Origin of the sequence: uncultured Oscillibacter sp. (assembly GCF_910587525.1) — a bacterium.
Taxonomy (GTDB): Bacteria; Bacillota; Clostridia; order Oscillospirales; family Oscillospiraceae; genus Oscillibacter.
The window spans coordinates 1-54,519 of record NZ_CAJULS010000003.1 but is presented as its reverse complement, the minus strand read 5'-3'; the positions used below and the strand labels follow the sequence as shown (position 1 = coordinate 54,519).

At 57.2% G+C, this 54,519-nt stretch carries 49 protein-coding genes; 30 read left to right on the top strand and 19 right to left on the bottom strand.

Features of this window, described 5'->3' with window-relative positions; translation table 11 throughout:
• From QZ326_RS00835 to QZ326_RS00700, 28 genes are all read left to right on the top strand, one after another.
• Positions 1-1,676: flagellin (locus tag QZ326_RS00835; RefSeq protein WP_365327912.1), on the top strand; the 1,676-nt coding region annotated here is incomplete at its 5' end.
• A gap of 89 nt (positions 1,677-1,765) precedes the next feature.
• Positions 1,766-3,781, top strand: a complete 2,016-nt coding sequence (locus tag QZ326_RS00830) for a hypothetical protein (RefSeq protein ID WP_295740232.1) — start codon at positions 1,766-1,768, stop codon at positions 3,779-3,781.
• Positions 3,782-3,785: 4 nt separating this feature from the next.
• Positions 3,786-3,983, top strand: a complete 198-nt coding sequence (locus tag QZ326_RS00825) for a hypothetical protein (RefSeq protein ID WP_295740229.1) — start codon at positions 3,786-3,788, stop codon at positions 3,981-3,983.
• 2 nt (positions 3,984-3,985) lie between these two features.
• On the top strand, positions 3,986-4,522 hold the full coding sequence (locus QZ326_RS00820; RefSeq protein WP_295740243.1) for an adenylyl-sulfate kinase: 537 nt from the start codon (positions 3,986-3,988) through the stop codon (positions 4,520-4,522).
• 8 nt (positions 4,523-4,530) lie between these two features.
• Positions 4,531-5,340, top strand: a complete 810-nt coding sequence (locus QZ326_RS00815) for a PHP domain-containing protein (protein WP_295740226.1) — start codon at positions 4,531-4,533, stop codon at positions 5,338-5,340.
• 60 nt (positions 5,341-5,400) lie between these two features.
• Positions 5,401-6,426 carry an FkbM family methyltransferase gene (locus tag QZ326_RS00810; protein WP_295740224.1) on the top strand — a complete coding sequence of 342 codons (1,026 nt, stop codon included), beginning with the start codon at positions 5,401-5,403 and terminating at the stop codon, positions 6,424-6,426.
• A gap of 89 nt (positions 6,427-6,515) precedes the next feature.
• On the top strand, positions 6,516-7,232 hold the full coding sequence (locus QZ326_RS00805; protein WP_295740220.1) for an IspD/TarI family cytidylyltransferase: 717 nt from the start codon (positions 6,516-6,518) through the stop codon (positions 7,230-7,232).
• A gap of 5 nt (positions 7,233-7,237) precedes the next feature.
• Positions 7,238-8,287, top strand: a complete 1,050-nt coding sequence (locus tag QZ326_RS00800) for an NAD(P)-dependent oxidoreductase (RefSeq protein WP_295740217.1) — start codon at positions 7,238-7,240, stop codon at positions 8,285-8,287.
• A gap of 48 nt (positions 8,288-8,335) precedes the next feature.
• Positions 8,336-10,372, top strand: a complete 2,037-nt coding sequence (locus QZ326_RS00795; RefSeq protein WP_295740214.1) for an HAD family hydrolase — start codon at positions 8,336-8,338, stop codon at positions 10,370-10,372.
• 31 nt (positions 10,373-10,403) lie between these two features.
• Positions 10,404-11,522 carry a glycosyltransferase gene (locus QZ326_RS00790; RefSeq protein ID WP_295740211.1) on the top strand — a complete coding sequence of 373 codons (1,119 nt, stop codon included), beginning with the start codon at positions 10,404-10,406 and terminating at the stop codon, positions 11,520-11,522.
• A 6-nt stretch (positions 11,523-11,528) separates the two neighbouring features.
• Entirely contained in the window at positions 11,529-13,220 is a 1,692-nt protein-coding gene (locus QZ326_RS00785) for a hypothetical protein (RefSeq protein ID WP_295740209.1), read from the top strand.
• A gap of 200 nt (positions 13,221-13,420) precedes the next feature.
• Positions 13,421-13,972 carry a hypothetical protein gene (locus QZ326_RS00780; protein ID WP_295740206.1) on the top strand — a complete coding sequence of 184 codons (552 nt, stop codon included), beginning with the start codon at positions 13,421-13,423 and terminating at the stop codon, positions 13,970-13,972.
• 34 nt (positions 13,973-14,006) lie between these two features.
• Positions 14,007-14,927, top strand: coding sequence for a methionyl-tRNA formyltransferase (locus tag QZ326_RS00775; RefSeq protein ID WP_295740203.1), 921 nt, complete (start codon positions 14,007-14,009; stop codon positions 14,925-14,927).
• Positions 14,924-15,685, top strand: coding sequence for a WbqC family protein (locus tag QZ326_RS00770; protein WP_295740200.1), 762 nt, complete (start codon positions 14,924-14,926; stop codon positions 15,683-15,685). The genes QZ326_RS00775 and QZ326_RS00770 overlap by 4 nt, the downstream gene beginning before the upstream one ends.
• Before the next feature lie 3 nt (positions 15,686-15,688).
• A complete protein-coding gene (locus QZ326_RS00765) occupies positions 15,689-16,816 on the top strand; it encodes a DegT/DnrJ/EryC1/StrS aminotransferase family protein (protein ID WP_295740197.1) in 1,128 nt (375 codons plus the stop codon).
• Complete coding sequence (locus QZ326_RS00760; protein ID WP_295740239.1) at positions 16,816-17,409, top strand: acyltransferase; 594 nt, start codon at positions 16,816-16,818, stop codon at positions 17,407-17,409. The genes QZ326_RS00765 and QZ326_RS00760 overlap by 1 nt, the downstream gene beginning before the upstream one ends.
• On the top strand, positions 17,400-18,719 hold the full coding sequence (locus QZ326_RS00755; protein WP_365327902.1) for a nucleotide sugar dehydrogenase: 1,320 nt from the start codon (positions 17,400-17,402) through the stop codon (positions 18,717-18,719). Before QZ326_RS00760 ends, QZ326_RS00755 begins: the two co-directional genes overlap by 10 nt.
• Positions 18,720-19,823 carry a non-hydrolyzing UDP-N-acetylglucosamine 2-epimerase gene (gene wecB / locus QZ326_RS00750; RefSeq protein ID WP_295740194.1) on the top strand — a complete coding sequence of 368 codons (1,104 nt, stop codon included), beginning with the start codon at positions 18,720-18,722 and terminating at the stop codon, positions 19,821-19,823.
• Positions 19,820-20,902 (top strand): Gfo/Idh/MocA family protein, encoded by a 1,083-nt coding sequence (locus QZ326_RS00745; protein ID WP_295740191.1) that lies wholly within the window; start codon positions 19,820-19,822, stop codon positions 20,900-20,902. Before wecB ends, QZ326_RS00745 begins: the two co-directional genes overlap by 4 nt.
• 24 nt (positions 20,903-20,926) lie before the next feature.
• Entirely contained in the window at positions 20,927-22,459 is a 1,533-nt protein-coding gene (locus QZ326_RS00740; protein ID WP_295740188.1) for a glycosyltransferase family 4 protein, read from the top strand.
• Positions 22,460-22,468: 9 nt separating this feature from the next.
• Positions 22,469-24,412 (top strand): hypothetical protein, encoded by a 1,944-nt coding sequence (locus tag QZ326_RS00735; RefSeq protein WP_295740185.1) that lies wholly within the window; start codon positions 22,469-22,471, stop codon positions 24,410-24,412.
• Positions 24,413-24,431: 19 nt separating this feature from the next.
• The gene (locus QZ326_RS00730) at positions 24,432-25,346 is read left to right on the top strand and encodes a GNAT family N-acetyltransferase (protein WP_295740182.1); all 915 of its coding nucleotides are present in this window, start codon (positions 24,432-24,434) and stop codon (positions 25,344-25,346) included.
• A gap of 25 nt (positions 25,347-25,371) precedes the next feature.
• Entirely contained in the window at positions 25,372-26,238 is an 867-nt protein-coding gene (gene rfbA, locus QZ326_RS00725; RefSeq protein ID WP_295740179.1) for a glucose-1-phosphate thymidylyltransferase RfbA, read from the top strand.
• 2 nt (positions 26,239-26,240) lie between these two features.
• Entirely contained in the window at positions 26,241-27,302 is a 1,062-nt protein-coding gene (gene rfbB / locus QZ326_RS00720) for a dTDP-glucose 4,6-dehydratase (RefSeq protein WP_295740176.1), read from the top strand.
• Entirely contained in the window at positions 27,299-28,429 is a 1,131-nt protein-coding gene (gene rffA, locus QZ326_RS00715; protein WP_295740173.1) for a dTDP-4-amino-4,6-dideoxygalactose transaminase, read from the top strand. The genes rfbB and rffA overlap by 4 nt, the downstream gene beginning before the upstream one ends.
• Before the next feature lie 89 nt (positions 28,430-28,518).
• Positions 28,519-29,529 (top strand): class I SAM-dependent methyltransferase, encoded by a 1,011-nt coding sequence (locus QZ326_RS00710; protein ID WP_295740171.1) that lies wholly within the window; start codon positions 28,519-28,521, stop codon positions 29,527-29,529.
• A gap of 263 nt (positions 29,530-29,792) precedes the next feature.
• Complete coding sequence (locus QZ326_RS00705; RefSeq protein ID WP_295740168.1) at positions 29,793-32,084, top strand: PAS domain-containing protein; 2,292 nt, start codon at positions 29,793-29,795, stop codon at positions 32,082-32,084.
• Positions 32,085-32,182: 98 nt separating this feature from the next.
• The gene (locus QZ326_RS00700) at positions 32,183-33,649 is read left to right on the top strand and encodes a hypothetical protein (RefSeq protein ID WP_295740165.1); all 1,467 of its coding nucleotides are present in this window, start codon (positions 32,183-32,185) and stop codon (positions 33,647-33,649) included.
• Positions 33,650-33,865: 216 nt separating this feature from the next.
• Here the strand turns inward: QZ326_RS00700 and lepA are convergent, their stop codons facing one another.
• Both lepA and QZ326_RS00690 read right to left on the bottom strand, forming a co-directional pair.
• Positions 33,866-35,671 carry a translation elongation factor 4 gene (gene lepA / locus QZ326_RS00695; protein ID WP_295740162.1) on the bottom strand — a complete coding sequence of 602 codons (1,806 nt, stop codon included), beginning with the start codon at positions 35,669-35,671 and terminating at the stop codon, positions 33,866-33,868.
• Positions 35,672-36,028: 357 nt separating this feature from the next.
• Positions 36,029-36,238 carry a helix-turn-helix domain-containing protein gene (locus QZ326_RS00690; protein WP_295740159.1) on the bottom strand — a complete coding sequence of 70 codons (210 nt, stop codon included), beginning with the start codon at positions 36,236-36,238 and terminating at the stop codon, positions 36,029-36,031.
• A gap of 93 nt (positions 36,239-36,331) precedes the next feature.
• Here QZ326_RS00690 and QZ326_RS00685 point away from each other — a divergent pair, with 93 nt between their 5' ends.
• Positions 36,332-36,577, top strand: a complete 246-nt coding sequence (locus QZ326_RS00685; protein ID WP_295740156.1) for a hypothetical protein — start codon at positions 36,332-36,334, stop codon at positions 36,575-36,577.
• 397 nt (positions 36,578-36,974) lie between these two features.
• Here QZ326_RS00685 and QZ326_RS00680 read toward each other — a convergent pair whose 3' ends face one another.
• The 17 genes from QZ326_RS00680 to QZ326_RS00600 all read right to left on the bottom strand — a co-directional run bounded on the left by QZ326_RS00680 (position 36,975) and on the right by QZ326_RS00600 (position 53,985).
• The gene (locus tag QZ326_RS00680) at positions 36,975-38,030 is read right to left on the bottom strand and encodes a hypothetical protein (protein ID WP_295740153.1); all 1,056 of its coding nucleotides are present in this window, start codon (positions 38,028-38,030) and stop codon (positions 36,975-36,977) included.
• 11 nt (positions 38,031-38,041) lie between these two features.
• Complete coding sequence (locus QZ326_RS00675; RefSeq protein ID WP_295740150.1) at positions 38,042-39,496, bottom strand: MBOAT family protein; 1,455 nt, start codon at positions 39,494-39,496, stop codon at positions 38,042-38,044.
• The gene (locus tag QZ326_RS00670; RefSeq protein WP_295740147.1) at positions 39,493-40,176 is read right to left on the bottom strand and encodes a helix-turn-helix domain-containing protein; all 684 of its coding nucleotides are present in this window, start codon (positions 40,174-40,176) and stop codon (positions 39,493-39,495) included. Before QZ326_RS00670 ends, QZ326_RS00675 begins: the two co-directional genes overlap by 4 nt.
• A 113-nt stretch (positions 40,177-40,289) precedes the next feature.
• Positions 40,290-41,168, bottom strand: coding sequence for an HAD family hydrolase (locus QZ326_RS00665; protein ID WP_295740144.1), 879 nt, complete (start codon positions 41,166-41,168; stop codon positions 40,290-40,292).
• A gap of 51 nt (positions 41,169-41,219) precedes the next feature.
• Positions 41,220-41,975, bottom strand: a complete 756-nt coding sequence (locus tag QZ326_RS00660) for a DivIVA domain-containing protein (protein ID WP_295740141.1) — start codon at positions 41,973-41,975, stop codon at positions 41,220-41,222.
• Positions 41,976-42,008: 33 nt separating this feature from the next.
• Positions 42,009-42,443: a cell division protein SepF gene (locus QZ326_RS00655; RefSeq protein WP_295740138.1), complete on the bottom strand. Its 435-nt coding sequence runs from the start codon at positions 42,441-42,443 to the stop codon at positions 42,009-42,011.
• Positions 42,444-42,536: 93 nt separating this feature from the next.
• Entirely contained in the window at positions 42,537-43,232 is a 696-nt protein-coding gene (locus tag QZ326_RS00650; RefSeq protein ID WP_295740135.1) for a YggS family pyridoxal phosphate-dependent enzyme, read from the bottom strand.
• Positions 43,233-43,252: 20 nt separating this feature from the next.
• The gene (locus QZ326_RS00645) at positions 43,253-44,506 is read right to left on the bottom strand and encodes an HlyD family efflux transporter periplasmic adaptor subunit (protein WP_295740132.1); all 1,254 of its coding nucleotides are present in this window, start codon (positions 44,504-44,506) and stop codon (positions 43,253-43,255) included.
• Between the two features lie 194 nt (positions 44,507-44,700).
• A complete protein-coding gene (gene hfq, locus QZ326_RS00640; protein ID WP_295740129.1) occupies positions 44,701-44,994 on the bottom strand; it encodes an RNA chaperone Hfq in 294 nt (97 codons plus the stop codon).
• 60 nt (positions 44,995-45,054) lie between these two features.
• A complete protein-coding gene (gene miaA / locus QZ326_RS00635) occupies positions 45,055-45,999 on the bottom strand; it encodes a tRNA (adenosine(37)-N6)-dimethylallyltransferase MiaA (RefSeq protein WP_295740125.1) in 945 nt (314 codons plus the stop codon).
• A 1-nt stretch (position 46,000) separates the two neighbouring features.
• Positions 46,001-46,591: an NAD(P)H-dependent oxidoreductase gene (locus tag QZ326_RS00630; RefSeq protein WP_295740122.1), complete on the bottom strand. Its 591-nt coding sequence runs from the start codon at positions 46,589-46,591 to the stop codon at positions 46,001-46,003.
• A 1-nt stretch (position 46,592) separates the two neighbouring features.
• A complete protein-coding gene (locus tag QZ326_RS00625) occupies positions 46,593-46,775 on the bottom strand; it encodes a DUF6440 family protein (protein WP_295740119.1) in 183 nt (60 codons plus the stop codon).
• 76 nt (positions 46,776-46,851) lie between these two features.
• Positions 46,852-48,825: a DNA mismatch repair endonuclease MutL gene (gene mutL / locus QZ326_RS00620; protein WP_295740116.1), complete on the bottom strand. Its 1,974-nt coding sequence runs from the start codon at positions 48,823-48,825 to the stop codon at positions 46,852-46,854.
• Positions 48,826-49,038: 213 nt separating this feature from the next.
• A complete protein-coding gene (locus tag QZ326_RS00615) occupies positions 49,039-49,950 on the bottom strand; it encodes an AEC family transporter (protein ID WP_295740113.1) in 912 nt (303 codons plus the stop codon).
• A 27-nt stretch (positions 49,951-49,977) separates the two neighbouring features.
• Positions 49,978-50,688, bottom strand: a complete 711-nt coding sequence (locus tag QZ326_RS00610; protein ID WP_295740110.1) for a CPBP family intramembrane glutamic endopeptidase — start codon at positions 50,686-50,688, stop codon at positions 49,978-49,980.
• A gap of 165 nt (positions 50,689-50,853) precedes the next feature.
• On the bottom strand, positions 50,854-53,454 hold the full coding sequence (mutS, locus tag QZ326_RS00605) for a DNA mismatch repair protein MutS (RefSeq protein WP_295740107.1): 2,601 nt from the start codon (positions 53,452-53,454) through the stop codon (positions 50,854-50,856).
• 330 nt (positions 53,455-53,784) lie between these two features.
• Entirely contained in the window at positions 53,785-53,985 is a 201-nt protein-coding gene (locus tag QZ326_RS00600) for a helix-turn-helix domain-containing protein (RefSeq protein ID WP_295740105.1), read from the bottom strand.
• A gap of 93 nt (positions 53,986-54,078) precedes the next feature.
• Here QZ326_RS00600 and QZ326_RS00595 point away from each other — a divergent pair, with 93 nt between their 5' ends.
• Complete coding sequence (locus QZ326_RS00595; protein WP_295740102.1) at positions 54,079-54,324, top strand: hypothetical protein; 246 nt, start codon at positions 54,079-54,081, stop codon at positions 54,322-54,324.
• Positions 54,325-54,519 lie beyond the last annotated feature (195 nt).

Here is a 54,519-nt window from a genome sequence, read left to right as displayed (position 1 = left end):
GTATTCAGCACAATATTATGGCGATGAACGCCTACCGCAACTACAACACCAACACTTCCGCGCTGAGCAAGAACCTGGAGAAGCTGTCTTCCGGCTACAAGATCAACCGCGCCGGCGACGACGCCGCTGGCCTGGCCATTTCCGAGAAGATGCGGGCCCAGATCACCGGCCTGAACGCCGCCCAGAAGAACGTGAAGGACGGCATCTCCCTGGTGAAGACCGCTGAGGGCGCCATGCAGGAGATTCAGGACATGCTCAACCGTATGTCCTACCTGGCCACCCAGTCCGCCAACGGCACCTATGACAACGAGGTGGACCGCTACAACCTGCAGAAGGAAGTCACCCAGCTGAAGTCCGAAATTAACCGTATCGCCGAGTCCGCCAACTTCAACGGCATCCAGCTGCTCAACGGCGACCTGGACGCCGGCAGCGCCGCCGCCTCCTCCGGCATGAGCAATGTTGCGGTTACCCCCGAGATCGACGCCGTGAAGCCCGCCGAGAACGCTCAGGCCGGTGTTTACACCATTGATACGAAGGGCCTGGAAGTCAGGACCGGCAGCGCTGCCACTGGCTCCATCAAGGTCACGGTGGGCGGCAAGACCGTTGCCACCGCCACCCTCACCGGCTCCAACAAGACCCTGAGCAACATCTCCTTCACCGCCACCGCCGGCGATATCACCATCGGCGGCGAGAAGTTCACCGCCACGGCCGACGCCAACGGCATCACCCTGACCATGAAGAGCGCCCCCAGCCAGGAGTTCACTGCGGATATGACCGTCACCTATGCCTGCTCCAACGCTGTGCGCGGGGGCACGGCGAGCAACGATGCCAACAACGCCTGGACCGATACTGTCCGTGTGGACAAGAAGGCCATCTATGCTGAGGACCGCCAGCTGGCCAGCGGCAAGTTCACCCTCTCCGGCGTGTCCGACGGCATGCAGCTGATGATCGGCAAGGACGTCTACACCTTCGCCGTGGGCAAGGACAGCAAGTACGCCAACGCCGGCGGCAACGTGATCGACCTGACCCAGGTGAACAAGACCGGCACCGACCTGGATAAGGAGGCTGTCCGCCGCCTGACCGAGGCCGCCAAGAACAACTCCATGTTCAAGGTCACCACCGACAACACCTCTGCCGAGGTCCACCTGACCGAGATCGAGGGCAAGGTTGACTACAGCGTCAACAACCTGGTCGGCGAGAGCGACTCTGCGCTTGACGGCAACTGGACCGGCCTTGTGAAGATCGGCCAGGCCGGCGCCGCTGGCGGTGCCGCCGGCGGCCTGCAGCTGCAGATCGGTGACACCAGCGAGAGCTACAACCAGCTGAACGTCTCCATCGGCGACATGCACACCTACGGCGCTATGGACATCGACGGCATTGACATCGGCACTCCCGGCGGCGCTTCCAGCGCTATCAACAAGATCAAGGACGCCATCAACTACGTCTCCGGCATCCGCGGCGACCTGGGCGCCACCCAGAACCGTCTGGAGCACACCGCCAACAACCTGAGCGTCATGGCGGAGAACATCCAGGACGCCGAGTCCACCATCCGCGACACCGACGTTGCCGAGGAGATGATGGCCTACACCAAGAACAACATCCTGGTTCAGTCCGCCCAGGCCATGCTGGCTCAGGCCAACGCTGTTCCCCAGGGCGTGCTGCAGCTCCTCGGCTAATCAGCACAGTTGTTCTGAAAACAGCATCAACCCCAACCAAGCGGGGCGGGCTTTGGCCCGCCCCGCTTCCCTGTAAAGGAGGAACGCCCATGGAGGCAATTGACATCGCCCGCAGGCTGGCAGGGCTTGGCAGTGCGGAGGAGGCGCAAAACGCCTATAAGCTGGCCCTCCACCAGGGCCTTGACCCCGCCGGAGAGCTGGAGGCGGCGGCTTATATTCTGCAGTCCGGCGGAGACTACCAGATCTCCTATACCCACTTTTGCAGGCTCTATAATCAGGGCTGCTTTCAGGAGCAGATTCTGCCCGTCATGATCGGGGCTTTCTACGAGCCCAACGCACAGGAACTACGGTCCCGCTACCAGCGGAACTGCAAGCTGCTGAAAAAATACCCCTATCTTTTCCGGAGGGATTTTCTCCCCTTCGACGAGCTGCCCGTCTGGTTTTTCCCCTATGACGGCGACGGCTATGTTCCCTTTTATCCGGACCAGAAGCGGTTCGGTGATTATATCAACTTCAAAAACCCCGTGGTCAGCCGGAATTTCTTTCGCGATTTGGAAAACCCCATTCTGGCGGACGACGTTTACAGCCAGTACGAGCTGGAATATCTGCATGACAACGTGCGCAGAAGCGAGGACGTAGGCAGGGAGAACCACCTGTATCTCCACTATGCCGACTGGGCGGTCTTTTGCGCCCATCTGCAGTGCCTGGATTTTCACCGCCTGCTGAAAGACGAAAAGATCGTCTTCCTGATTGGCGGGGAAATTGAACGCTATCCCATCGATTTCAAGGCGGAGTACGGCGTCGACTACAGCCGCTGTCCCCTGAAGCCCGTCGGCATCCGGGAGGTCAGCCGCCTGATCTGGCACACCCAGCTGTCCTATCACAACGGCGGCGACTTTTTCAACGAGGTCTTTGACGCTCACCCCAATCTGCTGGTTCTTCCCTCCATCCTGATGGAAGCCATAGAAAAAGATGTCGCTGACTATGAAAACCGGATAAACAGCGCACAGAGCCTGCGCCACGCGCAGGAGCTCTTTGCGGAATGGCAGAATCCCCGGCGGATCGAGGAGCTCTACCGTCTGAAAGGCCGGACGGCCAAGGATATTATGGCGGCGGTGTATCTGGAGAATTCCACCGCCACAGCGGGGCTGGACCGGGCTTCCCGGATCGCCCCCGCCGTGTTTGTCCAGCCCCACTTCACCAAAATGCCCGCCGGATTGGGCGTAAACACGGAAAAGGGCTGCGCGGTGCTGAACATGCCCTCTTACGAGGAGATCAAAAACTCCCCTCTGTTCACGGGCTTTCCGTATATCAAGACGTTCAGCCCTATGCGCCGCTTCACCACCAGCCATGGCGCGTCGGTAAGATTTATGTATCAAAGTGCGCTCCAGGCAGAGCGGAAGGAGAGGGAGAATCCGACGGCGCCGAAGACCATCGTCAACGACGCCATCTCCGAGCGGATCTTCAACCGCAGTTTTATGGCCGACCCGGAGGACCGCCTGTTCAAGGACAGCGTTGTGGTCCGCTTTGAGGACGGAAAGCTGAATCCGAAGGCGACCTTCACCGCGCTGGCGGCGTTTCTGGACCTGCCCTATACGCAGTCCATGACAGAGTGCACGGAGGGCGGAAAGGAAGTCTATGTGCCCGGCAACGCAAAGGGCTTCGACCCGGAGACGGTGTACCGGACCTACGACGAGTTTGTCAACGACGACGAGCGGTATTTTATTGAGTATTTCCTCCGGGACGCCTATGAGTATTATGGATACGACTTCCACTATTACGACGGCGCGCCGGTGGATGAGGAGCGGGCCAAAGAGCTGATTCATGGGTTCACTACGCTGGACGGCTACATCCGCGAAACCTGGTCAAAGGTATTTGCCCTTGTAGAAGCCACCATAGGGGACCAGACGCTGGAGTGGAAGGGCAAGTCTCCGCGGGATGAGATGCTGGAAAATTACATGAAGGCCTGCGAAGAAAACCGGCTGAAAAACACAAGGATTCTGCTGAACGGCCTTCGCTTCGTGAGCAAGACCGGCCAGCCCCTCCGCATGATAAGGAAGCTGGAGCCGGACCCGGCGCTGCTGGAGCAGCCGCTGTACCACTGACCGGATGAGAGATTTCAGAGATCTGGACACGGGCGCTCTGGACCGGGCCCAGTACCTTCTGGAGCGGATGCTGGACCTGGCGGAGACATCCGCCGGGAAGGACTGCACAGACCGGCGCCGGGCGGCCCTGCAAAAGGGCTTTGCCTTTTTACAGGCGGAGGTTCTGGAGATTTTGGACAAGACCAACGGGGAGGACATTTGAGCGTGGACAAAAAGGGAACGGTCTATTTTTTCACCGGCCTGGCTGGAGCGGGCAAGACCACCATCGGCGGGCTGTTTTACGAGCGGCTGAAAAGACGCAGCCCGGAGGCGGTCCTCCTGGATGGAGATCAGGTCCGGCTCAAGCTGGGCGACAGCACGGCGGACGGAACAGTTCTGGTGACAGACCGGTACACCACCCAGGCGCGGAAAACCGGCGCCCTGCAAACGTTTCGGAGAATTCGGGATCTGGCGGATCAGGGGAAAGATGTGGTGATTTGCAGCATCTCAATGTACAGGGAAGTCCGTGCCTGGAACCGGGAGAATATTGCCAATTATCGGGAGATCTATATTAAGGTGACCCGTGAAACGCTGTACCGCCGGGACCAGAAAAAGCTGTATTCCTCCGGGGCGAAAAACGTGGTGGGTGTAGACCTGCCCTATGATGAACCGGGACATTCCAATATTGTCATCCAGAATGACGGCCAGGAGACGCCGGAGGAGATCGTATCCCGCCTGGAGAAGTTTTTTGGACTTGAGTAGGAGCACGTATGGTTTATAAGGCTGATTTACACACCCACAGCACAGCCTCGGACGGGCAGTATGCCCCGGCGGAGCTGGTCCGCCTGGCCAAAGAGCGGGGTACGGAGGTGCTGGCCCTCACCGACCACGACAATCTGGACGGACTGGACGAAGCTGTGGAGGCCGGCAGGGCGCTGGGGCTGCAGGTTGTGCGGGGAATCGAACTGAGTTCGGACGATTATCTGAACCTGCATATTTTAGGCTACGGATTTTCTCCCTCCCTGCTGCGCGGATGGATTGGAGACCTGAAGGGCGGACGCGATGACCGCAAGTACCGCATCCGGGATTTTCTGCGGACAAAAGGTTTGGAAATTCCCCTGGACGAGGTGGACCAGGAGGCCGCCGGCGGAGCGGTGGGCCGTCCGCACTTCGCAAGAGTCATGCTCCGCCGCGGCTATGCCGCCAACTGGAAAGAGGCCTTTGACCGCTATCTGGACACACCGGAATTTCAGGCAATCGAAAAGGGCACAAAGCCCAGCGCCCAAACCTGTGTGGAACGGATCAAAAAAGCCGGCGGAAAAGTCTCCCTGGCCCATCCCTATCAAATCGTGCTGAACGGAGAGAGCCTGGAGGAACTGGTGCGGCGGCTCGTCAGCTACGGATTAGACGCCATTGAATGCTATTACCCCATCCACACTCCAGAACAGACGGCCGAGTATTTGCATATTGCGGAAAAATATGGTCTGCATGTCACCGGCGGCAGCGACTTCCACGGGGAGAAGAGCAAGCCCGACCACCCGCTGGCGGCATGGGAGCTTGCGTTGGACTGGCTGATTTGATTTTGAAAGGGGACCCCAATGACGCAGGGCACATTAGAAGATTACCGGCGGGTATATGACATGCTGGAGGACGCGGAATCCCGCGATATCTATCTGAAACGCCTGAACTGGCTGGTTTCTAGGCAAAAGCGGTATATCGATTCCATTGTAACCACCTACCTGCCGGGTATTCCGCTCTATACAGGAAAAAGCCCCGCCGATTTGAGAGATTCCATGCCGAAAGACCGCAAGGTCATTCTCTATGGAGCGGGAATGGCGGGCAAGATCATTCTCCCATATTGGCAGGACGACGAACGTTTTGCCGGTTTTTGCAGCCGGACAAAAGAGAAACAGAAAAACGGCTACTGCGGCTGGCCGGTCATGAGTCCGGAAGAGCTGCTGTCAAGAAAAGAGTTCAATGTTATCGTCAGTACAACAATGGCGGATAAAGAAATCAAGCAGATACTGCTGGATGGCGGGTATCCTCAGGATCAGGTGTACAGTCTGATCGAGTATTACAAATATGAAGATCCGGACCAGTATTTCAGCCCGGATTTTATGTATTACGGGGAGGAAGAAATCTTAATTGACGCGGGCTGTCTCAACCTGGCTTCCTCCCTTGTGTTTAAAAAACACTGCAAACACGTAAAGCGCATTTACGCTTTTGAGCCGGACCCGGAGTGCTACCAAATCTGCCTGGAGCGAAAACGCAGGGAGTCCCTCTCCGAGGCAGAGCTCTTTCCGTACGGGACATGGAGCGAGCGGAGAACACTCTACTTTAAGACAACCGCAGACGGAGCTTCCCGTATATGTACGAATGGAGAAAACAGCATCGCCGTCATTCCCATTGACGAGGCGGTGCCCTCCGGGGAGCGCATTACCATGATTAAAATGGATATAGAGGGATCGGAATTGGAGGCCCTAAAGGGCGCAAAAAGGACGATTCAACGCCACAAACCAAAGCTGGCAATCTGTATCTACCATAAGCCCGGGGATATGACGGCAATTCCCCTGTATATCAAGGAACTGGTCCCAGAGTACAGGCTGTATATCCGTCATCACTCAAATTATGCAAATGAAACCGTGCTTTACGCCGTAATGCCGTAAAGAAGCACAAATTGGAAGCACAGATCAAATTCCTAAACGGGGGTTTGAACAACAAGATAACCAGACAGCTGCGGGGGAGGAAAGGCAGAATGAATTACGCAATTATTTTAGCCGGCGGTTATGGCATTCGGTTTAATTCCGGGAATTTGCCGAAGCAATTCGTGGAGATGACCGGGATGCCTATGCTGGCATATTCCATGAAGACCGCACAGCGAAACGCAAATATTGATGAGGTCTGTGTGGTGACCTTGGAAGAATACATCCCCCAGGTCTGGGTATGGGGCCAGCGGTATCATATCTCGAAGCTAAAATATGTGGCAAAGGCAGGCGTGACACGCTTTGATTCTGTGTACAGCGGGATGTGCACCATACCGGCCAAAGAAACAGATACCGTGATCATCATGACCTCGGTGTGTCCGCTTTTGGCTCAGGAGACTGTCAACAAACACTATGAGCTGATCAAAGAGCATGACGGCATCATCACTGTAGTAAAGGCGACGGATGCGGTAACTGCCAGTGATGACGGAGTGATGGCGGATCAGACGCTGCAAAAGGAAAAGCTCTTTGTGCAGCAGGGTCCGCAGACCTATCGTTATGGAGTCCTGAAAACGGCGCATGAGACGTATAGAAGCGCACCTCAGACGAGAGAGGTATATGAGGACAGCGAGTTGGTTTTGCGTCTGGGGATTCCAGTTGCCATGGTGGAAGGGGACCGGTTCTGCATCAAAGTGACCTATCCGGAGGACTTGGCCATTGCCAAGGCATTATACCCGCTCTTCTGTGAAAAAGAAAACAGATGGGAGTAAAACAGGTGAAGAACATCATTCAGGAAGATATTGAAAAGCTGCTGGCGGAAAGGCACGATTTGGAAAGGCTGGACCACCAGACGATGCTGATTTCCGGCGCCAACAGTTTTCTGATGTCTTACTTTATTTACCTTGTTTTGGAGTACGATCAAAGGACCCACAGCGACATCAAGATTTTGGCCCTGTGCAGAGATCAAAAAAAAGCAAAAACGCAGTTTGCAGCGTACTTGGAAGACCCCCATTTTAGTCTGCTGCTCCAGGACGTACGGGACCCTGTTTCCTGGGGAGGCGAGATTGATATCTGTATTCATGCCGCCAGTCCCGTCGGCAGCGAGTCCCGCTGGGAGAAGTCCCTGGAAACATTTGAGGCCAATCTCTTCGGCTGCAAAAACCTTTTGGAGCTTGCCCGGGAAAAGCACAGCCGCCGGTTTATGCTGATAAGCAGCGTAGATGTCTACGGTGATTGTCCGGTGCAAGGACGCAGGAAAGAAACGGATACAGGCGTTCTGGACTGGACCTACGTACGAAATGCGTACTCTCTCGGAAAACGCGCGGCGGAGACCCTGTGCAGCTTCTATTACACATTGTACGGGATGCCCTGCGTAACGGTGCGGCCCGTCCAAATCTACGGCCCCGGCGTGTCGTTAACGGACGGGAGGCTTCACGGCGATTTCGTCCGGCAATTGCAGACCCAGAATCAAATTGTGCTGAAAAGCGACGGGTCGGCGCTGCGCTCTTTTATGTATATATCGGACGCAACACACGCTCTGTTGGATGTATTGCTCTATGGGAAAGCAGGGGAGCGCTACAACATCTGCGACGAGGCGGGTGAGTGTTCGGTGAAGGAGCTGGCTGAACTGTATGCGAAACGATGGGGAAACGGAGCCGGGGTTGTATTTGACTGGTCCACGCGGAACACGCCGGAGGTCAAAGACGCCATTTCCGTTGTAACAGGAGACAGCGGTAAGCTGCGAGAGCTTGGCTGGAAAAGCAGGACAGATCTGAACGAGGGGATTCAGCGGACGCTGACATATTACACCTGTGGAGACAGATAGGAGAGTCCTTGTGTCCGCTGGCGCTCTTGATGCTGAGGAGGGTCTATTTTGGAGCTGAAGGCAGTTCTTCAAACATACCAAAATGATAAGATCGCCATTTATGGCCTGAGTCCGCTGACCCAAACGCTTTTGGAGCAATTGGACGGCTGTCACGTATTGGGGCTGTTGGACGGCTATCAGACCAGCGGTAATCTTTACGGCAAATCGATTCTTTCCATGGAGGAGGCGGTTCGGGAGCAGGTCCGCCTGATCATCGTGGCGGCGCGGCCGGAATCCTGCAAAGTAATTGCCAAGCGGATCGAAACTGTCTGCGCGGAGCACGGGATCACACTGGTCGACATTCATGGGGAGGACTTGCGCACGCCGAAAAAAGCGGCATATTCGTTTTCAGGCATTTCCGGCGCCTCTAAAGAGATGGTCCGGCAATTGATCGACACACATGACGCGGTCAGCGCAGACCTCTTTGACACGCTGCTGATGCGCCGGACACTGTTTCCCGCGGATGTATTTGAAATCGTCGGTCTGCGGCTGAAGCAAAAGGGAATCGTTATCGATTGCTTCCCCCAAAAGCGGCTTGAAGGAGAGAAGGAACTGGGAAAGACTACCGTTCCAACGCTGCTTGAAATCTATTCGTATATTTTAGAGCGATATTCCATCCCCGGTATCCGGCCGGAGGAATTGGCGCGGCTGGAGTGGGAGACTGACCGGGATCTGGTTGTTCCGCGAAAGGAACTCTGTACGCTTTTGCGGGAGGCGCACCAGCAGGGCAAGCCCGTGTATATCGTCTCCGATACCTTTTATACAAAAGACCAGCTGGCCGCTTTGCTGAATCACTGCGGCATTACCTTCTATACAGATATTTTGGCCTCCTGCGACTACCGGACCGGCAAAACCCAGGGTCTGTTCACGGTGCTGCGGCAGCGGATTCCCGAAAAACACTGTGTACATATCGGCGATTCCATAGACGCGGACATAAAGAGCGCGGAGCGAAGCGGCTATACTGCCTGCCAGCTATTCAGCGGACTGGAGCTCTTTGAAAAGGCAGGCTATTTGGGGCTGTGGGAGAAGATTCACAGCTTATCCAGCAGGATTCAGACCGGGATGCTGGCGGCGAATTTGTTCAACAGCCCCTTTCAGTTTGAGGAACCGGAGCGGAAAATCCACGTGGCTGACGCCTACGATATTGGCTATTTATTTTTGGGCCCAGTCATCACCGGCTTTGTGATTTGGCTCTACCGGCAGATGCGGCAGCGCGGGCTAAAAAACATATGGTTCTGCGCCAGAGACGGGTATCTTATCAAAAAACTCTACGACCAGTTGGACACGTCAGCGAATTCGGTCTATTTTTTGACCTCCCGCTTTGCCGCAATCCGTGCCGGCATAGAGGATGACGGGGATATTCACTATGTAGAGTCCATGCGCTTCAGCGGCAGCCTCCAGGAGCAGCTGCGGGAGCGGTTTGGAATTTCGGTGGAGGCCGATGCGGAACGCGGCAGACTGCTGGATTATAGGGAGGAGATATTAAAAGCGGCAGAGGTAAACCGAAAGAACTACCTCACCTATCTCCAAAATCTGGAAACAGCGGAGGGCGAGATCGCCTTTTGCGATTTCTCGGCCCGCGGAACCGTTCAGATGTATGTGCAGAGACTGCTGGACCGGCATTTAAAGGGGCTGTATTTCTCACAGCTGGACCCTGGCTATATGGAGGCAAAAGGGTTGGAGATCTCTCCTTTCTATAGTGGGGACAGCGGCGTTTACCGGAATTTTTATGTGTTGGAAGCGGTGATTACCGCTCCGCAGCCCTCGGTATTTGGATTTGATGAAAATGGGGACGCCTGCTTTGTGCGGGAAACCCGGTCCGATGAGGATCTGCGGTGTATTCAGCGCGTTCAGGACGGAGCTGCCGATTATTTTGAAATGTTTCGAAAACTCGATCCGGAATGGGAGAGCCTGGACGAAAGGTCTTTGGGAAGTTTGATCCTGTCTCTGGTTCATAAAATCGAAATTCAAGACAGAGATTTTCTGTCGTTAACGGTGGATGACCCGTTTTTCCACAGGGTATCAAATGTTTCTGATTTGGTGTAGTGCGGTCAAAAAACAGGATTGGAGCTGAAACATGAAACCGATTAGAGTTCTGCAGCTGGTATCGCCGGGGTTCGGCGGAATTGAGACGTTTGTATTTAACTATTACCGCTATATGGACCAGGAGAAATTCCGGTTTGATTTTTTGACGCAGAACCAGGCTCTGGAGGGCGCGGAGCAGTACCGGGATTTTGAATACAAGGTACATCTCCTGCGGACAACCGCCGGTCAGGACAAGGACCTCTTTACACAGAGAATTCGGGAGATATTCAAAAGCGGATATGACGTTCTGCATCTGAACAATTGTTTTTGGACCGGTTTTCTGCTGGAGGAGCTTGCGCGGGAAGCCGGAATCAAAAAAGTGATTGTCCATTCTCACTCCACCTTTATCGACGAGCCGGATGAAAAAAAGCGGGAACAGCTCCGCCGCCGTCATGAGGAGGTCAAGCGGGCGTTCTCTCCGGATCTGGCCACAGATTTCTGGGCCTGCTCCCAGCTTGCGGCAGACTGGCTGTTTGGGCCTCAGATTCCCAAAGAGCGGATTCGAATTATCAAGAACGCCATTGCGGTGGAGAAATATCAGTTCAACGCCGGAAAAAGGGAGCAGATTCGGCATGAGCTGGGCCTTGGCGACGCGCTGGTGCTGGGCACGTCCGGCCGGCTGTCATATCAGAAAAACCATTCGTTTTTAATTGATGTATTTTCAAAGTTCCATCAAAACCACCCAAAATCCAAGCTGCTGATTACCGGCGACGGAGAACTGCGGGAGGATTTGGCGAAGCAGGTCAGCGGCAGCCATCTGGAAAAAGATGTGCTGCTGCTTGGGTGGAAAAACAATGTGGAAGACTATTTGCAGGCGATGGATCTCTTCCTTCTGCCGTCCAGATTTGAGGGTCTCGGGATTGCAGCGGTAGAGGCGGCGGCCTCCGGTTTGCCGTGTATAGTGTCCGACCAGGTGCCAAAGGATGTGGCGTTCGCGGAAAACATTTGGCATAGGCCGCTGGATGCCGCCGTGTGGACCTGCGCACTGGAACAGCTGGCGGCCCAGCCGTGTGACCGGGAGTCTGGGTGTGAAACAGTACGGATGGCAGGCTATGACATCCGGCAGCAGGCAAGGGTACTGGAAGACCTGTATAGGGAAAGCGGGAGATAAGGGGCTATGAGACAGATTATCCTGTTTGGCGCAGGCAAATACGGGAGAGCGGCGCTGAACTACTTTGGCCGCGAGAATATATTCTGCTTTTCCGACAACAACAAGCTGATAGAGGGACAGCGGGTACTGGATGTCCCTGTCATCTCGTTTGAGCGGCTGAGGGAGATACACGGAGATTATGATATTGTAATTTCTACAGGCGCAGAAGTGCTGTTCGCGATTGCCGCACAGCTTGAAGAGGCAGGGATTCACAACTACCGGTCTTTTCTGAAAATCCTGGAGGGGGAAGGGCATAGCGAATTCGCTCCGAAACCAGAACAGGCTGCGTTCCATGAGCCGCCGGACGATTGCAGGCAGGTGCTGATGGCGGCGTATTATTTCCCGCCTCTAAGCGGGTCCGGTGTGTTCCGCTCAATTAAATTCGCAAAGTATCTTCCGCAGTTCAATTGGTGGCCTGCCGTTATTTCAACGGACCGCGCGCCTCTGGAAATGAACTATATGGACGAGAGCCTTTTGGAGGAAATTCCGGCGGGAATGAACGTTATACGAATTCCAGACCCGGTGTATACCATGCGTATGACTTCCTTTCCTACAGAGACAGGAACAGCGCTGATTGACTTTTTGAAAGCAGTGCTTCAGTCTGACCCGGAGGCCAGTGCAATGGCCGGGTCTTTATCGCAAACTAAGGTGGGCAGAGCGAAACTGCTCACATTTCCCTGTCCCGCGCTATTGTGGGCGTATGAGGCGATTCGGTATATTGAGAAACATATTAACTTATCGAAGTTCCAAGTTATTTATACCACATCAAGTCCCTATAGCGCCCATCTGATTGGGTTTTACCTGAAGCAGAAATACGGTATCCCATGGGTGGCGGATTATCGGGATCCATGGACGGATGTCAGTCAGAAGGAGCTGGGTTTCATCAGTTCAAATGATCGGCTGCTTGTGCGGCTGGAAGAAATTTTACTAAAAGCGGCAGACTGCAATATTTCGGTGGAAAGGCATTTTGCGCTATCTTATGTTAAGCGCTTTAGTATTTCGGTTGAGAAAAGTATAACCATTACAAATGGTTATGATGAAAATGATTTTTCCGGTCTTCTCGAACCGGAGAGACACCCCCCAAAATTTACAATCACACATAGCGGACTGATACATGTAAAGCCGCAAGTGACCGCCTTTGCGGCTTTTCTGGAAGCCCTCCACCAATTGATAGACGAGCAAAAAATCGACCTCGCGAATATCCAGCTGCGCATGATCGGGAAAATGACCGGCGAAAGCCGGGCAGTGCTGCGGAACTATGACTGGGGCGACGCATTGGTTGAGACTGGGTATCTTTCTCATCAAGAAGCGTTGGCTGAAAATTACGATTCCAATATTCTGCTTCTGCCAGGCGGGGATGCGGACAGCATCAAATTTGCCTATACAGGAAAATTCTTTGACTATCTTCGCAGCGGCCGCCCCATCTTGGCTGTGGTTGCTAGGGACAGCGTCATTGCTCAGGCGCTTCGGGAAAACGGACATGGAGCGGCTTTCTTAAGCACACAGCTTTTGGAGATAAAACAATTTATCTTACGGGAGTATCAAATATGGCAGCGGGGCGGGAAACGGGAACTGCTCCATTCCCCGCTGATCGAACAATTTGAACGCAAAAACCTGACCGGGCAGCTAGCGGAGGTCTTCGAGACAATCGCGCGCTGATTAAAGCGGACGGAGGTGCAGATATGGAGTTTTGTTATCAGTCCTATAAGGCTCTTTTGGCGCTGCTGAAAGAGAGCGGCTACGCGTTTCGGAATTATCATAACTATAAGGACGCTCCCCGCTGCGCCATTCTTCGCCACGACATTGATTTCAGCCTGGCGCGGGCGGTCCGCCTGGCGGAACTGGAGCAGGACGCGGGGGTGAGCGCCACCTATTTTGTGCTGCTTCGTACAGATTTTTATAATCCCGCCTCAAAGGCCGGAACAGCGGCGCTTCAACGCATACAGTCTCTGGGCCATGAAATAGGTCTGCATTTTGATGAAAAGGCATACGGGCAGACGCTGACATCCGGCAAAATTATTCAAAATATTATAAAAGAGTGCGGGCTTCTGTCCGCACTCCTGGAAACTCCGGTTTCCAGTGTTTCCATGCACCGCCCCTCCAAGGCTGCATTAGAGGCAGATTACCAAATCCCCGGTATTGTAAACTCCTATGGAAAAACGTTTTTTCATGAGTTCAAATATCTCTCCGACAGCCGCCGCTGCTGGCGGGAGCCTGTGGAGGACATTGTCCGCTCAGAGGCATATGACCGCCTACATATCCTGACCCACGCCTTTTGGTACCACGATATAGAGCAGGATATTTCCCAAACTGTAAAAGATTTTGTCTGTTCAGCAAACCAGGAGCGCTATCAGCAGATGGCGGAAAACATTACAAATATTGATTCAATTTTTCCGAAAGATGAAAAATAAACTCCCAGCTTGAGAAATAAGGTGCGGTGCTTTCATGAAAGCTTGTGAAAAGGAAAACCCGGCAACACCCAAGAGAATATACAGAAATAAAACTGAAAATATTGTCATCTTCACCTCAACCGCGGATTTTGAAGCCCTATACCGCTTTTTGACGGAGGCGGGGAACATCTGCAGGGTCGCCATTCCGGAAAACCGGCTGGGCGCCCAAAAGATAGAGAAAATCCAGGCCTTTTGCGCCCTTCATCATATCGAGCTTGAAATTCACCCCAGGGATAAGGCGGCATTGGACAATTTTCACCAGTGGATACAAAAGGGCGGATCAGGATTTGCAGTCTCCTGGAGCTACTCTCAGATTTTAAGAAAAGAAACTCTGGATTTGTTTCCCAATGGCATCTGGAATATGCACGGGGGAAAGATTCCCGAATACCGCGGCGGCAATGTTCTCCAGTGGGCCATCGCAAACGGAGAAACAGAAGCCGGCGTGACGTGGCATCTCATGGATGAAAAAGTGGATCACGGGCTGATTCTAAAACAGGGAACCGTACCGATTCTGGAAGAAGACACAGCGAAAGAAGTGTTTGACAAAATATCTCAAAAGGGAATCGGGCTGTTCCGCCAATTGTGGGATGAAGCGGGAAAGGACGGAGTATTGCCCTATTCCGTGGACATGACGGCGGGGCATTACTGGAAGGCCAGAACGCCTTTAGACGGAATCATCCACCCCGGGATGACCCTGCGGGAAATCCGGAACCTTTTGCGGGCGCAATGCCCGCCCTGGCCCGCTCCGATTGCGGTGCATCAAGGCGTCGTATACAGAGTACAGGGAATCGCCGGCAGCCTGGAAGAGAATGTGATCGAATACGCCGTTGGGGAGCAGAAAATTTTTTTGAAAGTAAGCAGGGAAACGGACCAGGAGCTTACCCGGAAAATATTTGAAAGGACCATGATAACATGAGGGCCGCAATTCATCAGCCCCATTACTTTCCGTGGCTGGGTTATTTTGACAAGATGGCCAAGGCAGACCTGTTTGTCTTTATGGATGAAGTTCAATTAGAGGATCGTTCCTATATGCTTCGGAACAGGTTTTTGAGAAAAGATGGAGAATTAATGTATTTATCCATTACAGCCTCCAAAAAAGGGTATCGGGAGAAAAAATACAACGAAATTCAAACGATAGATAATGCGCATTGGCAGAGAAAACACTTGGCATATCTGCGGGACCTCTATAGCGGCTCGCCATTTAGAGACGAAATTCTGGAGCATATCATGCCTGTATTTACAAAGAATTATCAATTTCTCTTTGATGCGGCAAGGGACAGCATTTTTCTGTGCATGGATCTTTTGGACATTCATACTGAGACCATAACGCAGAGCAGCGTGAATTGGCGCAGGAACTGCGGGGATGAGAAAAACGCTGACGCCCGGCGTTCCAATGATGTGCTGGCGATTTGCCAGGCGGTTGGCGCGACTGCTTATATGACCGGCGCCGGCGCGTCGCTGCGGTTTTTGAATGCGGAACAGTTTGCGGAGTCAAATATCCCGGTGATTGTGCAAAGCTATCAATGTCCCCGGTACCCTCAAATGTTTTCGAAAGAGTTTATACCCAATATTTCCGCACTGGACCTGCTCTTCAACTGCGGAATCGAAGAAAGCCGCCGCATTTTCTGGGAAAATGTAAAAAAAGGGTGCGAATTTGACGGAATCGAGGGATAACCTGTGGAGTTTATCGACCTGAAAGCACAATATCAGACGCTGAAAACTGAAATTGATACGAATATCCAAAGCGTTCTCTCCTCTGCCCAGTTTATTGGCGGTCCCTATGTCGCGGAACTGGAGGAACAGCTTGCCGCTTTCGTGGGAAGGAAGCACTGCCTCACCTGCGCCAATGGCACCGACGCTCTGCAGCTCGCTTTTATGGCCGCCGGCGTTGGCCGCGGAGACGCTGTTTTCTGCCCTGATATGACATTTATTTCCTCCACGGAGCCGGCAAAGATGTCCGGCGCGGTCTCTGTATTCTGCGATATCACACCGGACACCTACTGCCTGGACCCGGCGGGCCTGGAGCGGCAGATCCGAGCTGTGCTGGAGGAGGGAACCTATACTCCCAAGGCCGTCGTAGCCGTGGATATCCTGGGAAATCCCTGCGACTATGACGCGATCAGCCCTATCTGTGAAAAATACGGCCTCACTTTGATTGAAGATGCCGCCCAGAGCTTTGGGGCATCCTACAAGGGGCGGCGGACCTGTTCTTTTGGGTATATCGCGACTACTTCCTTTTTTCCGGCTAAGCCTTTGGGCTGCTACGGTGATGGCGGCGCGCTCTTTACTGACAGCGGCGAAGTCGACGCGCTGTGCCGGTCCATCTGTGTCCATGGCAAGGGGCCAGGAGGCAAGTATGACAATGTCCGCGTGGGGCTGAATTCCCGGCTGGACGCCATTCAGGCGGCCATTCTTCTGCCGAAACTAAAGGCGCTGGAGGCTTATGAGCTGGATGCCCGGCAGGCTGCGGCGAAGCGATACAGCGATGCGTTTGCCGGAAAGTTCACGACACCTTTTGTTGCGGAAGGGTGTGTATCAGTCTGGGCGCAGTACGCGCTGCTGGCAGAGAGCAGGAAGCAAAGGGACCAGATCGCCGCATACCTGCGCGAGAAAGGAATCCCCAGCATGGTCTATTACCCCAAGCCGCAGCACATGCTTCCGGTGTTTTTGGACGAACCGCGCTATGGGGAGACGTACCCGAACGCCAGTGATTACTGTGCCCGGACATTTTCGCTGCCCATGCACCCCTATTTGAAAGAAGCGGAGCAGCGGAAGGTCATTGAAACCGTACTGGAGATGTTATGATGAACAATCCATATTTTGCACACGAGTCCAGTTATGTTGATCGGGATTGCAAGATTGGGGAAGGGACCAAGATATGGCACTTTTCTCATATTATGGAGGGCTGTCAGATTGGGAGATGCTGTAATATCGGCCAAAATGTGGTAATTTCTCCAGGGGTTGTGCTGGGAGATGGGTGCAAGGTCCAAAATAACGTTTCCATCTATACCGGCGTGGTCTGCGAGGACAGCGTGTTTTTGGGTCCCTCCTGTGTGTTTACCAATGTCATAAACCCGCGGGCCTTTATCGAACGTAAAAATGAATTCCGAAAAACCATCATTCACAAGGGCGCCAGTATCGGCGCCAACGCCACAATTGTATGCGGGCATAATATTGGCCGCTACGCTTTTGTGGGTGCTGGGTCTGTAGTAACTGAGGACGTGCCGGACTATGCTTTAATTTACGGTGTGCCTGCCAGGGTAAAGGGGTATGTCTGCCAATGCGGAGAGCGGCTCCAATTCTCTCAATTTCGCGCTGTCTGCCGTGCCTGCGGGAAAACATACCGCATGGATATAGATCATCATACCGTTGAGGAGACTGATGGAAAATGCTCATAAAGAAGGAACTGATCGCAAAAATTAAAAACCGCACTTTGACCATGGGCGTCTGCGGCCTGGGTTATGTTGGACTGCCCTTGGCAGTGGACAAGGCCAAACACGGCTTCAGGACCATCGGCTTTGATATCCAGCAGGAAAAGGTGAATATGGTCAACGCCGGGGAGAATTATATCGGCGACGTAGTAGATGCGGATTTGAAAGAATTGGTTGCCTCCGGGATGCTGCGCGCCACCTCGGATTTCTCCTTTGTAAAAGAGGCGGATTTTATCGCCATCTGCGTACCCACGCCGCTGGACCGGCACCAGCAGCCGGATATCAGCTATGTGCGGGATTCCACCATCGCCATTGCGAAGAATCTTCGCCGGGGAATGATCGTGGTTCTGGAATCCACAACCTATCCCGGTACGACGGAGGAACTGGTCAAGCCGCTTTTGGAGGAGGGGTCCGGCCTGAAATGCGGCGAGGATTTTTACTTGGGCTTTTCCCCCGAGCGGGTAGACCCGGGCAACCTGGTCTATAAAACCAGCAATACCCCCAAGGTGGTGGGCGCCGTCGGGGCGGACGCCACAGAAGTAATTGCCATGGTTTACCGTGCGATTTTGGACAGCGAGGTACATACGGTATCCTCCCCTGCGGTAGCTGAGATGGAGAAAATTCTGGAGAATACATACCGGAATGTCAACATCGGTCTGGTGAATGAGCTGGCAATGCTTTGCCACAAGATGGGCATCAATATCTGGGAGGTCATTGACGCAGCCAAGACAAAGCCCTATGGCTTTCAGGCGTTTTATCCGGGGCCCGGTCTTGGCGGACACTGTATCCCGCTGGATCCCTACTATCTCAGCTGGAAGGCGAGGGAATACGGGTTCCACACTTCCATGATCGAGAGCTCCATGATGGTCAATGACCGGATGCCGGAGTATGTTGTGGAACGCGCGGGAAAAATTCTCAACCGTTTTCAGAAATCCCTGAACGGGGCAAAGGTGCTGGTACTGGGCGCGGCATACAAGCAGGATATTGACGACTACCGGGAGAGTCCGGCCCTCCGGGTGATGGAAGAGCTTCGCGGAACGGGTGCCGCTGTGGACTATTATGACCCCTTTATTCCCAAGTACCGGAGCCGCGGCGTGTGGTACAGGGGCATTCCGGCGCTGACGGAAGAGGCGGTAAAGGGTTACGACCTGGTGGTGATTGCCACGGCCCACACCAAGGTGGACTATGCCATGGCGGCAGGCTGCGGCGTGCCGGTGTTTGACTGCAAAAATGTCTGCAAGAACATTCAAAACCGGGCAAATATCGAGGTGCTGTAAATGCGAAAAATCTGTACGGTCGTTGGGGCCCGGCCCCAGTTCATCAAGCTGGCAGTGGTCTCCCGGGTACTGCGGAAGGACTTCCAGGAGGTGCTGATCCACACCGGCCAACACTATGACTACAATATGTCCGACGTCTTTTTCAAAGAAATGGACATTCCGGAACCGGATTATAATCTGGGCGTCTCCGGCGGCACCCATGGACAGATGACCGGGCGGATGATTATTCAGCTTGAGGAGGTTCTCCTGCAGGAGCGTCCGGATATGCTTTTGGTCTTTGGCGATACCAACTCCACCATGGCGGGAGCGCTGGCTGCGGTGAAGCTGGGGATTCCCATCTGCCATGTGGAGGCGGGAAACCGGTTGGGAACCCTGAAAAACCCGGAGGAGGCAAACCGGGTTGTGACGGACCGGATTGCGGCCCTTCACCTGGTCTGTACGCCCTCCGGCGTCGAGTTTTTGAATCGGGAGGGCGTTTTCAGCTCTGTACATCTGGTCGGAGACCCTATGTATGACGCGTTCTGCTATTACAGCGCACGCTTGGACGGGACGGAGCTGCGTAAAATCACCAATCTTGACGGACAGCCTGTAACGCTCCCGGAACGTTTTTACTACATGACCAGCCACCGGCAGGAAAATACAGACCAGGATGAAAAGCTGGACCAGATTTTTCAGGCGATGGAGGCATTGGACCTGCCCACAGTTTATCCCGTCCATCCCCGCAATCAGGCGCGCGCCGCCCGGCTTTGCCGGGAACAGGGATACCGAAAAATTCTGCTGACACTTCCCGTAGGATACCGGACATCCATTTCCCTGGTCAACCGGTCAGAGAAAATTGTCACCGATTCCGGCGGGCTGCAGAGAGAGGCGTTTTTTGCCAGGAAACCGTGTGTCACGATATACGACTACGTCTCCTGGCCTGAAACCATGGCTGGCCGCTGCAACCAGCTGGCCAAGCCGGAGAAGGAGGATATCTTGGCGAAACTGAATACACCGGTGTCCTTTTCTCCCTCCTACCAGCCCTTTGGCGACGGCCATGCCGCAGAAAAGACCGTGGACGCAATCAAGCGTTTTTTTGAGGGAAAGGGGAACGTATCCGAATGAAATACGCGCTGATTGGCTGCGGCCGCATTGCAGTAAACCATATAAAGGCCGCGCTGAATAACCATCTTGAGATTTCTGCCGTATGCGATGTAAAGCCGGAGGCGATGGAAGCGCTGCTTACAAAGTGCGGCTTAGCGGATGACCTGTCCATTAAGCGGTATACCGACTATCAGCAGATGCTGGCGGAAAGGGACCTTCAGCTGATTGCCATCGCCACCGAGAGCGGCTCGCACGCTAAAATTGCATTGGACTGCATCGGCCGGGGCGTCCCCGTTATTATCGAAAAACCCATCGCTCTGGCTATGGACGACGCGGAGGAAATTATCCGGCGCAGTGAGGAAAAGGGCGTTAAGGTCTGTGCCTGCCACCAGAACCGTTTCAACCTGGCCGTACAGGAGACCCGCAGGGCGCTGGAGGCGGGGCGGTTCGGGCGGCTGTCCCATGGTTCTGTCCATGTGCGCTGGAACCGGAACCGGGACTATTACACCCAGGCGCCCTGGCGGGGCACCTGGGCGCAGGACGGAGGCTGTCTCATGAACCAGTGTATTCATGGCGTCGATCTGCTGCGCTGGATGATGGGGGACGCGGTAGAGGAGGTCTACGGAGTGATTCGCCGGCGGTTTCACGACTACCTGGAGTGCGAGGACATCGGTATGGCGGTAGTGAACTTCAAAAACGGCGCCATTGGGACGATTGAGGGAACGACAAACGTCTATCCCCGGAACCTGGAGGAAACGCTGTGCCTCTTCGGGCAGACCGGAACCGTAAAGCTGGGCGGCACATCCACAAACAATATTGATGTGTGGGATTTTGCGGATGCAGATGCCGCCGACGCGAAAAACCGCGGACTGTGGGAGGGAACCAGCAATGTCTATGGCAATGGGCATACCAGCCTCTATGCAGATATGCTCGATGCGATCCGTCAGGACCGCAGACCCTATGTGGATGCTGTGGCAGGGCGGAACGCGCTGGAAATGGTACTGGCAGTCTACCTGTCCTGCGCCGCCGGACAGCCGGTGAAACTGCCGCTGAGAAATGTGGCGGCAGCCGATTTCACCGGGATGTTCCCAGCCCTTTAACGACGGAAACCTGGGGAGAAGAGTATGGAAAAAATCATTATTTTTGGAACAGCAAAACGGGGCGACGAGGTCTTCGCGATCCTCTCTCAATTGCCGGATTACGAGATCGCCGCCTTTTCCTGCAACGACCAGACGCTCTGGGGCACGGAAAAGGAGGGGCGGACAATCATTCCTCCCGGGGATATGCGCGGGCTGTATCCGGACGCCATTGTCGTAATTGCCAGCGGCTCCCATGTGGAGATTGAGCGGCAGCTTGTGGAGAGCCGCTTTGTACCTGGGGGCGGGTGCCGCTTGCCCCATCAGCTGATCGCGCCGCTCTCCCGGGCACAGCGGGCGGCGCTCGCCGCGGCGGTGAAGCGGAAGACCAGCTTTTATAACCTGGATTACCGGGAAGTTGCTGTCCCCTCAGACAGCGGCAACGGTGAGAAATATCTGGTTATTTGCGGCGGAGGCTATCCCACGGCGGGCAATCCCCGGTGTATGTTTGCCCATGAGAGGGTGTTGCAATACCGCAGGGCCGGATTGCAGGTAGAGGCATTCGGCCTGGTTGCGGGGGCCTCTTTTGAGGAGTACGCATATGAGGGTGTGCGGGTTTTTCAGGGCGGCGAGTTGGAGCTTGAAAAGTTTCTGCAGGGGAGAAATTACAGAAAGCTTTTGATTCATTTTATCTCTCCGGAAATCATGCAGGCAATAGACCGAGCCGGCAAGGGCGATATGCCCATGATTGTGTGGTGTCATGGGTTTGAAGTCTTGCCCTGGTATCGGTGCTGGTTCAACTATACGCAAAGCGAAATACAGAAAAATATAGCGGCCTTGGATCGAAGCGATACTGAAAAGAGACGCTTTCTGAAAAACATTTTTGAAAAGGAACATATCCAATTCATATTTGTCTCGGCATGGCAAATGGACCGGTCAAAAAAGTTTGTCGGAACACTGCCGAAAAATAATCATGTGATTCACAATTTTATTAACCACGATTTCTTTGCCTCACCCTCAAAAGAACCTCAGGACCGGTTCCATATATTGTCCATTAAAGGGCATGGAACGAGAATGTATGCAAATGATTTAACGGCAAAAGCCATTATAGAGCTGTCAAAACGGGAGTGCTTTCCTCATTTGACCTTTGAATTGTACGGCGATGGTATCTTGTTTGAGGAGAATTTTAAGGAGTTATTGGAGCACAACTTTTCAAATGTCCATATACATAGATGCTATTTAGATCATGAAGTGATGCGGAAACTATTCCGTGAAAACGGGATTTTCCTCTCGCCCACAAGAATGGATTCGCATCAGGTGACAACCAGCGAAGCGATGTCCGCCGGCATGGCTGTGGTCACATCCAGCGCCGGACCCATACGGGAATTTCTGGATGAAAGCTGCGGATCTATATTTGAGTATGACAACTATTGGATGATGGCAGAAGACATTGAGCATTTATACAATCATCCAGACGAATTCCTGCGAAAAGCGAAGAATGCCAGGGAACGAATCGTACGGCAATGTGGCTATGACGATACCATCGGACAGGAACTCCGGTTGATTCTGGATCAAGTATAAGGAGAGATTTTGATGCCGAATTTTTCTTATCTTCTGCGGTATTTTCAGGCCGGAGACAAAATCCTTCTGTATGCGAGAGGAAAAAACGGCAGGGATATTTATGAATTCCTGAAGACACAGCCGCAATTTCAAATTTTCGGCTTTGTAGACCGCAACGCGGACAGGCTGACGGATGTTGAAGTGCCCGTCTTCCGGCCGGATCAGCTGAAAACGATTTCGCCCGAGGCGTTTGATAAGATCGTCATCACCGTCATGAGCCAGGTCATGGGAGCGGAGGTCTGTCAAATTATTCGGGACAGCGGAGTGGATGAGAAAAAGATCGTGGCGCCGTATACATATCTGGGACCGGTCACCGGCGTCGCGGCGGAGGACTTTATTTCCAATCCCCCTGTGGTCCAGCAGGAAATTGGGGAATTTATATCCCGCCGTTTTGGAAACCTCCTGTACTTTGAACCGCTGGTTCAGGCGCTGAAATTGAAAAAGGCCGATTGGGAGGCTTTGCTTCCCAGCTTTTGGGAGACTTCTCGCCGCTTATCCCCATTGGAAAATATTGTATTCCTGCACATTCTGTATTTGGCGGATATTTTTGACGCGGCGCTGATGAAGCGGCTCTTGGAGTGCATATTGGAGATTGACCAGCCGGAGCTGCGGCAGTTTTTGCAGGGATTGTTTAACGATACGTCCACCATGTGCTTTCTGCACGCGGAATATCTGTTTCCTGAGTTTTACAATCTGCGCCGGAACTTCCTGAAAAAGCTGTGCGGCATGTATGATTTTCACATGCAGACAGATAAAATCAGGAAAAGAGCGGACGGAAAAATCCGGAAAATCTGTATTCTCAACCATATGCTGTTTGGGGAGAAGGCCTCTCCCACACAGGTTTCAATTCAGACCGGCAGAATATTGGCCGGCCTGGGCTATGAGGTCATGGTGATGCCGCTGGATGTATACACTTATATACCGGTGGACACGCCCGTGTTCCGCCCTGTCATCAATGTGGCATACAGCGGGTCAAAGGAATTTGAAGATTTTCACAAAGAGGCCTATGGCCCGGCCATTCAGGTGGAATATACGGATATCGTTGATCTTCAGGAAAAAATGCAGGCGCAGCTGGATAAACTGGCGGCCTTCTCCCCGGATTTGATCGTCGATATGTCGGACGACTTCTCCATCTTGTCGTATATATACAGCCAGCATTTTACAACGCTGTTTTTACCCATGCGCGGGTATCAGTCGTGCTCATTTTTTACGTATTTTGCCGCAATAGAATGGAATGTCTTTATCAAGATAAACAGCGTCTATCACTCCATAGATCCCAAACAGGCCTTGGAGCTGTCAACATGTGTTTGTGCTCCGGAACCGCAGGCTGTCTACAGCCGGGAAAAATATTCTCTGGCAAACGATGACTTTGTAGCTGTTACGGTTGGCGGCCGGTTAAATACGGAAATGTCGAAAGACTTTATCGACGTGGTGTGCAGCACACTGAATAGGTGTCCGGATATGAAATGGCTGGTCGTGGGGAGCGAAAGCGAATACCTGTCTGAAAACTATCAAAACTTGCTGAATGAACACAAAATTCGATATATTCTCTATGAAAATGATCTGCCTGCGCTCTATCAAATTTGCAGCGTGTATCTAAATCCGCAGCGTCAGGGCGGCGGAACCAGTATCTGCTGGGCGATGCACTACATTCCAATTGCAATGGCGCGGACAGCCAGCGATCAGGCGGCGGTCATTGGCCTGGAAAATATGATAGACGGAACAGCGGAGCAGGTGATGGCCTATGTACTGGAGATGAAGCGGAATCCGATTTTTTACGCCGGAGAACGGGATAAGTTTCGGAAACGTGTTTTATCTTTTGAAAGATGCCAGAACCAGGCATGGAAAAATATGATTGATACATTGGAAAGACGTATAAAGGGGAAATCGTCTCCTAAAATTTCTATTGAATAATATTCAGGGGGTACACAGAATGAGCGAGGCCGCATATTTTGATCAAAATACGCTTTTGGCAAAATGTTACGCGGAAAACTCATATGAGTCTCTGCGGGAAAAAATTTTGCAGGAACATGACACCTATACAAAGACGATTTTTCGAAATGGTGAAGTATATGGATATACCATTACCCTGAATCAGCCATTGACATCGCTGTACCACTTTTCATGCTATGTTGTAAAATTTGTCTTTAGTAAAATTGACACTCTCCACAGTCAAAGTCAGGAAGAAATTATGCACAAATTATGTGTATCCCTGAAAGAACATATCGCGGCCCAAAAAGGATATTATACCATGCGTGTACCAGCTCACATCGTCGATTTAATCCGAGCGATTAACCATGATTTTACAAATTTGATGTTTTGCGGCGGAATTGTTGAAGAAACATTATTGGGGAATCCGATTTTACCGGAAATTAATCAGGACATTGAAATATTATTTCCGGATCAATCATTTATTGCAGAAAATAAAGAAACACTGATGTCAATGGCGCTCAAATCTTTCAGACGATATCAGGGACAATACCACATTTCTCCGGTTACAGACTCTGATGCGGCTAAAATATACAGCCAGTGGGTGGAAAATACCTTATCAAAATCTGATGGCCCTACAGTGACAGTTGCATGCTATAATCACAAAATCGCGGGATATTGTACGATCAGCGAAGATGATGTGGGAGTTGAAGCCACCCTCGCCTGCGTGAATGAAAACACGCGGGGTCTTGGTATTTATAAAAGAGTAATATGCGCCATGAGCCAATATGCACAGGCCGCAGGAAAAATATTTGTTACAAGCACACAATTTGATAATTATATTGTGCAAAGAGCATGGCACTCTTTGGGTTTTACCCCATTTCGCTCAATTTATAATATGCACCTGGATAACCGATAAAAGGGCATAGGGACAGGAGGGAGCTATGAAAGCAATTATACTGGCCGGCGGTCTGGGGACCCGGCTTTACCCCATGACCACCGTCATATCCAAGCAGCTCCTGCCGATCTACGACAAGCCGATGATCTACTATCCCCTGTCCATCCCGCTGCTGATGGGCCTGCGGGATATCCTGCTGATTTCGACGCCGCAGGCCCTCCCCCTCTACCAGCAGCTGCTGGGGGACGGCTCCCGGCTGGGCGTCAACATTCAGTACGCCCCGCAGGAGAAACCCCAGGGGCTGGCCCAGAGCCTGCTGATCGGCGAGCCGTTTATCGGCGGCGGGCAGACCTGCCTCATTCTGGGGGACAACATCTTCTATGGCCACAGCCTGACGTCTGTGCTGCAAAGTGCCAGAGACGGTCTGGACGGCGCGGTCATATTTGGCTACCCAGTCAAAAATCCCCAGGCGTACGGCGTGGTGGAGTTTGACAGCGAAAACCGCGTTTTGTCCCTGGAGGAAAAGCCGGAAAATCCAAAGTCGAACTGCGCCGTGCCAGGGCTCTACTTTTACGATGGCGCCGCCGCCGAGATCGCAAAACACGTCCGGCCGTCTCCCAGGGGCGAGCTGGAGATTACGGCGGTCAATCAGGAATACCTGCGGCAGGGACGGCTGAAGGCGACGCTCTTTGGGCGCGGAATCGCATGGCTGGATACAGGCACGCCGGAGGGAATGCTGAAAGCATCGGAGTATGTGGAGGCGGTTCAGTCACGGCAGGGGTTTTATATCTCCTGTATTGAGGAAATCGCCTGGAGGCGCGGCTTTATCAGCACCGAGCAGCTCTGCCGGCTGGGCGAGGCGGCAAAATCCACTGATTACGGAAAGTATATTTTATCATTGATAGGCGGATGAGCATGAAACACATCATGGTAACTGGAGGAGCGGGATTTATCGGCTCCAACTTTATTCACTATATGCTGAAAAACAGCGACTTCAAAATTATCAATTTTGATGCGCTCACGTATGCGGGAAACCCGGAAAATTTAAGGGATATTGAGCAGGATGAGCGATATACCTTTATAAAAGGCAATATTGCCGACACAGCGCAGGTGCGCGATGTGCTCCGCAAGTTTGAGATCGACCTGATCGTCAATTTTGCTGCCGAGACCCATGTGGACCGGAGCATCCTCTCGCCAGATATCTTTGTATCGGCAAATGTACTGGGAACGCAGAATCTGCTGGAATGTGCACGGACCTATTGGAGCTTGTCCCCTGAGGACAAGCTCTGCCGGGCTTATAAGCCCGGCGTCCGGTTCATCCAGGTGTCTACCGATGAGGTGTATGGCTCTTTGGGCGCGGAGGGAAAATTCCGCGAAGATTCGCCAATCTCGCCGAACAGCCCCTACGCGGCCTCCAAGGCAAGCGCCGACTTGTTTGTGCGCGCCTATTATGAAACATTCGGCTTTCCCGCTGTCATCACACGCTGCTCCAACAATTTTGGTCCCTATCAATTTCCGGAAAAACTGATTCCGCTGATCATTTACAACAGCCTCCAAAATCAAAAAATACCTGTTTACGGAGACGGCCAGCAGGTGCGAAACTGGCTGTATGTGGAGGATCACTGTTCCGCGCTGTGCAGTGTCATACAGAGCGGAACATGCGGGGAGGTCTATAACATTGGCGGAGATACGGAGGAGAGCAACTTGACGGTGATCCGGACGATTCTGCGCCTGTTGGACCGGCCCGAGAGCCTCATTCACTTCGTGGCAGACCGGCCCGGCCATGACCGCCGCTATGCAATGGATTACACAAAGCTTCACGCCCATACCGGGTGGACGCCGTCCTATTCCTTTTCGGCGGGCCTGGAGCGCACGGTGCAGTGGTATCTCCAAAACGAAAAATGGCTGAGGGCCACGGCGGGCCAGGAGTTTCAGGCCTACTGCAAAACCATGTATATCGAGGAAGAAACGAAATGATACCATTCAATCGCCCGCCCGTTGCGGAGAAGTCCTTTGCGTATATGCGTCAGGCGGCCCAGGAGCAGAATAAGATCTGCGGAGACGGCATGTTCACCAAAAAGTGCTGCGCATGGATGGAAAAACGTTTTCAGGCCCGGAAGATCCTGCTGACCACCTCCTGCACCCACGCGCTGGAACTGGCGGCGCTGCTCTGCGATATTCAGCCCGGAGACGAAGTCATCATGCCGTCTTACACCTTTGTCTCCACGGCAAACGCGTTCGCGCTGCGGGGCGCGAAGATCGTCTTTGTGGACATCCGGCCGGACACAATGAATATAGACGAGCAGCTGATCGAAGCGGCCATTACGCCAAAGACGAAAGTAATTGTTCCCGTTCACTATGCCGGAGTGGCATGTGAGATGGACGCGGTTATGGAGATTGCACGGCGAAATCATCTGCTGGTTGTGGAAGACGCGGCCCAGGGTGTTATGAGCAGCTACAAGGGAAAAGCACTTGGTACAATCGGCGACTTGGGATGCTACAGCTTCCATGAGACGAAAAACTACAGTATGGGCGAGGGCGGAGCGTTGGCCGTCAACCGTCCGGAGCTGGCAGAACGCGCGGAGATTCTGCGGGAAAAGGGGACAAACCGCTCCCGTTTTCTCCGCGGACAGGTGGATAAATACACATGGGTGGATATCGGCTCGTCTTATCTTCCCAGTGAGCTGAACGCGGCATATCTCTGCGGACAGCTGGAGATCGCAGATGAGATCAACGAGAACCGACTGAAAAGCTGGAACGCGTATCGGGAGGCGCTGCTGCCCCTGCGGGACCGCGGCTTGATCGACCTCCCTATCGTCCCGGACGAATGCCGGCACAACGCGCATATGTTTTACATCAAAGTAAGGGATATTGAGCAGAGAACAGAGCTGATTCGCTTTTTGAAGGAACGGGAAATTGGGTCGGCTTTCCATTACGTGCCGCTGCATTCTTCTGCGGCCGGGTTGGCGCGGGGTATATTCAGCGGAGCCGACCACTATACGACCAGGGAGAGCGAACGGCTCCTGCGGCTTCCAATGTTTTTCGGACTTTGGGAGGATGCGCCCGAAAAAGTAAGCAGGACTGTAGAGGAATTTTTTTTGTAAATCAGGATAGTTTGACAGCGCGCCGGCGCGCTGTCCGTCCCTATAGGGACGGACAATTTCTCTGTTTATTGTTCAAAGGGAGGACACAAATGGAACAGATTATCATTTACGGTGCTGGAAATACCGCAAGGTTTGCGTACGACTATTTGACACAGACGTATGACGTCTACTGTTTTATCGATGGAAAGAACCCCGCGAAATGGGGAACTGCGATCTGCGGCAAAGCGGTGTGCAGTCCGGAAATACTGCTTGAGCACAGGGATATGGCGGTGGTTGTGGCAAGCATTTACGCAGACGAGATTTTGCGGGAGATTCGGAAATATCACCTGACCAAGGTCTATACCTACCGGTGCGGCATCGAACTATATTATCCTGAAACAATGGACGAATTACAGACAACCAGGACCATTGACCTGGGAGCGTTTTTCCAGCGGCATCCGGAGAAAACCACCTGCAGGGAGCTGACGTTTATGTATGGCGGCTCCGGTGTCTTGGATTATATGTTTATCAAAAAAGTTGCGGAACTGTTTCACTGCAAGGAATATTTAGAGATCGGGACGTACATCGGCGAAAGCATCAATATATTGACGGACTGCTGCGAAAAACTATACAGTATCACAGCCCCGCTGGATTCGGAGTTTTCTATGAGGAATTTCTGCAAGTGGAACGGTATTCCGGATTACTCAGAGCGGCTGACCAAAAGCCCGAAAATAACGCATTATTACGCAGACTCAAAAGCCTTTGATTTTTCCCAGCTCTCCAGGGAGATCGACCTGTTTTTCATAGACGGAGATCACAGCTATGAGGGCGTTTACAGCGATACGAAGAACATTTTCTCCATAAAAAAGGAGGATGCAATCGTTATCTGGCACGACGCTAAAAATTCATTTGGGTGCTATAATACGCAGGTTCTCTATGCGATTCGAGACGCATTGGGGGATCAATTTGAAAACGTCTATGTCACAGACCGCAACATATGCGGCATTTATCTGCCGGAAAAGGCGAAAAAGGATTTTCCTCTCCTGACCGGTCCGCAGACCGGAAGCGGACTCCCGCTACACACCTACGATGTCACGCTTGAAAACTACACAGCGCATTAGTCCCTGTTTGAAAAACCAATCAAAAAGACGGCGGCTTTGGCCGCCGTCTTTTCCCTTTGGCCGCTTGGGCCTGCCAGTGGAAGAGATCATTCCCTTCGCAGATTTTATGAAGGGACCGGGCTCTGTCCCTGTAAAGCCGAAAAACCAAAACCGCGGATAATAAAAATACCCGGCTGGGCACTTCCCCCCGCGGGATCGCCCCTTGTGGAAACCGCCCGTTTCCGGTATAATGAACCTACAACATTCGACAAGGAGGCGCTGCTGTGGCAAAGCGTCTGGACAAATTCTCAAAATCCTTTCGGGACAGCCGCATTCCATTCCTGCTGGCGGAGGTCGTCACCGACGGAGAGGGTAAGATGGTGGACATAGTCTGCCAATTCATCAACGGTCCGGCGGCAGCCCTGTTAGGCCTGGCAGCAGAGAACCTGCATCGACAGCGGTTTACCCATGTTTTTCCCGCCGAGGCGCTGAAGACACTGGAACCTCTGCGGGATGTGGCCTTCTCCGGGTCCGCGGCCTCCTTTCTCTACACCACATCTCTGAACCGGAAACTCAGCGTCACCTGCTATCAGCCGCAATATGGTATAGCCGCATGTATTCTGGAGTCTGTGCAGGAGGAGGCCGCCAAGTCGCACACCCGCTTTCTGGCGGAAAACCTGCCGGGAACGGTGCTGTCTCTGGAGCTGAGCCGGACGGGGAGCCGCTGTCTGTCTTTTACTCAGGGGCTGTGCACTCTTACTGGCTGGAGCCGCCGGGAACTGCTGGACCGCTGCGCCGATTTTGATATGCTGGTGGAACCTGAGGACCGTTCGGAGCTTCTCCAGGCTCTGCTGGACGCCGCCCGGGAGGACCGCCAGACCGCCCACCGCTTCCGCCTCGCGCGGTGCGGCCAAGAACCGCTGTGGGTAGAGCTGCGGGCGGAGGTGCTCTCCCGGAGGGAGGGTGTTGTGAGCTTTTACGCCGTTTTGCTGGATGCCCAGCAGGCCCGTCAAACCCAGACCCGGCTGGAGGATACACAACATCAACTGGCAGATGCGCAGAGGGAATTGGACTTCCTCTTTGACGGGATGCCCGCCGCGCTGTGCCTTTTCCGGCGGGAGACCCCTGGGGGACCGCTCCATCCCCTCCGGCTGGGCGGGGGACTCTCCCCGCTGCTGGGATATCCCACGGCAGAGCTGAAGCGCCGCCTTGCGGACAATCCCCTGTGGCGGGTCTTACCTCGGGACCGGGAGTCGCTGACCGCCGCCGCTGCGGCGGCCAGAGAGAAGGGGATGCCGCTGCGCCACGTCTGCCGCCTGCGGGCTAAGGGCGGCAGAATCCTCTGGGCGGTCCTGGACGCGGTCTGGCACACCCTGGAGGACGGCGCGGAGCTGATCTACACCGGCTGCTTTGACATCACCCAGGAACGGGAGGCCTCAGAAGAGGTGCGGTTCCGGGCCCAGCTGTGTGAGCTGATTCTGGACCAATCCCGGATGATGAGCTTTGACTACGATCCCTTGGAGGACACAGCCCGCAGCAAGCGGCACGACGGCTCCAGCCGTTACGTTCAGCATGTGACGGAGAACTACCTGTCCAATATGGATCAGGACCAAGCCATCCACCCGGAGGACCGGGAACGCCGGGCCGCCATGATCCGGCGCCTTCTGGCCCGCCCGGGCACGGAGACGCTGGAGTACCGGGCGGACTACGACGGCCAGGGCTGGCGGTGGTGCCGCATCTCCTGGGCAAGTCTGATGGACAGCGCGGGAAATGTCTGCCGTCTCCTGGGCAAGGCAGAGGACGTGACTCAGAGAAAGACCTGCGCCCTGCGCTTCCAGGCTCTGGCGGCCAGGCAGAGGAAGCTCTCCCCCGGCACACTGGCCTTTATCCGCCTGGATCTCTCCGCCGACCGCATCACCGACGCCAAGACCAGCAGCCGCTATCTCTCCGGCGTACTGTTCGGCAACACGGCGGACGCCTGCCTCCGCCATCTGCGGGACAATGTGCCCGACGAGTCCCAGCGGCGGGCATTCGATGAAAAATTCCGCCGCCAGCCTCTGTTGGACGCCTTCCGGAGCGGCGTGTTCCATGTGGAGCTGGAGCACCGCTTCTCCCTGGGCGGCGGCAGCGGGACCGTGTGGGCCCGCACAGCCGTGGAGATGGCGGTGGACCCGGAGACGCTGGCGTTCACTGCCTTTTGCACCATCACCAATACCGACGCCCAGCGCCAGCGGGACATCCTGCTGGATGCTCTGGCCCGGCGTGACTATGACTTTGTCCTCACCGTGGATGCCACCACGGGGACCTGCCGGGTGTACGGCGAACACGCGGTGCCTGGAACTCTCTCCTACCGCACCGTGTCCGCCCAGTACCTGGGCAGTCAGGCCCCCTCCCGGAAGCGGTCCGCCTTCCGTCAGGCGGCCCGCCTGAAAACTGCTCTGGAGCGGCTGGAAACCGAGGAGGTCTACGAGTACACCGGAAGCCTGGGCACAGATGAACCCCGGGAGAAGCGGATGCGTTGGTCCTGGCTGGACCGGGAGACAGGACTGCTGCTGGTGACGCTGGAAGACGCATAATGTAACCGTTTTTTACCGAATTTTAACCGGCCTGTTGCCGGCCTGTAAAGAAATCTCCCCTTTTTCCGTGTATAATAGCGGGAAAAGGGGGGATTTTTATGAGCCGGTTTTTGGTTTTGCTCTGCTGTGCGCTGCTGCTGGCCGGGTGCGCCGCCCCGGTGGAAGCGCCGGAAGTCCCGCTGCCGGACAACGCTCCGGCGGAGCCCGACACCGTGGAATACGCGGCGGCGCTCACCGTCCCGTTGGCGGATCTGGAGCCCTATGAGCCCTGGGTCTCCATGGAACCGGACACGGCGGGGCTGGAGACCATGGGAGAGGTGCTGTGTGATAAAACGCTGCCGGGGGGCACCCGGGTGGTATGCTATTGGCACCCGGACCGCCTGACAAACCCGGACTACAGGTACGAAAAATACTGGGCCATCCACCAGGGGGATAAGCTCCTGCGGTTTGCCGCCGAGACCAGCGGGTATGAGCAAGGATACGACGTGACAGCCTTTTCCCATGTGCTGGGGAAAAACGGCTTTTGTATTGAAGCTCCCCGGGGCATGGCCTACACCGCTTACGACTACTACGTCTTTGACGAAACCGGCGTGCCCCGCCTGCTGATGGACTGCTCCAATGATGTGCTGGAACAGGACGTGGACGGCGACGGGGTGAGGGAGCTGCTCTGGAATTACCACGGCGGTCAGTTCGTCACCTGCGCCTTTTTGCGGGAGAGTACCGTGTACCAGGTGGAGATGATGTCCCTGCTGGCAGACCATCTCCCCATCCTGGGTCTGCCAGCAGGGGACCTGAAGAGCTGGGGGGCGGAGGGGCTTCCAGTGAGCATCCTGGCGGGAGGCTGGACGGTCATCAACGAGCCCGGGCCGAAGACGCACATCGAGGGGTATCTCCGTCTGACGGAGGACTCGCTGACGCTGTATGTCCCCGAAAATCTGATCCCCCTGGAGGCCTGGGCGGGAAAGCGGTATACCCTGATTAACGGAGCTCCTGCCTGCCGGGACATTGTGCCGGAGGGTGAGCCGGAGGGGCCCTGGACCGTTCTGGGTCCCGCCGTACCTGCGCCCCGGGAATGGGCGGGGCAGGATCTGGCCGGGCGGAACGAGACGGAGACCTGGACGGGAATCGAGCCAAGCCACCTCTTCATGGAGATGGTCTCCGTCCGGGACGGGTGGATGGTGGTGTCCATCAGCCACGGCGTGGGAGCCAACGCCGACAATTACGTCTACCGCACCCATGACGGCGGTGCCACCTGGCAGGAGGCGGCAAAGCTGGAGGAGGCGGGACGGTATCCCTGCGCGGCAGGCTTTTTTGACAATCTCCACGCCGTGGTGGGAATCGAGCGGTTCGACGGCGTGCCCGTGTTCGCCACCCGGGACGGCGGGGAGAGCTGGGAGCGGGCGGTCTTCTCCCCGCTGGACAGTCCGGATGGGTGGCAGGCGTACAGCATCTCCCATTCCGGAGATGAGATTTCCATCAGCCTCCGCCGGGGCGCCGGCGATGGGACGGAATACTGCCGGCTGATCTCCCGGGACTGGGGGAAAACCTGGGAGGCGGAGGAATAAAAGCCTAAGACGCATGTTCCCTTTTGAAAATTTACTGTCAAGGAAACTCCGTGGAAGGTCCCATGTTCAAACCTTCCACGGAGTTTCTTACAACCTGTTGAAATTGGGGGAATATCCGGCGCGGCTTCGGCTGTGCGTTTTTCCGCCCTGCTCGAAACCGCAGGGGCTTTGCCCCCGCACCCCCACCGCCCTTTGAAAAGGGCGGCCCTAAAATGATTACTCGTCCAGCTTGAGAACGGCCAGAAATGCCTCTGTTGGAATCTGTACGGACCCCAGGGAGCGCATTTTTTTCTTGCCCTCCTTCTGCTTTTCCAGCAGCTTTTTCTTCCGGGTGATGTCGCCGCCGTAACACTTGGCCAACACGTCCTTGCGCATGGCCTTCACCGTCTCCCGGGCGATGACCCGGCCGCCGATGGCCGCCTGGACCGGCACCTCGAAAAGTTGACGGGGGATGTTCTCCTTGAGCTTCTCACAGAGCTTCCGGGCCCGGGGATAGGCCTTGTCCTTGTGGGCAATGAAGCTGAGAGCGTCCACCTGGTCACCGTTTAAGAGCAGATCCACCTTCACAAGCTCACTGGGCCGGTAGCCCGAGAGCTCGTAATCCAGGGAGGCGTATCCCCGGGTATTGGCTTTGAGGGTATCGAAGAAGTCGTAGATGATCTCGTTTAAAGGCATCTGATAGTGGAGCTCCACCAGGTTGGTGTCCAGGTACTGCATGTCCTTGAACTCTCCCCGGCGCTCCTGGCACAACGGCATGATATTGCCCACATATTCGTTGGGGGAGATAATGGAGACCTTCACATAGGGCTCCTCCGCGTGTTCAATGGCAGAGGGGTCCGGATAGTTGTGGGGATTGTCCACCGCCACCATGGAGCCGTCGGACTTGTAGACGTTGTAGATAACCGAGGGAAGGGTGGTGACCAGGTCCAGGTCAAACTCCCGCTCCAGCCGCTCCTGAATGACCTCCATGTGGAGCATCCCCAGAAAACCGCACCGGAAACCGAAGCCCAAGGCCACGGAGGACTCCGGTTCAAAGGAAAGGGAGGCGTCGTTGAGCTGGAGCTTCTCCAGAGCGTCCCGGAGGTCGGGATACTTGGAGCCGTCCTCGGTGTAGATACCGCAGTAGACCATGGGCTGAACGGGGCGGTAACCCGGCAACGCCTCCGCCGCGGGGGCGGCGGCATCTGTCACGGTGTCGCCCACCCGGGTGTCCTTCACATTTTTGATGGAGGCGGTGAAGTAGCCCACCTCTCCGGCCTCCAGCTTTTCGCAGGGCTCCAGGCCCAGGGGCAGCAGGTGTCCGCACTCCACGATGCTGTAGCTGGCGCCGGAGGCCATCATCTTCACCGTCTGGCCTGTGCGGACACTGCCCTCCATAATGCGCATATAGACGATGACGCCCCGGTAGCTGTCGTACTGGCTGTCGAAAATCAGGGCCTTTAGGGGCGCGTTCACATCTCCGGAGGGAGGCGGAACGTTTTTCACGATGTCCTCCAGCACGGCGTCGATATTGACGCCCATCTTGGCGGAGATCTCCGGCGCATCCAGGGCGGGCAGGCCGATGATGTCCTCTACCTCCTGCTTGGCCTTGGCGGGGTCGGCGGCGGGCAGGTCGATCTTGTTAAAAACGGGGAGGATCTCCAGGTCGTGCTCCATGGCAAGGTAGGTATTGGCCAGGGTCTGGGCCTCCACGCCCTGGGTGGAATCCACCACCAGCACCGCCCCCTCGCAGGCGGCCAGGGACCGGGAGACCTCGTAGTTAAAGTCCACGTGACCCGGGGTATCGATGAGGTTCAGCTCGTAGACTTCCCCATCGGCGGCGGTGTAATTCAGCCGGACGGCCCGGGCCTTGATGGTGATACCCCGCTCCTTTTCCAGGTCCATGTTGTCCAGGAGCTGGGATTCCATCTCCCGCTGGGAGACTGCGTCACATTTTTCCAGCAGGCGGTCCGCCAGGGTGGATTTGCCGTGGTCAATGTGGGCGATGATGCTGAAATTTCGGATATTGGATTGTTTTTCCATATCAAAAGACCTCCTTTTTGATACCCGGCGGGTATCAGGGGAAATAGTATTCCTGCGGAATCCGCCCCACAGGGGCGGGACGGAGGAGTCCGGCCTCGGGCCGGGGACGACAGCCCGCCGGACCCCGGCGGGCTTGGGGATGCACCCCCCATTCTCTTTTCTCTGTCTTGCCAGAGAAAAGAGAATGCGCCGTGCACGGTGGAAGAGAAAAGAGAGGCGCTTTGGGTGCTTGCGGGAACCTTACACGCCGATTGGTGATTCGCGGTTTGACACCGCGTGGACGCAAGGCCTCCGGCATCTCTTCCCGCGCTTCGCGCATGGCCTGGCACATACAAGGAGATATCTCCCGTTTACTCCTTATTCGTTGGGGTGGTCATGACAGACTAAATCGTCTATGGTAATACCATAGAAATCCGCCAGCGCAATCAGCGTTGACAATTTAGGCTCCCGAAGGCCCAGCTCATAATTTTGATAGCCTTTCCAGCTGAGGCCGATTTTTTTCGCAAGCTCCATTTGCTTTAGACCATGAGATCTTCTCAGTAGTAAAAGATGCTCTGGAAATGTCATAATGTCCTCACTCTCTATTGACAGGCGTGGATACATATGTTACTATAAGTATATAAACATAGATTTTCAATTGCGTTTTTATGGGGGGTATTCATGGAAGACTATATTGCTGCTTTGTTGGAGAATTTAGAAGAACACGACCGGGAATATCTTGGATGGGAGTATTTCATTCAATCGGAACGGGTGATGGAGGCCATAGAGGCGCTGCATAAAACCCTTTCCTGTGAACAGAAAAAGCTGTTTCGGGATTACGAAGAAAGGCAGACCGCACTTGACGCCGCAGGCAGAATGGCCCTGGCCCGCCAAGCCTTTTTGCTGGCAAAAGAGCTCTACCATTGACAAGCTGGCAGAAGTACAGGCCATCCCAAGCAAAACCCGCTATGCGCGAAGCTCGGGAAGAGAAAGAAGTCCATGCATCCATGCATCAAGTCTGCCGGGCGCCCTTCAATTGAAGCGAAAATTTCCCGCGAGTGCCAAAAGCGTCTTTTTCTCTTTTCCCCGCAAGAGGGACGCCGCATCCCTAAACGGCAAAGCCGCCAAGAGCTGGCGGTGGACCGTATACGGCCCGCCAAGGTGAGCCGCGAAGCGGCGAGAGGGCCCTCTGGAGGATTTTCTCTTTTTCTGCGCTCAGAAAAAGAGAAAATGGGGGGTGCATCTGCCCAGCCATCATCATGGCTGAATCCCGCGCGCTGCCCGCCAGGGCAAGAATAATTTCCGCCCCGCGCCTGAGGCGCGGTCACTCCCCCTCACCGGGGGCAAAGATGCCCTCATAATCATAGTTTACCACAAACTTCCGCAGCGCGTCCAGCCTCTGCCGGCGGCTTTCCGCCGTCAGGCGGTACTCCCCCGTATTCATGGCCTTGGACATCTGATAAGTGACCCGCCCCGCCACATGGATGTGATCTGCGTAGTTGTCCAGATTGGTGATGACCTCCAGATCATCCATGAAAAATTGCAGCTCCGCGTTGCCATAGCCCAGCAGGGTCTCTGTCACCTCGTCCAGCATGGCGAACACCGCCGCCGTCTCCCCAAGGCGGTCCGTCTTATCCCAGAAGAGAATGCTGTACGGCGAGAAATAGAAGATAAACTCCGTATCCGGATACTTTTCCAGCCAGCCGGTCACCTCCCGCAGGTTGACCACGTAGTTCTCCCGGAACCAGTCCGCCGGCTTTGCCGCCTCCCGGCGCTCCGGCCGGCCATAGCCCCCCAGGGCCTCCTCACGGTTGAAGGACACGTTCCCGTCCCACACAAAGGCGTCCTGAAGCGTCTGGGTCTCCCCCTGGACTTTTTTCAGCACAGTGTAGGCCGAGCGCAGCAGGGCGTCCTTGTTCAAAAGGTACTGTCCGTCGTTCCAGGGATTGCCGTCATAGAGATACCCCGGCAGCTGGTCCGGCTCCTCCGCCGGGCTGCGGGAGAGGAGGTTGGGGTCCAAACCGAAGATGACCCGTTTCACATCCTGACAGGTGTTGGCATAGTCCAGAGCCTGGCCGAACTCCCGGAAGCCTCCGTTGGGGAAGGTGACCTTCACCGTGGAGGTCTCATAGAACACGTCGAACCAGAAGGGGCGGTAGTTGGCGGCCAGAGACGAGCCCAGTAAAATGGTCTCATACTCCTGGCTCCGCAGCAGTCCCGCCCCCTGGGCCCGCTGGTCAAACCAGACCTCTCCCTCCGGGTCCGGGGTGTGGTAGTGGAAAAAGGGGTCCACCAGACGTACCGCGGCGGCGCACAGGGCCAGCAGGCCCACCGTCACCGCCAGAAGGACTGCCGTCCAGCGCCGTTTCGCATTTTTCAAGGCTGTCCCTCCTAAAAGTTAGAGTAGATAAAGGCGGCGGTACTGGAGAAGGACAAAGCCGCCCAGGCCAGCAGCCCCCCGCAGACCGCCGCCCGGCCCAGAGTGGGCCGGAAGTCCTCCATCCGCCGGATGACGCTCCGCCGCCGGAGGGACACCGCCAGCCCCAGACCGAACAGCGCCAGGAGCACTAGGCCCGGCGTCCACTTGGCCGCGGCGGCGGGCAGCAGCGTCCGCAGGGCCGTGGCCTCGCTGTCCAAAACTCCGGCTGCCAGCGTATCCAGGGGCAGCCCGCCACCGCCCGCCACGGCGGCACGGAGCAGGGAGCCCGCCGCCGCCAGACTGGGCGCCTGGAAGAACACCCAGGCCAGATTTACAAACAAAAAGGTCATGGCCCATTGCAGGGCTTTGGGCAGCCGCTCCCGCCGGGGGCCCCACAGCCGCTCCAGCACCTGGGCCAGGCCGTGGAGCAATCCCCAAACCAGGAAGGTCCACCCGGCTCCGTGCCACAGGCCGCTGATGAGATATACAATCAGGATGTTGACGCAGGTCCGCACCGGTCCCCGGCGGCTGCCCCCCAGGGGGATATACACGCACTCCCGCAAAAAAGCGGTCAGCGTCATGTGCCACCGCTTCCAGAACTCCCCCACACTGAGGGCGCGGTAAGGGGCGTCAAAATTCACAGGGAGCCGGATGCCCAGCAGCCGGGCGCAGCCGGAGGCGATGTCGCAGTAGCCGGAGAAGTCCAGATAGAGCTGCAAGCTGTATCCCAGAATCACTGCCCAGGCGGCAGAGGCCGTCAGCCCATCTCCCAGCGCCCAGCCGTTGGAGACCACCGTGCCCAAAGGGTCTGCCAGCAGCACTTTTTTCGCCGTTCCCAGGGAGATGGCATACAGCCCCGCGGCAAAGTCGTCTCCCTCTGCCCGCAGGAGCTTTTCCCGCAGCTGGGAAAAAAAGTTCTGGGGTTTCAGGATGGGGCCGGAGCTTACTGCGGGAAAGAAGAGGGCGCACAGCACATATCCGCCCCCCTCGCCCCGCTCCAAAGCGAAATCTCCGGTATACGCCTCTTTCAGCAGCCACAGCTGCTGGAAGGTGAAGAAGCTGAGTCCCAGGGGAACAGGGCCCATGGAAAATTGTCCAGCCGTAAAAAAGGCGGTATATTTATAGAGCAGCAGTACGGCAACGTGCCAAGCGGCCGCCAGTGCAAGCGTCCGTTTCCGTCCCTTTCCGCCGGACTGGAGACGCCCTGCGGCCCTCCAGGTTACCAGCAGACCCGCCCCAATGGGCAGCAGCTCCCAGAGACTTCCGCAGCTCCGCCAGTAAAAAAACAGACTGGCAGCAACCAGGGGCGCCGCGTTGGCCGCGGCAAATCCGGTCACGACCCGGCGGGCCGCCCAACTGCCCCAGAGGCGGCAGATGCACACGGCCAGGGCCAGAAATACCAGAAAGCCCAGAGACTGAAAACTCATGACTTACTCTCAGACAGGGCGCTGAGCCGGGCATCGGCGGCGCTGAGGACCTGGGTCAGGCTCTGGCAGCGGCCGGGGTAGGCGTCGGCAATGGCGTGGCTGCTGAGATTCGGGAACTCCGCCTTCTGGGCCGTCTGCCCCCGCAGGGCACGGGCGTACCTGGCCTCGGACAGCTTCATATCCGCTCCGGCCAGCCCCATGGTGCAGGCGGCGGGGTCCAGGGAGAAATACGCCTCGTTGGCCCCGGCGGCGCGGTACAGATGGCGGTAGAGCTGATAGACGGCGCTGGAGAGATACTCCGACGCCGCATTGATGGCGGCTTTGTCCCCCAGCTTGCCCAGAAGACCGAACAGCACCCCCACCGCGCCGGAGAGCAGCTTGCTTTGGAGGGTGGCCAGGATACTGCCCTGGAGCACGTTGCCCGGCTCGGCGGCATTCAGGATCTCCTCAGAGGTCAGCATACTGCCCTCCCGGGACAGGGTACGGCCCAGAATGAAGTCCGCGGAGACGTGGTAATAGTCGCAGGCCTTGACCACAAATAAAAGGCCCGGTTCCCGGATGCCGTTTTCATAGTGGCTCAGCAGGGCCTGGGAGATACCCAGGTCCCCGGCGGCGGTGCGCTGGGAGACGCCCCGCTCCTGCCGCAGCAGGGACAGCGTCCGTGAAAATTCAGAAGCCATAAATTCTTTCTCCTTTCGGGATTCTTTACAATACGCAGGGTATAGTTTATCAAAAGAGCTACCATTTGTAAAGAGAAAAAAGCGGACGCCCGTGCGTCCGCCTGCACCGTTTTTCAAAATAATCCCACCTGATTGGGCAGCACGTCTCCGCCGATGCCCCGCAGCTGCTGGACATTCTCCTCCCACAGAAGGTCCGCGATGGCCATCTTCTGAATGATGTGCTTTACCGTGGCATCCAGGGCAGTGCCCTCGCTGTAGTCCGCCGGGAAGATGAAGTCCACCCGGCCCTTGGACAGCAGGTCCTCCACCCCCTGTCGGTTTCCCTCCTGGTACACGGCGATGGCCTGGCCGCCGTAGGCCCGCATCATCTTCATACAGGGCACATCCGAGAGGCCGTCCCCCATGTAGACCATGTTGGTAAAGGGCACCCGCTTGCTGTCGTCAGGCATGGAGTCGTTGAGGGTCTTGTCATCGGACACGTCCAGCACGCCTTTGTTGATCCGGTAGACAAACTGGGTCTTGGCAGTGAAGTTCACCGCCAGCTTGGGCCACACCGGAACGCCGCTCTCATCGTAGTAGAACTCACTGGCATAGATCTCCTTGAACTCGCCGCTGATGGCAGAGCCCTCGATGATCTCCCGCAGGCCGGAGGAGATGATATAGTGCTCCACCTGGACGCCCAAGGTTTCGCCATACGCGTTGATCCGGCCAAACCAGCCCTCCACACCGGGAAACAGTACGATATCCCGGCCCTTGTCCACCAGGTCCGCCCTGGTGAAAGGCAGGTTTTTCCGCTCCGCCTCCCGGAGCATGGTATACATATAGGCAAGAATCCCATCAATGCGGTTGCGGCGGCCAAAGCCATTGGCCTCCGCCCAGAACTCCGCCGGGGTCATCCCCAGGCTGGGGATAAAGGCATAATTCTGCATGTCCGTGGTACAAAGCGTCTTGTCGAAATCGTATAAAAAGGCAATGATGGGCCGCTGTTTCATGCCGGTTCCTCCTCCGGAAAAAAGCGGCTCCTGTCCAGAGCCGCTTTGGGGTCACGTTCCGCTGGTATAATTGGGACCAAACTTCAAGTCGTCCAGCTTGTCGAACTTGATGCGGCGGGTGGCCTCCAGGGACTCTGCCTCCTCCCTGGCAAAGGGGTCTCCCTCGGGATAGGGGGGCTCCACGGCGGCAGGCGCCTCCTCGGGCGGGATCTCTGCGGTTGCAGTCGCGGGCACAGGCAGTTCCTCCGGCGCGGCCGGGGCAGGTGAAGGCTCCTCCGCAGAGGACGCCGCCGCAGGCTCCCTGACCTCCTGGACCGGCGCCGCCGCAGGAACGTCCACAGGGACGGAGATGTCCACCGGCAGCTGGGGCAGTTCCTCCAGGAATTTCAGCTCCTGGCCGCATACTTTTTGAATCGCGGCAATAAACCGGGCCAGCTCCCGCTGCCCCTGGCGCAGGCGCTCCTCCGCCGCCTCCACATCCCGCTGGATCTGGGCAATCCGTTCCCGGGCGTCCGACTCCGCCTGGGCCAGCAGGTTGTCCCGCCGTGCCTCGGCCTCCCGGACGATGGAGTCCGCCATCTTCTGGGCGGTGAGAAGAGTTGCCCGCATGGAGTCCTCCGTGGCGCGGTAGTCCTCCACCTTTTCCACCAGAACCTTCATCTTGGCTTTCAGCGCCGCGTTTTCCTTATACAGCGCCGTGTAATCGTCGGTGAGCTCGTCCAAAAACTCGTCCACCATGGCCATATTGTATCCGCCCATGAATCCCTTCGTAAAGGCATGGGAGGAGACTTCCTGCGGTGTCAGCATTCCAGCAATACCCCCTGTCAGCGCTGTTCTCTATTAAAAATACAGTCCGTTGTTCTCCAGCTCATCAATCAGGTCGCCTTCAATATCCACATGATAGGGCGTGATGATGTATGTATTGGCAGCTACCTTCTTGATTTTGCCCTCTCCGGCGTAGGCCACACCGGAGAGAAAGTCGATCAGCCGGCGGGCAATGTCCTTGTTGGTGGACTCCAGATTCAGCACCACCGTCCGCTTGTCCTTCAGATGGTCGGCAATCTCGGAGGCGTTCTCAAACCGCTCCGGCTTCACCAAAACCACCTTCAGCTGGGTGGTGGCGTGAATGTTGACCACTTTGTTGTGGCGGTCGTCGTACTTGCTTCGGCGGTCCTCAAAGACGTCCTTGCGGACTGGCTCTTCAAACTCCTCAAAGTCATCGTCCTCGTCTTCATAGGGATGGGTCCATTTTTTCAGCTCGTCAATAATGCTCATAGCAAAGCCTCCTCAGTGCGCTCCGGGCGCAAGATCATATTCCAAAGCCCACCCTGAGGCGGCTTCGCGCCGGGCCAAATGCGGTCCGTCCGGTCACAGGCTGTAATCACGCTCGCCGAAGATGGCGGTACCCACCCGAACCATGGTTGCGCCGGCGCGGACTGCGTCGGCGTAGTCGCCGCTCATGCCCATGGAGAGATACTTTAGTTCATTATGGAACAAATTTTCATCAATGTCAACATAAAGTGTATGAACTTCCTGAAAATACCGCATATTGGTCTCCCGATCCGCATCCGCGGGGGGGATCGTCATGAGGCCGCACACCTGCACATGGTCTCGGGACAGCGCGGCCTCCGCTGCGGCGAAGATATCACCGGGGGCAAAGCCGCTCTTGGCTGCCTCGCCGCCGATGTTCACCTCCAGCAGAATATCCTGCCGGAGCTCCAGCCGGGCGGCGGTTTTCTCAATCTCGTCCAGCAGCTCCAGAGAGCCCACGGACTGGATCAGAGCCGCATGCCCCACCACCTGCTTGACCTTGTTGCGCTGGAGGTGGCCGATGAAGTGCAGCGGCGCGCCGTCATAGGCATTTTCCGAGAGCTTTTTCACCATCTCCTGTACCCGGTTCTCCCCCAGTGCGTCAATCCCGGCGGCAATAGCCTCCCGGCAGGCCTCCGCGCCGTTCATTTTGCTGGCTCCCACCAGAATGATCTCCTCCGGTCTCCGGCCGGCCTCTCTGGCGGCGTCCGCCAGCTCTGCCCGCACCCGGGCAATGTTCTCCGCAATGGACATAAGCGCTCCCATCCTCTCCTCTATTCTCTTATGACTTTCCCGTCGTACAAATCTCTGGCTGTGACGATCACCTCATCCCCGGAGCGAAGAATACGGCCTGCCCGCGTGGAAGCGGAGCGGAGCAGCACAAAGCCCTCTCCGCTGTAAAGCACCTCCACCGGTTTAAAAACAGCCGTCACACCCACCACGCAGTACACACCGGTGGTCTGGACCTCCGTCTCCCTGCCGTCCTCGTCGGTGACAGTCCGGGGAACCACCCGCAGCGCCTCCTGCGGCACCCGGATGCCGCTCATGGTATTCAGGATGACCTCCGCGCTCTGCTGGCGCAGCAGCGTCAGCTGGGCCAGGTCATATTTCCCCTGAAACACCACCACGGACCGCCCGTTTTCTTCCCAGCCCACGGACTGAACAGTCACGTCCAGGTCCCGGGCCACGTCCTTGGAAAACCGCAGAGAGACGCTGCCGGCCTCCTGAATATCCTTGATCTCACCGGTGCGCAGGGCGGCGGCGTAATACCAGCTGTCTCCCAGAATCAGTTTTCCCACATGGGACCGGACCGTGCTGTCCGCCCGCACGGCGCTGAGCTGAGAGGGGGTCAGTTCCTGGATACTCTCCGGCGTCAGCACAGTCTCGTAGCCGTCCACCACAGCGGAATACAGCCCCGATACCGGAGCGCTGATCCGCCGGGCGGACCCCGCCGCCTGACGGCGCAGGTCTTTGAGCTCCTGCCGCAGGGACTCCAGCTGTCCATCCAGGTCGTCGCCCGAGTATGTATAGTCCCGCTTCATCACCAGGGCCCGCAGCTCGCTGCCGCGGCTTTCCACGGTATCCAGCCGTCCGCTGGCCAGGGCGGCGCGCACCGCCAGCAGGTCCTGGGTGATCTGGCTGTCCAGCTTGGCGGAGGCCTCGTAGCTGAGAGAGGCGCTCTGAACGTACTCCAGCTGTTCGATCCTGGCCTCCAGCGCGTCGATCCTGCTCTGCAGGTCCAGGGAGGCCTGGTCGGCGTAGACCGATGCCACCGTGCCGCCCACGCTGATCCGCTCTCCCTCCACCCGGGCCAGCCGCAGCAGACCGCTGTCGTTGTCCTCCAGCACCTGTTCACTGCGTACCACGTAGCCAGAGGCGTCAATGGTCTCATCCACCGTATAGGCATAGGCCACAGTGGTGGTGAGCGGGTCGCCCAGATAGCGCAGGGACTGGTAGCCAAAATAGACCGCTACGCCCAGGCACACCAGCAGCATCAATATTCTGGTTGCAAAAGAGGTGCTTTTCATAGGGGGCTCCTTCGTATCTGCCGTAATGCTCCAAGAACCGGCAGGCCTCCGTCTCCGCCAGGTCCACGGGCCTTGCCGGGGCAATGGTCGAAATCGTGTTTTTGCAAATCATCCGCTGCCTGCCGCCCCACAGGACGGTATGTCCCGCGGGGACCCCGCATGCAGCTCAAACCGCTGGGCAAAGCCCGCCGGTTTCAAGGTTTTGCTCCGCAAAACGCTTGACGCCATTCCGGAGGTTCGCCTTCGCTCGCGCTCCGGCAAGCCTCCGTCTCCGCTAGGTCCACAGGCCTTGCCGGAGCGATGGTTGAAATCGCGTGCTTGTAAATCACCTGCTGTTTGCCGTCGCTGTCCAAAACTACTACGAAGGCGTCAAAGCCCGTGATGACGCCCCGCATCTGGAAGCCGTTCATCAAAAACATGGTGACCGGAAGCCTGTCCCGCTTGGCCCTGAGAAGAAAGATGTCCTGTAAATTAGCTTTTGTCTGCATACTGTCCGCTCCTTTTTTCTTTCATAGGCGGACAGCCGCTATGTACAATCCGCCCTGGCTCTAGAATACGCCAGCGGCGGACAGGATTTCCGTCGAAATCCGTAGGGCTTTCGCAAAATCCCGCTTTTTTTCCCAATATATCCAGTGGATGTCCGGATTCCGCCGCAGCCAGGTCAGCTGCCGCTTGGCGTACTGCCGGGAGCGAAGCTTTACCTCCGCGATGGCCTCCGCCTCCGTGCGCGTGCCCTCCAGCACCCCCAAAAACTCCTTGTATCCGATGGCCTGCATACAGGTGGCGTCCCGGGGCAGGCCCCGCTCCAACAGAGAGCGGACCTCCTCCAGAAGCCCCTGCTCCACCATGGCGTCCACCCGGCGGTCAATGAGGGCCTTCATATCCTCCCGGTCCGCAAACTGGAGTCCGATCCACACGGCGTCATACCGGGGCGGCAGATTTCTTGTCTCCGCATTGTGGGCGGTGATGGTCTTCCCCGTCTCCCAAAAAACCTCCAGGGCCCGGAGAATCCTCTTCCCGTCCGACGGGTGCAGCCGCTCCGCTGCCGGCCGGTCCACCTGCCGCAGCTCCGCCAGGAGGGGCTCGATCCCCTCCCGGTCCAGCCGTTCCTGGAGCCGCCGCCGGACCTCGCCTCCGGCAGCGCCTGGGGCGAAACCGTGGCCCCGGACAACGGCGTCCAGCCACAATCCCGTGCCTCCCACCAGGATGGGGAGTTTCTCCCGGGCCAGAATACCGTCGGTGACGGGGATGGCCTCCTGGGCATACCGGGCGGCGGACCACCGCTCTGCCGGGTCCGCCACGGCCACCATGTGGTGCGGCACACCGTCCATCTCCGCCCCGGTGGGGGCGGCGGTGCCGATGGTCAGGCCCCGATAGATCTGCATGGAGTCGGCGGAGACCACCTCGCCGCCGTACCGCTTTGCAAGGGCCACCCCCAGGGTGGTTTTACCGCAGGCCGTGGGGCCCACAACACAGACGATCCTGCCGCCCATGTCAAAATTCCCGTCCCAGAGCCCGGGCCCGGGCGCAGGCATCCTCCATAATGGACGGAGCCTGAGCGGGGTCCAGGTCCAGGCCGCCGGCAAACACATAGTCAAACCGGGGGATGCCGAACATGGCGGCAAGCTGCCTCCAGTAGAGCACGCCAAGGCTCTCCGGCCGCTCCAGATCGCCGCCGGTGGTGAGATAAGCCAGCCGGGAGGCGCGGCAGTCCCCGTGACAACCATCGGCCTCATAGTGGTAGCAGAGGCCGCAGGCGGAGACATGCTCAATGTAGACCCGCAGGACGGCGGGAAAACTCAGATCCCAGAAGGGAGCCGCGACGGCGATCCTGTCCGCCCGCTGAAATTGCCGGGCCAGGCCGAACACCGGAGCGCTGAACTCCCCCGCCCTGGCCAGAGCATCCCGCCGGTCCAGGGCCTCCGGAGTGAAGGGGGCGATATCCAGCCGCTCCAGCACCGCCGTTTCGATCTCCGCCTCCGGGCGGGCCGCCCGGAAGCTCTCCAGAAAGGCCTCCATCAGAGCGCGGGTCCGGGAGGCCGGCCCCCGCTGGCTGACGCAGGCGTCAATCAATAAAAGTTTCATATCAATCCTCATTCAATATGGTGGTGACGACAGGCTTTCCGTCCCGGCCCAGCAGAGGCGTCAGGCCGCCGGCGTAGCGGAAGGGGCAGTTTGCCCCGGTCTGACGGTCCACCAGGATCTTGGTCCCGATGGACATGGTATTTTGACGGTACTGCCCAATCAACCGCTGGCCTTTTTTTGCCATTTGGAGTGCCTCCTTTCTGAAATGGGGGCAGGCCATTCCCCCAGCACCCGCCTATCTCCCAGAGCCGCGCCTGACATCACGCCCTCTTAAACATCTTCTCCAGCTCATACCTGGTCAATTTCACCGCCACCGGCCGGCCATGGGGGCAATACTTCACCTCGCCGCTCTGCACCTTCTCCACCAGCGCCCGGAGCTCTGCCGGGCCGCTGGTCCAGCCGCCCTTGATGGCGGCCTTGCAGGCCATGGTATGCAGCAGATTCTCCCGCCGCTCCTCCGCCGAGCGGCCCGTCCGCAGATTCTCCGCCAGCTCCTCCAGCGTGGCCGAGACGTCTCCGGCGTCGATGTCCGCCGGGACCTCCCGCACCAGCACGGCTCCGCCGCCAAAGTCCTCGCAGCCAAAACCCAGCTGGTCCAGCAGGGAGAGGTTTTCCAGCAGCAGCGCGCCGTCCTCCCGGCTCAGCTCCGCCGCCACGGGCTGGAGCAGGGCCTGCCGCATGGGCGGCTCCTGGGCCGCTTTCAGCCGGTCGAAGTTCACCCGCTCGTGGGCGGCGTGCTTGTCGATGAGATAGACGCACCCGTCGGCGCTCTCGCAGACGATGTAGGTATTGAGCACCTCCCCGGCGAGCCGCCAGGGGGCCTCCCTAAGGGACTCCAGGGTCTGCTGGCCCGGCAAACTCTCCTGCCGCTCCGCCGGGATGGCAGGCACAAAGGGCCGCCGGAGGTCTTCCGGCGCCGCCGTCTCCCTGACAGGCGGGGCCGCGGGACGGGGCACCTCCGCCGGCGCCGGCCGGGGCGCCACCGAGGGCGGCGCCCCAAAACTCCCCCGGCTGGGGGCGGCGGGTCTTTCGCCGGAGGTCCGGCAGGCCGTTCCGCCCTGGCTGTCGGAGAGCTTTGCCGGAGGCTTCCACTCCGTGTCCCATCCCGGGCGGAACTTTTTCTCCGGGAGGGAGGCGGGTTTGGCGTCCCGCTCCCGGTAAGTCTTGGCGTCCATGGCCTGGAAAAAATCCTGCCGGGGATTCACTGTCTCCGCCGCTTTGGGCCCCGGGGCGGACACGGGGCCGCCCTGTCTTTCCAGGCTGTCCAGCACGGTGTGGTACACCGCGTCGAACACCTCCCGCTCCCGGGCGAATTTCACCTGGGTCTTGGCAGGGTGGACGTTGACATCCACGGCGGAGACCGGCAGCGTCACAGACAGCACGCAGCCGGGGAACTTCCCCTTCATGATTTGATTGCGGTAGCCCTCCTCCAGCGCCGCCGTCAGCAGCTGGGACTTGATAAACCGCCCGTTGACGAAAAAGACCTGCATGGACCGGGAGCCCCGGCCCTGGAGGGGGGCGGTGACAAAGCCGGAGACGGCGATCTCTCCGCCCCGGCCCTCCGCCGGCACCAGTCCTCTGGCAAAGTCCCGGCCCAGGGCTGCATATATGGCGGAGTCCAGCTTCCCGTCTCCGGGGGTGTGGAGGGCCTCCATGCCGTCCTTGGCGAATTTGAAGGAGATGTCCGGATGGGACAGGGCCAGATGCTGCATAAGACCCGCCACGGCGGCGGTCTCAGCGCTGTCCTTCCGCATGAATTTCAGCCGGGCGGGGGTGTTGTAAAAGAGGTCCCGCACGGAGATGCTCGTGCCCTCCGGGGCCCCGGCCTCCTCCACGGCTCCCGGCACGCCTCCCTCCAGCCGGAGGGAGGCGCCGCTCTCCGCGCCCCTCAGCCGGGTGAGAATCTCCACCCGGCTGACAGCCGAGATGGCCGCCAGAGCCTCTCCCCGGAAGCCCAGGGTTCCGATGCGCTCCAGATCCTCCGGCGCGCGGAGCTTGCTGGTGGCGTGGCGGAGAAAGGCGGTGGGCAGCTCCGTCCGGGCGATGCCGCAGCCGTTGTCGGTGACACGGATGAGTCCCATACCCCCCCGGCGAACCTCCACCGCCACGGCGGAGGCGCCGGCGTCGATGGCGTTCTCCACCAGCTCCTTTACTACGCTGGCGGGACGCTCCACCACCTCGCCGGCGGCGATGAGGTCGGCCACATGGGCCTCCAGCTGGCGGATATGGGGCATGGGGGACACCTCCTTGTTTGTGAATATCTGAAAATTTGGAAAATCATCTGAAAAAACATAGCTGGTCTGGGGAGAAAGAACCTGCTCTCTAGGGGACATCCGGCTAATTGGGGAGAATATCAAGCAGCAAGGGACACTGTGCGATGTGCTGTCCAAAGGGGCGGGTACTCTTTTCAGCGGGCCATTCCCCCCAAGGCTTCCCTCAAGTTCCTTTCACAGCAATACCGACGCAATCAGAGGGATGGTGACAATGGACGCCACCGTGGTCAGGAGCGTGGCCTGGGCCATGCACTCCTTGTCTCCGCCATACTCCAGGCACAGCATGCTGCCGTTGACGGCGACAGGCATGGCCATCTCGACGACGGTGATCCCCAGCAGCATGGGCTCCGTCCCCAGGGCCCGGAGAATGACAAACAGCACTCCCGGCAGCGCCAGCAGCCGCAGAACAGACAGACACCAGAGCCTTGGAGATTTGAACACCTGCCCGGCAGGCAGGCCCGCCAGCAGAGACCCCACTACCAGCAGCGACAACGGCACCGTCACGTTCCCCACAAAGGAGAGACACTCCCCTACGATGGCCGGGGGCCGGAGGCGGGTCAGGGCGAAGAACAGCCCCAGGACGGCGGCGACGGTGCAGGGGGTCAGCAGCTGCTTCCACTGAAAGCGCTTGACTCCCACCAGCATCAGCGGCCCCAGCGTATAGGACAGCAGGTTGAAGGGCATGGCCAGGATCACGGCGTAGAAGAGGGCCCCCGGGCCAAACAGCGCCGTGGCCACCGGATAGCCGATAAAGGCGATGTTGCCGAACATCAGGCCGAACCGCCACACGCCCTTCTGTCCTGGTGTGCCGCCCAAAAGGCGGGGCGCGATCAGGGCAAAGAGCATCTCCAGCAGGTAGAAGACCGCCGCCACCTTCAATACGGCCAGGACCTCCGACAGCTCCGGCAGGGTGTCCCCGGTGATGACCGCCGCCACGATCATGGCGGGCATGGTGATGTTCAAAATGACCTTGGAGAGCTTCTGATCCGTCTCACCGCCCAGATAGCCCAGGTGGTGAGCCAGGTAGCCCATGGCCATGGCGAACAGAATTACCAGCATCTCACGGAGGGTATCAAAAAAGCTCATGGTATTTCTCTCGATTCTCTTGAAAATTCACCCCATCATGGTCCAGATGGACAGGGCGTTGGCCGCCGCGTGGAGGGCCACAGCGGCCCACAGCGTACCCGAATGCTCATAGGCCCAGGCCAGCACCAGCCCCGGCACCAGGTACTGCACCATCAGCAAAAAATAGGTGATATCCCGGTTCACCACAGCGAACTGCCACACATGCAGCAGGGCGAACAGCAGGCAGCTGACCAGATATGCCGCTGCCCGGCTCCGGCCCTTGAGATTGCCGAAGACCAGTCCCCGGAAGAGGGTCTCCTCCACAAAGGGGGCCAGGAGTACCACGATCAGCAGCGTCATATGGGGCGCACCGCCAGCACGGGCGGAGATGGTGATGTCGTTGAGATTGGTGCGGGTGCCCACCGCCATGTGGATCAGGCGGTAAGCCAGCTCGTTGAGGCCGTACAGGGCCACCAGGCCCGCCAGCACAGTTTTGGCCGCACCGTCCAGGTTGTCCAGCAGCCGCTGGGACGTCCTGACCAGAAAGCCGTGAAAGATGATCACTGTCAAGGCCAACAGTATGTAGTAGTAAATCAGCGTCTTCAGGGCATCGGAAATGGTGATTCCCAGCAGCAGCTCCGCAAGGCCGAACAAAGGCCTCGCGGCAAAGGGCAGCACCAGCAGGTAGACGGCGAAAAACACCGTTCCCGCGATCTGCTCTCCGGTTGACATATAGGCGCCGGATTTTCGTCTTTGCATGATAATCCCTCCGGGGTATTGGGTTTGGGGTCCGATGGGGCTGGTCAAAAACAGGGAGACAACCGCCTGAAGCTGGAGGAATTCAGGGGAAATGCCCCCCCCCCCCTGTTTTGAAGATTCTCCCAGGAAGAGGGGACTGCCTCCAGCTTTCCGCAGAACACCGGCCTACTGCAGCTTCTTTTTCAGCTCATACAGCAGCCCCATGGCCTCAATGGGCGTCAGCGTATCCGGCTGGCAGCGGCGGAGGGCGTCCAGCACCTCCCCCTCCCCCAGCGAATCCAGCGACACCTGATCCGCCTCCCGCCGGGGGGCGGTGTACTGCACTCCGTTTTCCGACTCCAGCTCCTCCAGAATTTCCCGGGCCCGCTTCAGCACCTTGTCCGGCAGGCCTGCCAGCCTGGCAACCTCAATGCCGTAGCTGCGGTCCGCGCCGCCGGGAATGATCTTGCGCAGAAAGATGATGTCCTCCCCCCGGGTCTTCACCGCGATGTTGTAGTTTACCGTGCCGGAAAGGGTGTTCTCCAGGTCCGTCAGCTCATGGTAGTGGGTGGCGAAGAGGGTCTTGGCCCGCTTTTTCTCCGCGCAGTGCTCCAGCACCGCCCGGGCGATGGACATGCCGTCAAAGGTGGAGGTGCCCCGGCCGATCTCGTCCAGGATCAGCAGCGAGTCCCTGGTGGCGCAACGCAGGATGTCGGACACCTCCGTCATCTCCACCATAAAGGTGGACTGCCCGGCGGCGAGGTCGTCGCTGGCCCCAATCCGGGTGAAGATCCGGTCCACAATACCGATATGGGCGCTGGCGGCGGGGACAAAGCTGCCCATCTGGGCCAGCAGGACGATCAGCGCCACCTGGCGCATATAGGTGGACTTGCCCGCCATGTTGGGGCCGGTGATGATGGACACCCGGCCCTCCTTCTCCCCCATAAAGGTGTCGTTTGGCACAAAGAGGGCGTCCTTGAGCATCCTTTCCACCACCGGGTGGCGGCCCTGGCGGATCTCAATCACGCCGGACTCGTCCACTTCCGGACGGCAGTAGCCTTCCCGCACGGCCACAGCGGCCAGGGAACACAGGGCGTCGGTCTCCGCCACAGCGGCGGCGGCCCGCTGGATACGGGGCGCGGCGGCAGAGATCTCCCCCCGCAGCCGGGTAAAGAGCTCGTACTCCAGCGCCACCACCCGCTCCGAGGCGGTGAGAATCTCATGCTCCAGGTCCTTCAGCTCCTGGGTGATGTACCGCTCCGCGTTGGTCAGGGTCTGCTTGCGGATGTAGCCCTCCGGCACTTGGCCCCGGAAGGAGTTGGAGACCTCTATGTAGTATCCAAAGACCTTGTTGTAGCCGATCTTCAAAGAGCGGATGCCGGTCTCCTCTTTCTCCCGGGCCTCCATCTCCGCGATGACGCCCTTGCCGCTTTTCAGGATGTGCCGCAGGCGGTCCACCTCTCCGTGGAAGCCGTCCCGGATGAACCCGCCCTCCCGGACAGAGAAGGGGGGCTCGTCGCAGATGGCGCTGGCAATCAGTCCGCCCACGTCCTCCAGGGTGTCCATCTCCTCTGTCAGCTCCGCCAGGCGGCGGTCTGGCAGGGCGGACAGCTGGCCGCGGATCTCCGGGAGCTTTTCGATGGCGGCGCGGAGAGAGCTGAGGTCCCGTCCCCCGGCAGTGCCGTAGACAATGCGTCCGATCAGCCGCTCCATGTCCCCCAGGCCCGCCATGGCGGTGGTAAGCTCCTCCCGGGCAATGGTGCCGTCCACCAGCGCCGCCACGGCGGAGTTCCGCCGGTGGATGGCGGCGGCGGACAGCAGCGGCCGCTCCAGCCAGCTCCGCAGGCACCGCCCGCCCATGGGCGTCTTCGTCTTGTCCAGCACCCAGAGGAGGCTCCCCTTCTTTTCCTTGTTCCGCAGGGTCTCCGTCAGCTCCAGGTTCCGCCGGGCGGACAGGTCCAGCTCCATAAACCGGCCCTGCTCATAGTAGTCCAGGTCGTTGATGTGGGAGAGATCCGTCTTCTGGGTCTCGTAAAGGTAGCTCAGCAGCCCCCCCAGGGCCATGGCGGCCGCCGGAACGGCGGCGGGCAGGCGGGAGAGGGCCTCGTCTCCAAACTGCTTCCGGATGCTCCGCTCCGCCTCGTTGAGGAGGAAGCGGCGCTGGCCGCCGTTCTCCACCCGGCAGTGAAATTTCTCCTTCAAGACCCCCGTCAAAGCGGTTTCGGAGAAGGCGCCGTCGTTCAGGATGGCCTCCGCCGGGGAAAAGCGGCCCAGCTCGTTGACCACATGCTCCGCCCGGTCTCTGCCGGTAAAACTGGTCAGGTGGGCCTTGCCGGTGGTGATGTCGCAGAAGGCGGCCCCGGCGGAGCGGGAATCCATGAAGATGCCGCAGATGAAGTTGCTGGCCTTGTCATCCAGGCATGCGGCGTTGGTGACGGTGCCGGGGGTGACCACCCGGATAATATCCCGCTTTACCAGCCCCTTGGCTGCGGCGGGGTCCTCCATCTGCTCGCAGATGGCCACCTTGTAGCCTTTGGCGATAAGCCGGGCGATGTAAGCCTCGCTGGCGTGGTAGGGCACGCCGCACATGGGGACCTGCTCCTCCGGAGGCTTGGCGTGCTTGCCATGGTCCCGGGAGGTGAGGGTTAAGTCCAGTTCCCTGGACGCCAGGCGGGCGTCGTCGTCGAACATCTCGTAGAAGTCGCCCAGGCGGAAGAACAGGATGGAATCCGGGTTATCTTTCTTGATCTCCAGATACTGTTTCATCATGGGGGTTAGTTCTGCCATGCTTGGCGCCTTCTTTCTGTAGGTTACTGCCCAGTAGGCGGGGGATGCTGCCCCACGGGGGCGGGACGGGGGGGTTCCGCCCACGGGGCGGGGACGGGGGATTGTGCCGCTTTGCGGCACGGAATGCACCCCCCATTTTCTCTTTTTCTGAGCGCAGAAAAAGAGAAAACGGGCCGTGCACGGTCCAAAAGAGAAAAAGACGCTTTTGGCACTCGCGGAAGCATTTCGCTTCAATTGAAGGGCGCTCAGCAGGTTTGATGCTTGGACGCAAGGACTTGCTTCTCTTCCCGCGCTTCGCGCCTGGCCGGGCACGGGCTGATAGTAGTTCGTCTACCGCTTCCGGCAGACCAGCTCATCCAGACTTAAATCATAGAAATCCGCCAGAGCGATCAGTGCGGACAGACCGGGTTCACGTTCGCCGCGCTCATATGTCTGATAGGCCCGCCAGCCAATGCCGACTTTGGATGCCAGCTCTGTCTGACGAAGGCCTTTTGATTTCCTGAGTTGTAAAAGATGTTCGGAAAGTGTCATAGGACCCTCTTTTCCCGTTGACAGACACGATAGTGTCTGTTATAATAAAGCATAAAGGACACGATAGTGTTTGTCAAATGCTGGAGGGAAATTATGAAAGACTATATCAATGTTCTGTTGGAGACCTTGGAAGAGCGTGACCGGGAATATCTTGGGTGGGAGTATTTTGTTCAATCAGAGCGTGCGATGGAGGCAATGGAAACTCTGGAAAAAACATTTTCCCGTGAACAAAGAGAGCTGTTTCGGGATTATGAGGACAAGCAGAGCACACTTGACAACACAGGCAGAATGGCCCTGGCCCGCCGGGCCTTTTTGCTTGCGAAAGAAATCTACCGCTGACACCCGGTAGAAGTACAAACCATCCCAGGCGGTTCCAGCCATGCGCGAAGCGCGGGAAGAGAAGGAAGCCCATGCGTCCAAGCACCAAAACAACTTCGGAAGCATTGACAGATGCGGGAGAGCGCCCCGCAAGGTACGCCGTCAGGCGCACCCGGCAGAAGACTGGCAAGATTCATGGGCACCGGTTCAGACCAG

Coding starts and splice junctions, on each gene's coding strand:
- lepA (WP_295740162.1), bottom strand. CDS start 35,671: ATGGAAAAACAATCCAATATCCGAAATTTCAGCATCATCGCCCACATT.
- QZ326_RS00770 (WP_295740200.1), top strand. CDS start 14,924: ATGAGGGCCGCAATTCATCAGCCCCATTACTTTCCGTGGCTGGGTTAT.
- QZ326_RS00755 (WP_365327902.1), top strand. CDS start 17,400: ATGCTCATAAAGAAGGAACTGATCGCAAAAATTAAAAACCGCACTTTG.
- QZ326_RS00740 (WP_295740188.1), top strand. CDS start 20,927: ATGGAAAAAATCATTATTTTTGGAACAGCAAAACGGGGCGACGAGGTC.
- QZ326_RS00645 (WP_295740132.1), bottom strand. CDS start 44,506: ATGAAAAGCACCTCTTTTGCAACCAGAATATTGATGCTGCTGGTGTGC.
- QZ326_RS00675 (WP_295740150.1), bottom strand. CDS start 39,496: ATGAGTTTTCAGTCTCTGGGCTTTCTGGTATTTCTGGCCCTGGCCGTG.
- QZ326_RS00595 (WP_295740102.1), top strand. CDS start 54,079: ATGAAAGACTATATCAATGTTCTGTTGGAGACCTTGGAAGAGCGTGAC.
- QZ326_RS00805 (WP_295740220.1), top strand. CDS start 6,516: ATGAATTACGCAATTATTTTAGCCGGCGGTTATGGCATTCGGTTTAAT.
- QZ326_RS00825 (WP_295740229.1), top strand. CDS start 3,786: ATGAGAGATTTCAGAGATCTGGACACGGGCGCTCTGGACCGGGCCCAG.
- mutS (WP_295740107.1), bottom strand. CDS start 53,454: ATGGCAGAACTAACCCCCATGATGAAACAGTATCTGGAGATCAAGAAA.
- QZ326_RS00775 (WP_295740203.1), top strand. CDS start 14,007: ATGAAAGCTTGTGAAAAGGAAAACCCGGCAACACCCAAGAGAATATAC.
- QZ326_RS00690 (WP_295740159.1), bottom strand. CDS start 36,238: ATGACATTTCCAGAGCATCTTTTACTACTGAGAAGATCTCATGGTCTA.
- QZ326_RS00665 (WP_295740144.1), bottom strand. CDS start 41,168: ATGAAACAGCGGCCCATCATTGCCTTTTTATACGATTTCGACAAGACG.
- QZ326_RS00700 (WP_295740165.1), top strand. CDS start 32,183: ATGAGCCGGTTTTTGGTTTTGCTCTGCTGTGCGCTGCTGCTGGCCGGG.
- QZ326_RS00600 (WP_295740105.1), bottom strand. CDS start 53,985: ATGACACTTTCCGAACATCTTTTACAACTCAGGAAATCAAAAGGCCTT.
- QZ326_RS00810 (WP_295740224.1), top strand. CDS start 5,401: ATGCTGGAGGACGCGGAATCCCGCGATATCTATCTGAAACGCCTGAAC.
- QZ326_RS00745 (WP_295740191.1), top strand. CDS start 19,820: ATGAAATACGCGCTGATTGGCTGCGGCCGCATTGCAGTAAACCATATA.
- QZ326_RS00650 (WP_295740135.1), bottom strand. CDS start 43,232: ATGTCCATTGCGGAGAACATTGCCCGGGTGCGGGCAGAGCTGGCGGAC.
- QZ326_RS00610 (WP_295740110.1), bottom strand. CDS start 50,688: ATGCAAAGACGAAAATCCGGCGCCTATATGTCAACCGGAGAGCAGATC.
- miaA (WP_295740125.1), bottom strand. CDS start 45,999: ATGGGCGGCAGGATCGTCTGTGTTGTGGGCCCCACGGCCTGCGGTAAA.
- QZ326_RS00730 (WP_295740182.1), top strand. CDS start 24,432: ATGAGCGAGGCCGCATATTTTGATCAAAATACGCTTTTGGCAAAATGT.
- QZ326_RS00630 (WP_295740122.1), bottom strand. CDS start 46,591: ATGAAACTTTTATTGATTGACGCCTGCGTCAGCCAGCGGGGGCCGGCC.
- QZ326_RS00685 (WP_295740156.1), top strand. CDS start 36,332: ATGGAAGACTATATTGCTGCTTTGTTGGAGAATTTAGAAGAACACGAC.
- QZ326_RS00655 (WP_295740138.1), bottom strand. CDS start 42,443: ATGAGCATTATTGACGAGCTGAAAAAATGGACCCATCCCTATGAAGAC.
- QZ326_RS00790 (WP_295740211.1), top strand. CDS start 10,404: ATGAAACCGATTAGAGTTCTGCAGCTGGTATCGCCGGGGTTCGGCGGA.
- QZ326_RS00760 (WP_295740239.1), top strand. CDS start 16,816: ATGAACAATCCATATTTTGCACACGAGTCCAGTTATGTTGATCGGGAT.
- QZ326_RS00625 (WP_295740119.1), bottom strand. CDS start 46,775: ATGGCAAAAAAAGGCCAGCGGTTGATTGGGCAGTACCGTCAAAATACC.
- rfbB (WP_295740176.1), top strand. CDS start 26,241: ATGAAACACATCATGGTAACTGGAGGAGCGGGATTTATCGGCTCCAAC.
- QZ326_RS00830 (WP_295740232.1), top strand. CDS start 1,766: ATGGAGGCAATTGACATCGCCCGCAGGCTGGCAGGGCTTGGCAGTGCG.
- mutL (WP_295740116.1), bottom strand. CDS start 48,825: ATGCCCCATATCCGCCAGCTGGAGGCCCATGTGGCCGACCTCATCGCC.
- QZ326_RS00710 (WP_295740171.1), top strand. CDS start 28,519: ATGGAACAGATTATCATTTACGGTGCTGGAAATACCGCAAGGTTTGCG.
- wecB (WP_295740194.1), top strand. CDS start 18,720: ATGCGAAAAATCTGTACGGTCGTTGGGGCCCGGCCCCAGTTCATCAAG.
- QZ326_RS00670 (WP_295740147.1), bottom strand. CDS start 40,176: ATGGCTTCTGAATTTTCACGGACGCTGTCCCTGCTGCGGCAGGAGCGG.
- QZ326_RS00815 (WP_295740226.1), top strand. CDS start 4,531: ATGGTTTATAAGGCTGATTTACACACCCACAGCACAGCCTCGGACGGG.
- rfbA (WP_295740179.1), top strand. CDS start 25,372: ATGAAAGCAATTATACTGGCCGGCGGTCTGGGGACCCGGCTTTACCCC.
- rffA (WP_295740173.1), top strand. CDS start 27,299: ATGATACCATTCAATCGCCCGCCCGTTGCGGAGAAGTCCTTTGCGTAT.
- hfq (WP_295740129.1), bottom strand. CDS start 44,994: ATGCAGACAAAAGCTAATTTACAGGACATCTTTCTTCTCAGGGCCAAG.
- QZ326_RS00785 (WP_295740209.1), top strand. CDS start 11,529: ATGAGACAGATTATCCTGTTTGGCGCAGGCAAATACGGGAGAGCGGCG.
- QZ326_RS00615 (WP_295740113.1), bottom strand. CDS start 49,950: ATGAGCTTTTTTGATACCCTCCGTGAGATGCTGGTAATTCTGTTCGCC.
- QZ326_RS00660 (WP_295740141.1), bottom strand. CDS start 41,975: ATGCTGACACCGCAGGAAGTCTCCTCCCATGCCTTTACGAAGGGATTC.